We start from the raw sequence: 55,279 nt of genomic DNA on the forward strand, positions 1-55,279 counted from the left end.
TTCCGAGATCGCCTGGCCGCCGGTCAGGATCGCGATGTCCTGCAGCATGGCCTTGCGGCGATCGCCGAAGCCCGGAGCCTTGACGGCCGCGACCTTCAGGCCGCCGCGCAGGCGGTTCACGACCAGGGTCGCGAGCGCTTCGCCTTCCACGTCCTCGGCGACGATGACCAGCGGCTTGCCGGTCTGCACCACGGCCTCGAGCAGCGGCAGCAGCTCGTTCAGCGAGGAGAGCTTCTTCTCGTTGATGAGGATGTAGGCGTCGTCCATCTCAACGCGCATCTTGTCGGCGTTGGTGACGAAGTAGGGCGAGATGTAGCCGCGGTCGAACTGCATGCCCTCGACGACGTCGAGCTCGGTCTCCAGCGACTTGGCTTCCTCGACGGTGATCACGCCCTCGTTGCCGACCTTCTTCATGGCGTCGGAGAGGAACTTGCCGATCTCGGCGTCGCCGTTGGCGGAAATGGTGCCGACCTGGGCGATTTCGTCGTTCGAGGTGACCTTCTTCGAGTTCTTCTCGAGGTCTGCCACCACGGCTTCGACCGCGAGGTCGATACCGCGCTTGAGGTCCATCGGGTTCATGCCGGCGGCGACAGACTTGGCGCCTTCCTTCACGATCGCGGCCGCGAGCACGGTCGCGGTAGTGGTGCCGTCGCCGGCCGCGTCAGCGGACTTGGAGGCAACTTCGCGCACCATTTGGGCGCCCATGTTCTCGAACTTGTCCTCAAGCTCGATCTCCTTGGCGACGGTGACGCCGTCCTTGGTGATACGGGGAGCGCCGAATGATTTGTCGAGCACGACGTTGCGGCCCTTGGGACCGAGCGTGACCTTCACCGCGTTGGCGAGGATGTCGACGCCGCGCAGCATCTTGTCGCGCGCCTCAACCGAGAATTTGACTTCTTTGGCTGCCATCTGGATTTTTCCTTGAAATTTAAAGGGAGGGGAGCGGGGCTTTTAAGCCGCCTTCTTCTTGGACTCGCTGACTTCGAGAACGCCCATAACGTCGCTCTCCTTCATGATCAGCAGATCCTGTCCGTCGATCTTGACCTCGGTGCCGGACCACTTGCCGAACAGCACGCGGTCGCCGACCTTGAGGTCGATCGGGATCAGCTTGCCGGACTCGTCGCGGCCACCGGGGCCGACGGCGATGACTTCGCCCTGGGAGGGCTTTTCCTTGGCAGTGTCGGGAATGATGATGCCGCCAGCGGTCTTCTCTTCTGCGTCGATGCGCTTGACCACGACGCGGTCGTGAAGCGGACGGAATTTCATGCAGTCCTCCTAAGCAATTGCAAGAGTTGAGGAATTTCGAGGTTGTTAGCAGTCATTGCCCGCGAGTGCTAGCACAGGCGAGGAACAAATAGGACAGGAATTTTGCGGGGGCAAGGGCTTCTAGCAGAAAATTAGCACCCGGAAGTGCGGACTGCCAGAATCTCTTTGCCATCGTTAACGGTGCGCTGGGCCGTATTAGCACGGAGCCGCATCTGCTGCTAACGCGTTGAATTTCAACAGCTTGTTAAACTTTTGGGCTTGAGATGAATTGTCAGTTTGCGTCACATTTCTCACATGTGAGCGCATCAGTACCGGGTGGCTCGTAAGGCGCACACCGACCAGGCCGCCCCTTGAATGCGCTCCTGCAAAGGAGGTTTGGCATGGGACTGCAGAGTGGGGGCGCTTCCGAGGATTTCCGGAAGCAGATGCTGGGTTACGGGCTGACGACGGCGCAAATTCTCTATCGGATGCCGGATCATCCGTCGCTGCTCCAGACTTACGTCTGGCAGAACTACGACATGTTTCCGAAATTTCCGGCGCTGAAGGACTTCCTGGCGTTCTGGCAGGAAAGGCTCGACGGCCCCCTGCATTCGGTCACCGTGGCGCATTGCAAGCTGATCAAGCCGGCCGAACTCCGCGCGGTCGACGGCGTGTTCCGGCTGCATTGAGATCGAGCACCGGCTTCGTGGGCGAGCAAAGGCGCGCTCGCGCCGCGCCCACCGTCTCCGCGACTGCTTCTCGCAATGGTGGGCACGTTTCGCTTTGCCCCCGCTACATGATCTCGTTCTGTGCTAGTCTCGCCGCATAATAACAAGCAACGGGAGGCGGGCCGATGGCCAAAAAAGTAAGATCGCGCAGCGCAGCGCAAGCCGCGGTGAAGAAGCGGAGTGGAGCCAAGGCCGCAGCTCGACCCTCGGCGCGCAAGGCAGTGAAGGCGAAGGCGCGTATGCTCGCGCCGAGCAAACCCGCCCGGCCCAAGCAGCGCATCGCCATCAGCCATCACCGCGAAGAGGATTTCAAAGCCGACGGCTTGCGCGCCTATGCCAAATACCGCGACCTTGGCATAGCCGACGCGACCCATGGCCTGGCGCAAGCGCATGTCATCCGTCTGCAAGGCCCGTGTAATCCGGCCGAGGTCTCAAAGCTTCATTATCACGATGTCGAATTCCAGATGGTCTACGTGCTCAAGGGCTGGGTGAAGACTTATCTGGACGGGCAGGGCGAGACCTTGATGAAAGAGGGCAGCGCCTGGACCCAGCCGCCGAAGATCAAGCACATGATTCTGGATTACTCGGATGACGTCGAATTGCTGGAGGTGATCCTGCCGGCGGAGTTCAAGACGGTGGAGTTGAAGGCTTGATGTCATTCCGGGGCGCGCGTAGCGCGAGCCCGGAATCCATTGAGCGGCAGAAACGGTGGATCAATAGATTCCGGGTTCGCGACTTCGTCGCGTCCCGGAATGACAGCGGAGAGAACTACGCCAACACCCCCACCACCGCTCCCATCAGGCACGTCGTCAGCGTCCCCGACACGATCGACTTCAGCCCCAGCGCGTTGATCTCCTCGCGCCGCTCCGGCGCCATCACCCCTAGGCCGCCGATCATGATGCCGAGGCTGGCGAAATTGGCGAAGCCACACATCGCGTAGAGCATGATCAGGCGCGAGCGCGGATCGAGCGCGTCGGGCGGCAGTTTTGAGAAGTCGACATAGGCAATCAATTCGTTGAGCACGGTTTTCGTGCCCATCAGGCTGCCGGCGGTGACCGCCTGGTCCCATGGCAGTCCCATCAGCCAGCACACCGGCGCCATCGCGAGGCCCAGCAGGCGCTGCAACGAGATCGCGGCGCCGCCGATATCAGGCAGCAGGCCGAGGATGGCGTTGACGAGGTAGACCAGAGCCACCAGCACCAGCAGCATCGCGACGATGTTGAGCAGCAGCTCGAGACCCGCGGTGGTGCCCTTCACGATCGCGTCCATCGTGCCGGAGACCTCCATCTCGGGATTTTCCAGCGCGCCGCCGGTGCGCCTGTCGGATGTCTCGGGCACCATGATCAGGCTGACGAGGATCGCGGCCGGCGCCCCCAGCACGGAGGCGATGACGAAGTGCGCGGCGGCATCGGGGATAAGGGGTGCCAGCAGCGTCGCATAGAGCACCAGCACGGTGCCGGCGATGCCGGCCATGCCGCCGGTCATCACCAGGAACAATTCGCTGCGGGTCATCTGCTTCAGATACGGCCGCACGAACAGGGGCGCCTCGACCATGCCGAGGAAGATGTTGGCGGCGGTCGACAGCCCCACGGCGCCGCCGACCCCTAAGGTGCGCTCCAGCAGCCAGGCCATGCCCCGCACGATCGGCGGCAGCACCCGCCAATAGAACAGCAGCGTCGTCAGCACGCTCATCACCAGCACGATCGGCAGCGCCTGGAACGCCAGGATGAAATCCGCACCCGGCACCTTGACGTCGAAGGGCAGGGCGTCGCCACCGATATAGCCGAATACGAACGAGGAGCCGGCGCGCGAGGCCGCGGAGATCGCCCCGACCGCGTCGTTGATGGCGCCGAAGGCGCGCGCGAGCGCGGGTAACTTCAGGAGGACGATGGCGGTGACGAAGGTGGCGACGAGGCCGATCGCCGCCTGCCGCAACGACACGGCGCGGCGATTCTCTGCGAGCGCGAAGGCGATCAGCAGCAATGCGAAAATGCCGAGTGCCGATTGCAAGCGCAGCATGATGTCCCCAAAGCCCCAATGATTATGGCCGCGCCTGCGTTGCAAAGGCAATGCCGGGACGTGCGGGAGGCGTCCCGCTGTTGACAAGCCGGTCCGCCTCAGTCACGCGGGGCACGTCGACATCAGGGCACGGACGGTCCGGGGGTGACGCAAAAGACGATCCAAGAGGTGGTCGAAGCGGCGATGCCAGAGCAGCCAATATCCGGAGATCCGCCGGTCAGTGCCCGCGCGCTCCTCGCCCACCGCGCCTTCCTGTTCTTCCTGCTCTCGCGCAGCCTGTCGCGTTTCTCCAGCCAGATCGCGGCGGTCGCGATCGGCTGGCAGGTCTACGATCTCACCGGCTCGGCCTTCGATCTCGGCATGGTCGGCCTCGTGCAATTTCTGCCCACCGCGCTGCTCGTGTTCGTCGCCGGTCATGCCGCCGATCGCTATGAGCGTAAGCGCGTCGTCCAGCTCTGTCAGCTCGTGGAAGCAGCAACCGCACTCTATCTCGCTGTGATCACCTATCTCGGCGCGGTCGGTGAGGTGCAGATCTTCGTCGCGACCTTCGTGCTCGGCATTGCCGGCGCCTTCGAGAGCCCGACCACGGCGGCGCTGCTGCCGCTGATCGCACCGCAAGGTTCGCTCCAGCGCGCCACCGCGGTCTCCAGCGGCGCGGCGCAGGTCGCGACCATTACGGGGCCCGCGCTCGGCGGCTTTGCCTATGCGGTGGCGCCGCATCTCGCCTATGCCGTGATGGTGCTGTTCTGGATCCTTGGGATGATCCTGACCGGCTTCATCCGGCCGCGTCCGCAGGCGGTCGCCAAGGAGGGGACGAGCTCGGACAACATCTTTGCCGGTGTCCGCTTCATTCGCGGCAACCCTGCGATCCTCGGCACCATCTCGCTCGATCTGTTCGCAGTGTTGTTCGGCGGCGTCACCGCGCTGCTGCCGATCTATGCCCGCGACATCCTCCAGACCGGGCCGGTCGGGCTCGGCGCGCTGCGTGCGGCGCCTGCGGTTGGCGCGCTCTTGATGACCATGGTGCTGGCGCGTCACGCCATCTCGCGACATGTGGGCCTGCGCATGTTTCAGGCCGTGATCGTGTTCGGTGTCGCCACGATCGTATTCGCGCTGTCGTCCTGGATGTGGCTCTCGGTGCTTGCGCTCGCCGTTCTCGGCGCCGCCGACACGATCAGCGTCGTGATCCGTTTCTCGCTGGTGCAGCTGTCCACGCCCGACGAGATGCGCGGCCGGGTCGGAGCGGTGAATTTCCTCTTCATCAATGCCTCGAACCAGCTCGGCCAGTTCGAGAGCGGCCTCACCGCCGCCCTGTTCGGCGCCATGCCCGCCGCTGCGCTCGGCGGCGTCGCCACCGTCGCGGTGGCACTCCTGTGGATGAAGCTGTTCCCGAGCCTGCGCCAGGTGGAGAGTTTGGAGTAACACTCCGCCCGTCGACGCGGGATTGCGAGGAACTCGCGACAAGATTGCGAAGCAATTTTGCGCTAATGCGACGAAGCAATCTAGAGTCCCTCCGCAGAGAAATCCTGGATTGCTTCGCCGCGCTCGCAAGGATGATTGTGGAGGCGTTGCGTTCTTTTGTTTTACCCCCGCCCCACGAACGGCATCTTGGTCGCCATCACTGTCATGGTCAGCACATTGGCGTCGAGCGGCAAACTCGCCATGTAGGCGACGGCATCGCCGACCGCCTTGGCATCCATGCGCGGCTCGTGCTTGGTGGTGCCGTCGGGCTGGAGCACGCCGGGACCGTTGACCATGCGGTCGGTCATCGGGGTGGCGGCATTGCCGATATCAACCTGGCCGACCGCGATGTCATACATGCGGCCGTCGAGATTGGACGCCTTGGTGAGACCCGTGATGGCGTGCTTGGTCGAGGTATAGGCGGCAGAGAACGGCCGCGGCGCGTGTGCCGAGATCGAACCATTGTTGATGATACGGCCGCCGCGCGGGGTCTGGTCCTTCATGATGCGGAAGGCGTGCTGAGTGCACAGGAACGGGCCGGTGAGGTTGGTGTTCACCACCGCCTGCCACTGCTCAAGGCTGAGATCCTCGAAGTTGACGGCCGGCGCGCCCATGCCGGCGTTGTTGAAGAGCAGGTCGAGGCGGCCATAGGTCTCCTTCACCTTGGCAAACAGCGCCGCGATCGACTCCGGTTTGGTCATGTCGGCGGTGACACACAGGCTTTTTCCTGCGGGGCCGAGCTTTGCGGTCTCCTCGAGCATGTCGAGCCTGCGCCCGACCAGCACCACGGTGAAGCCGGTGTTCATCAGCGCCAGCGACGCCGCACGCCCGACACCGGTGCCAGCACCCGTCACCACTGCGATCTTTTTTGCTTCACTCATCGTTTCTTGCCTTTTGTCATGCTGTCAGCTTTTGGGTTCTTTTTCGTTCTTGTAGGGCGGGCGCGGAATGTTCTGATGTGCGGCGCGCAACGCCGCCGACCAGCGCGAGCGCAAATCGTGGAAATAGGGCTCGCCCGCCTCGATGCGGTGATTGAGATCGGCCTCGCAGGCATCGTTGCGCACCACCAGCACGTCGATCGGCAGGCCGACGCCGAGGTTCGAGCGCATGGTGGAGTCCATCGAGATCAGGCCGGTCTTCAGCGCCTCGTACAACTCGACGTCGTAGTGCATGGCGCGGTCGAGCACCGGCTTGCCGTATTTGTGCTCGCCGATCTGCAAGTACGGCGTATCTGTGGTACACTCGATGAAATTGCCGGCGGTGTAGATCATGAACAGGCGCATCCGGGAGCCCTTGATCTGGCCGCCGAACAGGAAGGAGACGTCGAAGGAAACGTCCTCGGACTTCAGCGCCGGCCCTTCGGTCGCGTGCACGGCCCGGATCGCCCGGCCGATGCGCTGGGCGGCCTGGAACATGGTCGGCGCGTTCATCAGCGTCTCGATCTCGCCCGTGTCGGGGTCCTCCAGGCCTTCCGTCAGCGTCGACAGCACCGACTGGCTGATGGCGAGGTTGCCGGCGCTGGCGATCGCCATGATGCGCTCGCCGGGCTTGGAGAAGATGTGCAGCTTGCGGAAGGTCGAGACGTTGTCGAGGCCGGCATTGGTGCGGGTATCGGCGATCATCACCAGACCGTCCCGAACCAGGATTCCGCAACAATAGGTCATTTCCAGTCCCCGAACGCGTTTGCGCGGAATTACTAGCCAATTTCGGGAGCCGCTCCAACCCCCGATTCCCAGGGATCATGTCGTCATTCCGGGGCGCGACGTAATCGCGAAGCCGGAATCCATTCCTCCGCTAACTCTGCGGCCCAATGGATTCCGAACGCGTGCCGAGGCACGCCCGGAACGACGAGCTAGCTTTGCCGCTGTGACTGCGATTGCGACTGCCCGCCGCGGCCGGCCTGCTCGACCTTGACGGCCACCGTCAGCGTCTCCGTGCCGCCGCCATAGCGGGTGCCGCGCACGGGGGCTGCGCCGAGATAATCGAGTCCGATCGCGACGCGGACATGGGCGTCGGTGGCGCAGATGCTGTTGGCGGGATCGAAGCCAACCCAGCCGAGATCGGGCACGTAGGCCTCCGCCCAGGCGTGGCCGGCCTCCTGGTGCACCGTGCCGTCCGAGCGCAGGAAGTGTCCGGAGACGAAGCGCGCCGGCACGCCACCGCTGCGTGCGCAGGCGATGAAGATATGCGCGTAGTCCTGGCAGACGCCGCGCTTGAGCGTGAACGCCTCCGCCGCCGAGGTGCCGCTGTTGGTCGGGTCCTCGTCGAAGGTCATGTGATCGCCGATCTCGGCCATCAACGTGTGCAGGAAGCCGAGCGTGTCGCTCTCGGCCTCGCTGCGCAACTGGCGCGCAACCGCCATCATCGCCGGATTGACGGAGGTGAGGTCGGTTGAGCGCAGAAACATGCCGGCCGGAAAGCGCTCGTCCGTGCCGCGCAGCACGCCGCCGGTGTCGTGGGTCTCGATCAGGCCTTCGGCGGTGATCTTGATGTCGCCGACGGAACCGCAGGATAGCACATTGGTGACGTTGCCGAACGCGTCCTCGTGCGTGTCGAGCTTGGTGTCCGTCGAGACATCGATCTGCCATTCCGCCACATACTGCCCGTCATGGCTGCCGGGCGTCATCCGAAGGATCTGGATCACGCTGGTCGCCGGCGGCTCGTAGCGATAGGTCGTGGTGTGCTGGATTCGCAGGCGCATGGTGATTAACTTGCTCCGTCATTCCGGGATGGTCCGAAGGACCAGACCCGGAATCTCGAGATTCTCAGGTGCGCAATTGCGCACCATAGTTCGCCCTTGGGGCGCCCCGGCATGACAGCCTGTATCAGATCAAATACTGCTTGGTGATGATTTCGCCCAGCCTGGAATTGTCGGTAATGAATTCCTGAATGAATTCATGCACGCCGTGCTGGAAAATGTCGTTCATATTGCTGTGTTCTAGCCGGTTGCGGATGCCGCGGGCGTGGCGCTGAGCGGGTCCCTGGCGGCCATAGGCGACGCCGATCTGGTCGAGGTTGCGCACGAGATTGCCGTAGCAGCTTGCCAGCGAGCGCGGCAGCGTGTCGTTGAGGATGAGCAGGTCTGCGATCAGCCACGGTTTCAGCGTCTCGCGATAGACCCAGTGATAGGCCGTCAGCGCCGAGACCGAGCGCAGAATCGAGCTCCACTGATAGAAGTCGAGCGGGCCGCCGACATGCTCTTTCTCGGGCAAGAGCACGTGATACTTCACATCGAGGATGCGCGCGGTGTTGTCGGCGCGTTCGAGATGCACGCCCATCCGCGAGAACCAGTAGGCGTCGTTGCGCAGCATGGTCCGGTAGGCCGACCCGTCGAAGCGCAGCGAGGTCTCCTGCACGAAGCGCAGGAATTTTGCGAGGTCCTCCCGCGTGGACGTGCCCTTGCTCCAGACCGCCTGAAGCTCGATCCAGGCCGAATTGATGGTGTCCCACATCTCGCTGGTGAGCGCGGTGCGCACCGAGCGCGAGTTGAGGCGGGCCGCCTCGATGCAGTTCTTGATCGAGGACGGGTTTCCCGCCGAGAACGAGAGGTAATCGACGACGTTGTGCTCGTTGGCTTCCTCATATTGCTGATAGAAACTGCCGGCGACACCGGCGGTGAGCAGCGCCGAGTCCCATTCATTGGTCTTGCCGATATAGGCGGCGGGAAGCGCGGTGACGCGCAGCGTCGCATCGATGGTGCGCGCGAGGTATTCGGCCCGTTCGACGTAGCGAGCGAGCCAGTAGAGGTTTTCGGCGGTACGCGACAGCATGTCTCTACTCGTCCAAAATCCAGGTGTCCTTGGTGCCGCCGCCCTGGCTGGAATTGACGACCAGAGAGCCTTCCTTCAGTGCAACGCGTGTCAGCCCACCCGGCACGATCGTGGTGCGCTTGCTGCCCGTGAGCACGAAAGGCCGCAGGTCGACATGGCGCGGGGCGAGGCCGCTTGCGGTGCAGGTCGGGCAGGTCGAGAGCGCCAGCGTCGGCTGCGCGATGAAGCCTTCCGGCTCACGCTTCAGTTTCTCGCGGAAGGCCTCGATCGTGGCTTTCGTCGCGGCGGGGCCGATCAGCATGCCGTAGCCGCCGGAGCCATGGACCTCCTTGACGACGAGTTCGCCAAGATTGTCCAGCACATAGGCGAGATCCTTCGGCTCGCGACAGCGCCAGGTCGGCACGTTATTCAGGATCGGCTCCTCGCCGAGATAGAATTTTACGATGTCGGGCATGTAGGAGTAGATCGCCTTGTCGTCGGCGATGCCGGTGCCGACAGCATTGGCGAGCGTGATGTTGCCGGCCGCATAGGCCGACATCAGGCCCGGCACGCCGAGCACGGAGTCGGGGCGGAAGGTGAGGGGATCGAGGAAATCGTCGTCGACGCGGCGATAGATCACGTCAACCCGCTTCAACCCCTCCGTCGTCCGCATGAACACTTCGTTGTTCTTGACAACGAGGTCGCGGCCCTCGACCAGCTCGATGCCGAGCTTGTCGGCCAGGAACGAGTGCTCGTAATAGGCGGAGTTGTAGACGCCGGGCGTGAGCAGGGCGACGGTCGGCTCGCCGGAGGCGCTTTGCGGCGCGACCGAGCGCAGCGCGGCGAGAAGCTCGTCCGGATAGCGTTCGACCGGCGCCACCCTGTGGCGGGCGAACAGATCAGGAAACAGCCGCATCATGATCTCGCGGTTTTCCAGCATGTAGGACACGCCCGAAGGCGTCCGCGCATTATCCTCCAGCACGATGAAGTCTTCAGCGTCGGTCCGGACGATGTCGATGCCGGCGATGTGCACATAGACGTCGTGCGGCACCTGCTGGCCGTTCATCTCGGGCCGGAACACCGGGTTCTGGAAGATCAGATCGTCGGGTACGATTTCGGCACGAAGGATATCGCGGCCGTGATAGATGTCGCGCAAAAACATATTGAGCGCACGCACGCGCTGCTTCAGGCCCTTCTCCAGCAGCGCCCATTCCTTGCCGGACATGATCCGCGGGATCACGTCGAACGGGATCAGGCGCTCGGTCGACTCGGCTTCGCCATAGACCGCAAAGGTGATGCCGATGCGGCGGAACAGCAGTTCCGCCTCCTGGCGGCGATATTCGAGCGCCTCGGGAGGCGTCTCCTTGAGCCAACGCGCCAGCTCTTGATAAGCAGGGCGCAGGTCGCCGCCGGGAATATTCATTTCATCAAACGCGACTGCCATAGATCCCGACTGTTCTCCCCAGGCGTTGCGACATGAGCCAAGTCGCGCCGGCCTTGGTGGAGACCGCAACGTCCTGTGGCCATGCGGCAAGAGTGCATGACTTTCATGTGGTAGCAAGGGGCGGGCCAGCGCGATAAGCATGGAGGACGGGCATTTGCCGGGGATGGCCGGCGGCTTGCCTGAAAAAATGGCTGAGGACTGCTTATTTCGGCGGCAAACCGCGTGACTTCAACGCGTTACCTCGGCAAAGTTGGCGCCACAGGTGAGGGACAGTTTATGAGCGAGATCGTCACGGCGGGCATTCTGGTCATTGGGGACGAAATCCTGTCCGGCCGAACCAAGGACAAGAACATCGGGTTCATCGCCGAGTACCTGACCAATATCGGCATCGACTTGAAGGAAGTCCGGATCGTCTCCGACGACGAGGACGACATCATCGCCGCCTTGAATGCACTGCGGCACCGCTACACCTATGTCTTCACCACCGGCGGCATCGGCCCGACCCATGACGACATTACGGCCGACAGCGTCGCCAAGGCCTTCGGCGTCGGCATCGACCATCACCCGGAGGTGGTCGCCCGCTTCCGCGAGCGCTGGAGCGAGCAGGACCTCAACGAGGCCCGCTTGCGCATGGCTCGCATCCCTGACGGTGCTGAGCTGATCCAGAGCGCGACCATCCTCGCGCCGGGCTTCAAGATCGGCAATGTCATCGTGATGGCCGGCGTGCCCTCGATCATGCAGGCGATGATGGATATCGTCTCGCCCAAGCTGAAATCCGGCGTGCGCATGCTTTCCGAATCGGTCCGCGCCAATGCGCGCGAGGGCGACATCGGCAGCCCGCTGCGCGCGATCGCGGCCGCCCATCCCGACACCATCATCGGCAGCTATCCCTTCATGGACGAGGAGCAAAGGCCGAACACCAATCTGGTGGTGCGCTCGCGCGATGCGGATAAGCTCGCGGCGGCGATGGCGGCAGTGAAGGAAATGCTGGCGGGATTGAACATCACCCGCTAAAGCGCCCGGCTTGCCGGACGTTTTACGAAGCAGGAGACGACAATGGCGGGTGAAGCACCGGAACTCAGCGCGCAGGAACGGGCGGGCAAGGCCTTCCCGGTCTCCTGGGACCAATTCCACCGGGATTGCCGGGCGCTGAGCTGGCGTCTCAACGAGGTCGGTCCGTTCCATGCAGTGATCGCGATCACCCGCGGCGGCCTGGTGCCGGCCGCGATCGTGGCGCGCGAGCTCGGCGTGCGCGTGATCGATACGGTCTGCATCGCCAGCTACGACCACAACAAGCAGGGCGAGCTCCAGGTCCTCAAGAGTATTTCCGAGGCGGCGATGAAGCTCGGCGGCGGCACCGGAAAGGGGCTTCTAATCGTCGACGACCTCGTTGATACCGGGAAGACCGGCAAGCTGGTGCGCGAGATGCTGCCCAATGCGCATTTCGCCACCGTCTACGCCAAGCCGATGGGGCGTCCGCTGGTCGATACCTTCATCACGGAAGTGTCGCAGGATACCTGGATCTTCTTCCCCTGGGACACTGCGCTGTCCTACCACCCGCCGCTTCGCGACGGGGCGGCGTGAGAGAGTGCGAATGGCGAGTGGCGAATGGCCAGTAGTGAATCCCCAATTCGCAATTCGCCATTCGCTACTCGCCCGCTGCAAAATCGCGTCACGCCGACCGGTGAGATCATTGCCACGCCCCATCGCGGCCTGTTCACCGGCAACCGCGGCATCATCCATGATCCGGCGACGAAGACGCTGCTGAGGAAGCGGTGGTCGTCGCCGGCCTGGCTCACCTGCACTTGCGAATTCCGCGGACGGCGCCGCGAGGTGATGGCACAGCGAAGCTGGACCGAGCTGTTCTTCCTGGACGAGGCCACTGCGCTCGCCGCCGGCCATCGCCCCTGCTTCTACTGCCGCCGCGACGATGCCAATCGCTTCCGGGCTGCGTGGGAAAAGGGCAATCGCGTGCACGGCGTCCGCATGCACGACATCGACACGGTGCTGCATCATGAGCGGCTCGATCACGGCAGCAAACGACTGCACGTCTTGCTGGTGCCGCTCGACCAGCTCCCCGACGGCGCAATGGTTCAGCAGGGCGAGGACAGTTTTTTGGTGATGCGGGGCAGGGCGCTGTTGTGGTCGCCGGCGGGTTATACCGCGGTCGAGCGTCAGCTTGGCGAAGCGACGTTACTGACGCCGCCCTCGACGCTGCGCACATTGAACTCCGGCTACGCGCCCGTGTTGCATCCGACGGCGCTGCCTTAGCACAGCGCCCGCCCGTGCCATTACCCCAGTTTCTCGCGCGCCAGCGCCGCGCCGGCGCCGAGCGCCATCAGCTTGGCTTCGGCGATCTCCCGCCGCATCGGCGCCATGCCGCAATTGGTGGTGGCGATGATGTTGCTCTTTGGGACGAATTTCGACACTGCCTCGATCACCTTCACGACGTCGTCCGCCGTCTCCACCGTGTCGCTGGCCACGTCGATCACGCCGGCCTGCACGATCTTGGCCTTGAGCAGCGCCAGCAGGTCGAGCGGCACCTTCGAATTGCGGCACTCGATCGCGACCTGCTGGATCGGGCTGGCATCGATTGCCGGGAAGATCTGCTCATACTGCCGCCATTGGCTGCCGAGCGTCGCCTTCCAGTCAGTGTTGGCCTTGATGCCGTAGCCATAGCAGATGTGCACGGCGGTGGCGCAGGTGAGACCCTGCGCCGCCTGCTCCAGCGCCTTGATGCCCCAGTCGTTGACCTCGTCCATATAGACGTTGAAGGCGGGCTCGTCGAACTGCACGAGATCGACGCCGTCGGCCTGGAGGGCCTTGGCCTCTTCGTTCAGCATCTCGGCGAAAGCGAACGCCATCTTCACGCGGTCGCCGTAATAGCGGTCCGCAATCGTGTCGATGATGGTCATGGGGCCGGGCAGCGTGAATTTCAGCTTCTTCTTCGTGTGCGAGCGCGCGACGCGCGCCTCGTCGGCATGAACGCGGCCCTTGAGCCGAAGCGGCGCGACTACCTGCGGCACCATCGCCTTGTAACGGTCCTTGCGAATGCCCATCTCGACCTTGTGCGCGAAGTCGATGCCTTCCACCTTCTCCAGGAAGCCGTGCACGAAATGCTGGCGGGCCTGCTCGCCCTCGGTGACGATGTCGATGCCGGCGTCCTCCTGGATCTTCAGCCAGATCAGCGTCGCGTCGCGCTTGGCGCGCAAGAGCTCCTCGCCCTGCGACTTCCAGGGCGCCCACAGCATGTTGGGCTCGGCGAGCCATTCCGGCTTCGGCAAGGAGCCGGCGATCGTGGTTGGAAACAGCATGGCGGCCTCCCGGCGGGTTATGTTGCGCCTCTTCCTGCCATGTCTTAACGTCGAGGTACAGAACGACAAAAGTCGTCAACCCCGCGACGCCGGACCGGAAACGCCATGATCGAATTCTTCTTCGACTGTTCCAGCCCCTGGACCTATCTCGCCTTTCACAACATCCAGCCGCTGGCGAAAGAGCTCGGCGCGGAGATCATCTGGCGGCCGATCCTGGTCGGCGGCATCTTCAACACGGTCAATCCGAGCGTCTACGCGCAGCGCGAAAAGCCGGTGCCGCTCAAGGCGCGTTACATGAAGAAGGATATCGCCGATTGGGCGCGCTCGGCAGGCCTGTCGATCAAGATGCCGCCGACCGTGTTTCCCGTGAACAGCGTCAAGGCGATGCGCGGCTGCATCTGGCTCGGCAATGACATGGTGCCGTTCGCCACGGCCGTGTTCGAGACCTACTGGGGCGAGGACAGGGACATCTCGCAGGACGCGGTGCTCGCCGACATCTGCAAGAAGGTCGGCATCGACGAGCAGAAATTCTTCGCGGGCATCGCAGAGCAGGGCATCAAGGACCAGCTCAAGGCCAATACCGAAGAGGTCGTGGCGCGTGGCGGTTTCGGCTCGCCGACGATCTTCGTCGGCAGGACCGACATGTACTTTGGCAACGACCGCCTGCCGCTGATCCGCGAGGCGCTGCTGCGCGCCAAGGCGAGTGCGGCCTGATGGTGCGGGCCGTCATCTGCCGTGAACTCGGCGCGCCCGAGACGTTGCGGCTGGAGGAGTTTCCGTCGCCGCCGCTAAAGCCCGGCGAAGTGCGCGTTGCGATCCGCGCTGCCGGCCTGAACTTTCCCGACGTGCTGATGGCGGCGGGCGAATATCAGCTCAAGCCGGAGCTGCCGTTCACGCCCGGCATGGAAGCTGCCGGGGACGTCATCGAGGTGGCTGCGGAGGCGAGGGGCGTTGCCGTCGGCGACAAGGTCATCGTGAAGATGCGCCACGGCGCCTTCACGGATGAAGCGGTGGTGACGCCATCGCAACTCACCCCTAAGCCGTCCACTTTCGACCATGCTGAGGCCGCGACCTATCTCGCCGGTCATGGCACGGCCTATCATGCACTGATCGATCGCGGCCGGGTCGCGCCGGGCGAGGTGCTGCTGGTGCATGGCGCCGGCGGCGGCGTCGGTCTCGCGGCCATCGAGATCGGCAAGATGCTGGGTGCGACCGTGATCGCAACCGCCTCCAGCGACGAGAAGCTGGCGATCGCGAAATCGCGCGGCGCCGATCATCTCGTCCGCTACGATCGCGAGCCGTTTCGCGATGCTGTCAAGCACATCACCGACGGCCGCGGCGCGGATGTCGTGTTCGATCCCGTCGGCGGCCAGGTGTTCGAGGATTCGATGCGCTGCATCGCCTGGGGCGCGCGATTGCTGGTGATTGGTTTTACCGGCGGCATCGGTTCGGCCAAGACCAATCTCCTGTTGATCAAGGGCGCGAGCGTGCTAGGCGTGCGCGCCGGCGAAGCGGTTCGAAGGAATCCTGAGCTTGGCGAGGTGCGCCTGAAGGCGCTCTTGCGGTGGGCGGAGGAGGGCAAGCTGCGCCCCCACGTTTCGCATCGCCTGCCGCTGGAAGATTATGCAAAGGCGATGCGATTGCTGATCGAGCGCAAGGCAATCGGCCGCGTGGCGCTGGTGATGGATTGAGTTTTACCACCGTCATCCGGGGAGCCCGAAGGGCGAACCCGGAATCGAGATTCCGGGTTCTCGCTTCGCGAGCCCCGGAATGACCGTGAACTATTTATATTCCCGCTCCGTCCACCACGGGAAATAATCCGGCATATCTGTCGATACCTTGTTCTTGAATTGCGCCGGACGCTTCTCCAGGAACGACACCACGCCTTCCTTCACATCGTCGGAGCGGCCGCGGGCGTATATGCCGCGGCTGTCGATCTTGTGCGCCTCCATCGGATCGTCCGCGCCCATCATGCGCCACATCATCTGGCGGATCAGGGCGATCGAGACCGGCGCGGTTTTGGCGGCAAATTCCTTGGCAAGTGCGCGCGCGGTCGGCAGGAGATCATCGGGCGGCACGACCTTGCTGACGAGACGGCCGGAGAGCGCTTCCTGTGCCGGGAAGACGCGGCCGGAATAGCACCATTCCAGCGCCTGCGAGATGCCGACGATGCGCGGCAGGAACCAGCTCGACGCGGCCTCCGGCACGATGCCGCGCTGGGAGAACACGAAGCCGAAGCGAGCGGCATCCGAGGCGATGCGGATGTCCATCGCGAGCTGCATGGTGACGCCGATGCCGACGGCGGGGCCGTTCACGGCAGCGATGACGGGCTTCAAGCATTTGAATATGCGTAGCGTCACCTGGCCGCCGCCATCGCGCACCTGCGGATCGCTGTAATCAACCTTGCCGTCGGCGAGCCGCTTCACCGGACCGCGGCGCGCGTCGCGGTCGAACGTATCGGCGCCGGACGAAAGATCGGCGCCCGCGCAAAAGCCGCGGCCCGCGCCGGTGACGATGATGGCGCGGATATTGTCGTCCTTGTCGGCGGCGTCGAACGCGTCGATCAGCTCCGCTTGCATCTGCGCGTTGAAGGCGTTGAGCTTGTCGGGCCGGTTCAGCGTCATGGTGAGGATCTGCTCGGCGACCTCGTATTTGATCGTCTCATACGCCATGGTGGTTTCCTTCCCTTGTCATTGTTGAATCAATTCTGTCATTGCCGGGCTTGACCCGGCAATCCATCTTTTTCGAAGAGGATGGATGCGCGGGTCGAGCCCGCGCATGACCAGTTGTGCGCAGACGCTAAATGCGATTCTAACGCGCCGGCGGGCTCGGCCAGGGCCGCTGCGGGCCGCGTAGACCTTCAAAAGTCTTGGCCATGCCGAGCACGCCGATATCGTCGAAGCGGCGGCCGACGATCTGCACGCCGATGGGAAAACCCTTGGCGTCGAAGCCGCCGTTGACGGAGATCGCGGGATTCTCCGACATATTCCACGGTACGGTATAGGCGATGTGCTCGAACGGCTTCATGGGATCGTTGGTGGGCGAGGCCCATTCCGCCGGATAGTTCACGTTCGGCGCGGTCGGCGAGACCACATAGTCGATCTCGCAGAACAGCTTTCCTGCTGCTGCGCGGATCGCCATGGTCTGATTGAAGCCGCGGATGACGTCGACGCCCGACAGCTTTGCGCCGGACTCGCCCCATTTGAAGATGTAGGGCAGCACCTTGGCCTGCTCGGCCGGCGTCAGCTTGGACAGATCGTCCCACATGCGCGCACGCCAGAAATTGTCGAGGCCATCGAGCATGTCGCGTGTGAGAATGCCGTCGACCTCGGTCACGACCGCGCCGGCGGATTCGAACGCCTTGGCCGCCTTCACGGCGACCTCGCGCACCGGCTTGTCCAGCGGCAGGCCGACGCCGGGATCGAGCATCAGGCCGATGCGCAGTTTGCGCGGAGACTTCTCCAGCCCCTTCCAGTTGAGCGGCTCGGCCGGCAGGCTCATCCCGTCGCGGCGATCGGGCTTGGCGATCACGCTCATCATCAGCGCACAATCGTCGACCGTGCGGGTCATGGGACCTGCGACGCGGCCGACATAGGCGGGATCGATCGGCACGCGGCCGAAGCTCGGCTTCAATCCGACGAGGCCACACCAAGCGGCCGGCAGGCGCACCGAGCCACCGATATCGGTCCCGAGATGCAAGGGACCATAGCCGGCGGCAGCGGCGGCGCCCGCACCCGCGCTGGAGCCGCCGGGATTCTTGGAGAGGTCCCAGGGATTGCGCGCGAGCGCGTGAAAGCTGGAGAGACCGGAGGACAGCATGCCGTAATCGGGCATGGTGGTCTTGGCGAAGATGATCGCGCCGGCCTCGCGCAGCCGCGCGGCGGGCGGTGCGTCCTTTTCGGCCGGCACCAGCTTGACGCTGGCAGCCCCCAGCGGCACCGGCACGCCCTTGGTCGCGATGTTATCCTTCACCGTAACAGGCACGCCGTCCAGTGCGCCGCACGGCTCGCCGCCGCTCCAGCGCGCGGTCGAGGCCTTTGCGGCCTCGCGCGCGCCGTCGGGATCGAATGCATAGAGCGCCTTCAGATGCGGTTCCCACGCCGCGACGTGCGCAAGCACGTCTTCCAGCACCTCGCTCGGCGAGAACTGCTTGGCGCGATAGCCCGCGATCAGATCGACCGCGGACAGATCATGCAGCGAGGTGACCGTCTCTTCGACGCCCTCGTTATGCATTGCCACCCACCGGCATGCGGGTTTCGATGATGCGGGCAAACATGCTGGCGCCGATCGGCAGGATCTTGTCGTCGAGCACGAAGCCGGGATTGTGCACAGGCACCGAGCCGTCATGACCGACCCAGAAGTAGGCGCCGGGGATGGTCTGCAGCATGTCGGCAAAATCCTCGCTGCCCATCTTCGGTTGGGCGCGGGTGATCACGTTGGCAGGATCGACCACGGTGCGCGCGACCTCCTCGACCACCTTGGACTGCTCAACCTGGTTGACCAGCACGCCGAACGTGTCACGGATATCGACCGCGATCTCGCACTGGAACGCGGCGGCGATGCCGGCGCAGATCGTGCGGATGCGCTCGCTGATCATGGCGCGGACTTCGTTGGAGAAGGTGCGGATGGTGCCGCAAAGATGCGCTTCGCCTGGGATGACGTTATAAGCGGAGCCCGCATGGATCTGGGTGATCGAGATGACGGCGGATTGCAGCGGCTCGACGTTGCGGCTGACGATGGTCTGGATCGCCTGCGCCAGCGTGGTCGCGATGATCACCGCGTCCTTGGATCGCTCGGGCATCGCGCCATGCGCGCCGTAGCCGGTGATGCGGAGGTCGAAGAAGTCGGCGCCGGCCATCGCCGGGCCCGGCAGAATCGCGATCTCGCCGTGGTTGAGATCGGGCGCGTTGTGCAGGCCGTAGAGCTCGTCGCAGGGAAATTTCTCGAACAGCCCGTCCTTGATCATGGCACGGGCGCCGCCGAGGCCTTCCTCGGCCGGCTGGAAAATCAGGTGCACGGTGCCGTCGAAGTTCCGGGTCTCGGCGAGATAGCGCGCGGTGCCGAGCAGCATGGTGGTGTGGCCGTCGTGGCCGCAGCCGTGGAAGCGGCCGGGAATTTTCGAGCTCCATTTCAGATTGGTGTTCTCTTCCATCGGCAGCGCGTCCATGTCGGCGCGCAGGCCGATGCGCTTGGTGCTCGTGCCCTTGCCCTTGATGACGCCGATCACGCCGGTGCCACCGAGACCGCGATGCACCTCGATGCCCCAGCTCTTCAGCATGTCGGCGACGATACCGGAGGTGCGCACTTCCTCAAAGCCGATCTCGGGATGGGCGTGGAGGTCGCGCCTGATAGCGGTGAGTTCGTCGGCATAGCCGTCGATGCGGTCGATCGTGGGCATGTGTCCTGTCCGGTTAGCGTGAGGAAGGGGTGAAGGCGGGTCCGTTCGGCTTGATGCGGATGCCCGGCCGCAGGCGCGTCCAGGGCAGGGAGGCGGTGTCGGCCGGCATCGCGCCCGGTGCGGCGCAAATCAGCAGCTTTTCCGCGATCGGCTCGAAATCGGCGCGGAAGTGCACCGAGCTCTTGTTGACCAAAATCTTCTCTCGCGTTGGCTCGATGCCGACATAGCGGTACATTGCCTGGTCGGCGAGCTGCGCCTTGTGCGAGGAGACGACGACGCGGACGTCGCCGATGCGCAAGGCGGCGGAGGGGCCCATCTCCATCTCGCGGCCGCCATAATAAGGGCCGGGCGCGATGAAGCGGCCGTCGGAGAGTTTTTCGACGACGAAGGTCTCGCGATAGGGCTCGTCGCCCGGAATGCCGGACTTGCCGCCGAGCGACAGCGTCACGGCGGCCCCGACGCCGGCTGCATGCGCGGCTCTGGCCGATTCCGGATCGTAGATCACCCCAGTCGCGGCACTCGCCTTGTTCCGCACCAGTGCACGTAGCATACCAGTGGTATCGGAATCGCCGCCCGCGCCGGGATTATCCTGGGTATCGGCGATGATGATCGGCTTGCTTGCGCTCTTGGAAAGCTCCATCGCATGGCGCACGCCGTCGTCGGGCGACCAGATCTTGCCGTCGAAATCGTCCTCGTGGCTTTCGATCAGGTTGAGAAGCGCATCGGCCGCGCGGTCGGCGTCCGCTTGCGTCTTGCCATAGGCGAACACGCTCGGCCCGCAATCGCGGAAATCGGCGGCGGGGAAGCCGGGCGCGAAGGACAGCGTCGGAACTGCGTCACCCTCCAGCGCGGCGAGCTTCTCGTAGATGCTTTTGGTCGGCTGGTCGCTCGTGCACTGCCAGCTGATCGGGATCAGGAACGGCAATTGCCGGAACGCCTTTGCGAAGCGTTGCTTGGACTTCAGCAGCAGTGCGAGATGGCGCGCACAGGCGCGGCCGGTTGCGGCCATGTCGACATGCGGATAGGTGCGGTAGGCGATCAGCGCGTCGGCATGCTCGATCATCTCGGGCGTGACGTTGGCGTGCAGGTCGAGGCTCGCGACCAGCGGAATATCTTTGCCGATGATGCGGCGCACGCGCGCCAGGATCTCGCCTTCCCCATCGTCGAGGTGCTCGGTCACCATCGCGCCGTGCAGGTCGAGATAGACGGCATCGAGCGGACCGGCGGCTGCGATGCCGTCGATCATCACCTTCACGATGCGCTCGAAAGCATCCTTGGTGACATGCGCCGACGGGCTCGCACCGCAGGCGATCGTTGGGATGAGTTCCCAATCGTTCATTTCAGCGCCGTCGACGAAGCCCGCGAGACCGACATTGATGCGCCGCATCACCTTCAACACGTCGGGGCCCTGCGTCATCGCCGGCCAGCCGCCGCCATGCTGGAAGTCCGCGAACGTCGCCTTCGTGGGCGCGAAGGTGTTGGTCTCGTGCAGGAAGCCGCCGACGGCGATATGTGTCATCAATTCAATCCAGTCGATCAGAGTGCGCGAAGTTAGCCTTGGCCTTGCTGCAAGAGCAAGGTGGGAAGCAATCGCGCCACGCATAGGGTCAAGCTGTTTTGGGAATGCTGCGGATGAGCCCACGCTCCATCGTCATTCCGGGGCGCGCGTAGCGCGAGCCCGGAATCTATCGTGCGACGGAGTCTACCGCTCGATAGATTCCGGGCTCATCGCTTCGCGATGCCGGAATGACAGCGGAAAGGCCTACGCGCTCGCCGCCACGCCCTCCGACACCGGCCGAAAGTTCGCAAAGTCCCAGCCTCGCCCCGGAGCCGCATCCAGCAGTGCCTTGGTGTAGGCCTCCTTCGGATGCGTCAGCACTTCGGCGGCGGGGCCCTGTTCGACGACGCGGCCGTGCTGCATCACCACGACCTCGTCGCAGATTTGCGCGGCGACGCGCAAGTCATGGGTGATGAACAGGATCGCGATGCCGAGCCGCTTCTGGATCTCGTCGAGCAGCTCCAGCACTTGCGCCTGCACGGAGACGTCGAGCGCGGAGACCGCTTCATCCGCGACCAGCACGTCGGGATCGAGCGCGAGCGCCCGGGCAATGGCGATGCGCTGGCGCTGTCCGCCCGAGAACTGGTGCGGATAGCGCGACACAGCATCGACCGGCAGGCCGACCAGCTCGAGCAGATCGCGCGCCCGCTTCATCGCCTCGGTGTGCGAGACGCCATAGTTGATCGGGCCTTCTGCGATGCTCTCGCCGACGGTGACGCGTGGATTGAGCGAGCGATAGGGATCCTGGAACACGATCTGGATCTTTTGCCGGTGCGGTTGGAGCAGGCGGCGCGAGATATCGGCAATCTCGCGGCCGGCGAGGCGCACGCCGCCGGAGGTCGGATCGATCAAGCGGACGATGCAGCGCGCGACCGTCGACTTGCCGGAACCGCTCTCACCGACGATGCCGAGCGTACGACCCTTGCGCAGTGTCAGCGTCACCTTGTCGGCGGCGACGACCTCACGGCCTTTGCCGAAGAAGGCGCGCTCCTTATAGACCTTGCTGAGCTCGTTGGCTTCCAGCACCACCGGCTCCTTGGACTCATCCCGTGCCGCGCGCGGCACCAGGCTCGGCACTGCGGCGAGCAAATTGCGGGTGTATTCCATGGTGGGATTGCGCAGCACGGTATCGAGCGGGCCGGTCTCGACGAGGCGGCCCTGCCGCATCACCGCGACGCGGTCGGCGATCTCGGCCACCACGCCCATATCGTGAGTGATGAACAGCACGGCGGTGCCGTGATCGCGCTGCAGGTCGCGGATCAGGGTCAAAATCTGCTTCTGCGTGGTGACGTCGAGCGCGGTGGTCGGCTCGTCCGCGATCAGCAGCTTCGGCTCGAGCACGAGCGCCATTGCGATCATGATGCGCTGGCGCTGGCCGCCGGAGAGGCGGTGCGGGTAAGAGGCGAAGATGCGCTCGACCTGGGGCAGGCGGACCTGCTCCATCATGTCGAGGATCCGCTTCTTGCGCGCTTTGGCGTCAAGATCGGTATGGGCGCGCAGCACCTCGTCGATCTGGCGGCCGACCGGCACCACCGGATTGAGCGCGGTCATCGGCTCCTGGAAGATCATCGCCATCTGCGTCGCGCGGAGCTGGCGCAGGCGGCGGTCGGTCGCGGTCAGCAGCTCGTCGCCGACCAGCTTGATGCTGCCGCCGGTCGGCACCAGCGTGCCCTTCGGCAACAGGCCCATCGTGGTGAGGGAGGTCACCGACTTGCCCGAGCCACTTTCGCCGACGAGGCACAGCGTCTCGCGCTCGCGTACCTGGATCGAGATGCCGTCGATGATCTTCGGCCCGCCCGGCTTCTTGCCGATGGAGACGACGAGGTTGTTGATGTCGAGGATGGTGTTGGTCATGCAGGGTCTTTCGTCATTCCGGGGCGCGCGCTGCGCGAACCCGGAATCCACCGGGCGTCGGTCCAAGCGGTGAAATGGATTCCGGGTTCGCGCCAAGAGGCGTGCCCCGGAATGACACTGTTACCTGTTTCACTTCCCCTCCCGCTGCTTCATGCGCGGATCGAGGGCGTCGCGGGCGGCATCGCCGATCAAATTGATGCTGAGAATGGCGATCGAGAGCAGCAGGCCCGGCCAGAAGATCAGCGACGGCTTGAGCTGGAAGTACTGGCGGCCCTCGGCCATGATGTTGCCCCAGGTCGGCGTCTCCGGCGAGATGCCGGCGCCCAGGAAGGAGAGGATGGCCTCGGTCAGGATTGCGGAGGCGCAAACATAGGTGCCCTGGACGATCAGCGGTGCAATCGTGTTCGGCATCAGATGCCGCCACATGATCTTCGGCAGGCTGGAGCCGACCGAAATCGCTGCCTCGACGTAAGGCTCCTCGCGCGCCGACAGCACCACCGAGCGCACCAGGCGCGCCACGCGCGGGATCTCCGGAATTGTGATCGCGATCAGCACTGTCCAGAGGCTGGCGCCGGACAGTGACACCACGGCGATCGCGAGCAGGATGCTCGGCATCGCCATCAGGCCGTCCATGATCCGCATCATCACGGCATCGACCAGCTTGAAGAAGCCGGACACGAGACCGATTGCAAGCCCAATGGCGACCGAGAGAATCGCCGAACCGATGCCGATCAGGAGCGAGATGCGGCCGCCATAGATGACACGCGACAGCAGGTCGCGGCCGTAGGCGTCGGTCCCGAGCAGGAACTGCGCCGACGACGGCTTCAGCCGCTGCGAAGGCGCAAGCTGGATCGGATCATGCGGCGCGATCAGGGGCGCGAGAATCGAGATCACCACGACCAGCCCGAGCAAGACCGTGGCCGTCGCGATAATCGGCGTCGAGGTGAGAAATCCGAAGCGCGGCCGCAGCGGCGACGTGATCGGAATGGATGACTGGGGAAGGCTATCGACCGACATTATCGTTGTTACCCTTGCCTCAGTACCGAATCCGGGGATCGAGCAGCGTATAGGCGACGTCGATCAGGAGATTGACGACGACATAGATCAACGACGTCAGCAGGATCATCGCCTGGATCACCGGATAGTCGCGCGCCAGCACCGCATCCACGGTGAGGCGGCCGATGCCGGGAATGTTGAACACGCTCTCGGTGACGACGACGCCGGAGATCAGCAGCGCAAAGCCGGTGCCGATCACGGTGATCACGGGCACGGCGGCGTTGCGCAGCGCATGCCGCATCATCACCGCCACCTCGTTGATGCCCTTGGCGCGCGCCGTGCGGACGTAATCTTCGCCGAGCACGTCGAGCATCGCCGCACGCGTCATGCGCGCGATCAGCGCGATGTAGATGAAGGAGAGCGCGCAAGTCGGCAAGATGATGCGTTCGAAGAACGGCCCAAAACCACTCGAGATGCTCTTGAAGCCCTGCACCGGGACCCAGCGCAGATTGATCGCGAAGATTTCGATCAGGACATAGCCGACGACGAACACCGGGACGGAGAAGCCCAGCACGGACAGGCCCATCACGAAACGGTCGATCCAGGTGCCATGCTTCCACGCCGCGATTACGCCCAGGGGCACGGCGACGACCACGGCGAGGATGATGGTCGACAGCGCGATCGAGATCGACGGCTCGACACGCTGGCCGATCATCTTCATCACCGGCAGGTTGGAAATCAGCGACGTCCCGAGATCGCCGTGCAGCAGCTTGTTCACCCAGGTGACGAACTGCACGATCAGGGGCTCGTTGAGGCCGAGCGAGGCGCGGATGCGCTCCAGCCGTTCCGGCGTCGCGTTGTCGCCGGCAAGAATCGCGGCGGGATCGCCGGGGGTGAGGCGAAGCAGCAGGAAGACGAACAGCGCGACGACGCCCATTACGGGCACGGCGGCGAAGATTCGGCGAACGAGATATCCGAGCAAGTTGGATCCGTCAGATTAGAGTCAAATCGGGCAGGGCCTTCGGCAGGCTGCCATCAGCCTAACATTTCAGCAATTCCCGTGCCATCCGGGCCACAGCTTTTACAGGGCGGCCTGTCGTGGCGTGCTCTCTTTGCCCGTCGTCATTCCGGGGCGCGTCGAAGACGCGAACCCGGAATCTCGAGATTCCGGGCTCGGTCCTTCGGACCGCCCCGGAATGACGGACTCAGACAGTCATTCCAGCGTTGCCAGCAGCCCGGCCATCAGCCGGCCGCGTTCGACTAGGCTTTCGAACTCGATATACTCTTCGAGCGTGTGGCCGTTACCGCCACGCACGCCCAGGCCGTCGAGCGTCGGGATCCCCATTGCGCCGGTGAAATTGCCGTCGGAGCCGCCGCCGGCACTCGCATGCGGCAGCTCGGCGCCGAGCGACCTGGCGATGCCGCGGGCTTTTTCATACAACGCCATGGTGCCGGCGTCCGGTTCCCACACCGGCCGCGTCACGCCGCGTGTGACCTTGAAGGTGACATCATTGGTTGTGCCCGACAGCGCCAGCATCCTCTCGACGCCGCAGTCGAGATCGGTCTGGCGCTTGGCCATCGAGAGCGCTTCGCCTGTGGCCGTCGTGGCAACGCAATTCACCCATTGGCCGCCATGCACGACGCCGACCGAGAAGGTGCAGTCGTCCGTGGTCATCGCGTCGATCGCGAGGATCTGCCGGGCCATCTCGCGGATCGCCGAGCGTCCCGCCGACAGCGTCGCGCCGGCGTGGCTCGGGCGGCCCGTCGCCTCGAGATTGAAACGCGCGATGGCGTATCGTCCGGTGGTGACGCCATTGTCGGCGCGGCCAGGCTCGGGCACCAACACGTATTTGTTGCGCGCGGCCTCCGCCTCGATGATGTCGCGGGTGGAGGGCGTGCCGACTTCCTCATCCGGCGTGAACAGCACGGTGATCGGCAGCGGCGTAGTGAAGGCGGCGCGTGCCAGCTGCCGGATCGCCTCCAGCGAGAGATAATTGCCGCCCTTCATGTCGTAGATGCCGGGGCCGTAGCACTTGTTGCCCTCGCGCCGCCATTTCAGCTTCTCAATGGTGCCGACCGGGTGCACGGTATCCATGTGCCCGGCGATCAGGATGCCCGGCTCGCCCTGCTTTGGATGGGGAAAGCGCGCGCGGATCACGCCGCCAAAACCCTGGCGGCCGGCGATGCGCTCGATCGTCGCACCCATGATCGCCATATCCCGCGCTGCGATATCGAGCATGCGGTTCACGGCGCCTGCGTCCCAGGTCGGGCTCTCGCATTCCACCCAGCCGCGCAGGCCCTGGAGCATCGCCTCGGAATCGAAGGGAAGATTGGCTGGGTTCATCTCAATGTCTCTCAAGCTTCAAAGCTGGAACGCGCCGGCGCAGGGGAGGACGGGCCGAGAGCGTTGTAAAGCCAAACCGATCTTTTTGGAGCCCTTGCACACGCCGCGAGGGCTTGCACCGAAACCGGATTGACGCGCTCGGCACTGTCTGCAAGTCTCGAAAGATAAAGGCATTGCATGAGGTTAGTTCGCCCAAAGAACGAACCGGATGCTCAATCAATAATCTGCCTTTGAACAGTTTCACGTCAGGAGAAACTTTCCATGTTCAACTTCATGCGGCGGGGGTCTCGCGCGTTCGCCTCCAAACTTGCGCTGTCGGTCGTCGCGCTTTCGGTCGGTTTGGCCTCGCCCGTGCTTGCTGCCGGCAAGACTCTTACGGCGGTGATGCATTCGGATCTGCGCATCATCGATCCGATCTTCACCACGGCCTACATCACGCGGGACCATGGCTACATGGTCTACGACACGCTGGTTGCCACCGATTCAAATTTCAAGATCCAGCCCCAGATGGCGGATTGGAAGGTTTCCGACGACAAGCTCACTTACACGTTCACGCTGCGCGATGGCCTGAAGTGGCATGATGGTGCGCCTGTGACGGCGGAAGACTGCGTCGCCTCGCTGAAGCGTTGGGCCGCGGTCGACGGCATGGGCCAGAAGCTGATGGACTTCACCGCGAGCATTGAGGCGACCGACGCCAAGACCATCACGTTGAAGCTGAAGGAGCCGTACGGCCTCGTGCTGGACTCCATCGGAAAACCCTCTTCGCGCGTCGCCTTCATGATGCCGAAGCGCCTCGCCGAGACGCCGCCGGACAAGCAGATCCCGGAGCAGATCGGCTCGGGTCCCTTCAAGTTCGTGCAGTCGGAATTCCAGCCGGGCGTGAAGGCGGTCTACGTCAAGAACACCGATTACGTGCCGCGCAAGGAGCCGGCGAGCTGGACCTCGGGCGGCAAGGTCGTGAAGGTCGACCGCGTCGAATGGATCACCATGCCGGACTCCCAGACTGCGGTGAACGCGCTGCAGTCGGGCGACATCGATTTCATGGAAAATCTGCCCTACGACATGCTGCCGATACTGGAGGCGAACAACGAGCTCACGATCGAGGTCTCGAACAAGTTCGGTTTTCAGACGCTCGGCCGCATGAACTTCCTTTATCCGCCGTTCGACAACGTCAAAGTGCGCCGCGCAGCCTTCCTGGCGATGAACCAGAAGGACGTGCTCGACGCGCTGGTCGGAAACCCGAAATATCAGAAGATCTGTGGCGCCTTTTTCGTGTGCGATACGCCGCTCGCAACCGAGGTGGGCGCCGAGACCCTGGTGAAGGGCAACGGCATGGCGGAGGCCAAGAAGGCGCTCGCCGAGTCGGGCTATGACGGCACCCCGGTCGTGATCATGGCCCCAGGCGACGTCACGACGCTCAAGGCGCAGCCTATCGTTGCGGCCCAGCTGCTGCGCGAGGCCGGCTTCAAGGTCGATCTGCAAGCGACCGATTGGCAGACGGTGGTGAGCCGCCGCGCCAGCCAGAAGCCCCCGAAGGAGGGCGGCTGGAACATGTTCTTCACCAACTGGGTCGCGGCCGACGTCTCCAACCCGATCGCCAATCTCTCGATCGGCGGCCAGGGCAAGAAGGGCGGCTGGTTCGGCTGGGCGGAAGACGCCAAGATCGAGCAGCTCAAGGATGCCTTCGTCCGCGCGTCCTCGATCGACGAGCAGAAGAAGATCGCCGCGGACATCCAGAAGGAAGCCTATGAACAGGTGATTTACATCCCGCTGGGGCAATATCTCCTGCCGAGCGGCTGGCGCAAATCGCTGACCGGTGTGCTCGACGGCCCTGCGACGCCGCTGTTCTGGAACGTCGACAAGTCGGAGTGAGCGGAAGGCGTATTCTCGCGCCATCGTCTCGATCATCCTGCGGCGCCGCTGTCATGAGCGGCGCCGTTGTCGTTTGTCAGCTTCGCGTCAGCTTGAAACCGGCGAACTCTCAACCCTTCCGATTTCCGATCATTGCTATTTGTTTCGATCTTGAAATAGATGTGTCGTCTCACGCATCACTTTCTCTTCCTCAGATTTAGTTCCTTTGCCGAACCATTTCGCATTCCAGGCGATGGCCGAACGTTCCGATCGCGCGCCGGCGCGTTGGCGGCGACCTTTCCTGCATTGGCTCGATGGCGTCGAGCTAGGCTGGGCCGTGCCGCTTCTCATTGCATGCTTCGTTGCGATCTGGACGCTCTATCTGGCGATCGCCTATGCCGGCGGTGGTCTGCACCCTGATACGCTCGAGGCCTGGACGCTGGGACGGCATTTCGCCTGGGGCTATCACAAGCATCCCCCGTTGATGGGCTGGGTTGCCGCTCTCTGGACCTCCGTCTTTCCGCTCAGCGACTGGTCGTTGCAATCGATGGCGATGGTCAATGCCGGGCTTGCACTGGTCTTCGTCGACCGGATCGCACGGCAGTTCGTGACCGGAGATAAACGCATCCTGGTGCTTCTGCTGCTGATGCTGACGCCGGCCTATCAATTCCACGCCCAGCGCTTCAATGCCAATGCCGTGCTGCTCGCGGTCTGGCCGCTGGCGACCTGGTGCTTCCTGCGCGCGTTCGAGACGCGCGCCGCATCGTGGGCAGTCGCGGCAGGATGCACGACAGCGCTGGCAATGGTCGGCAAGTATTATTCGATCTTTCTCGTCGCGAGCTTCGCGTTTGCCGCGCTGGCGCACCCGGCGCGGCGCGCCTATTTTACCTCCGCTTCGCCCTGGATATCGATGGTCGTCGGGCTGGCGGCGCTATCACCGCACGTCTATTGGCTCGCGACGACGGGAGCGCCAACGTTCAGCTATGCGTTGGCGCACGCCAACGGCAATGTCCTAAGCTCGCTCGGCGAAGCCAGGAACTTCCTGCTCGGGCTGGCGGCGGCGATGATCGTGTCGGCCTTGACTTGGGTGTTCATCGCCGGCACGCGATTGAAGCAGTTTCCGGCCGACTTCGCCGCAATGAGTCCGGGACTGCGACTTCTGTTCTACGTTGCCGTAGGCACGATCGCGCTGCCGGTACTGACATCCCTCGTGATGGGCACCGATCTGCCCTCGCTGTGGGCATTGCAGGGGCTGTTCCTGTTCGCCGTTCTCGTGGTGTGCGGCGCGCGCTATCCGATCGAGCGCTTCTACACGGTCAACCTCACCGTGATCGTGGCCGGCGTCGCGCTCGCCGCCGTCCTGGTCGCCGCGCCGATCCATGCCCTCTATCGCAACGATCACGGCTACGAAGAAGGCAGGAATTTCTATGCGCAGGTGGCCAGCGAATTGACGCGCGAGTGGCGCGAGCTGACCGGTACCCCGCTCAGCGCCGTCAGTGGTGATGATTCGCTGGCCTTTGCGACGGCGTTCTACAGCCCCGATCATCCGTATTATGCACGACCGTTCGAGTCTGAATACGGTTCGGGCTTGCAGCGCAACACGACGCCCGACCGAGGCTGGGCGGCGGCGTGTTTCCGCGGCCAGGACCATTGCGGCCGCTGGATGGAATGGGCGTCCTCGAAAGTCGAACGCGTCGTCCGACGCGAGTTCACGGTACAGGCCAATTTGTGGGGCCTGCCCGGTCTGGCGCGGCAGGTAATCGTGCTGATGGTGCCCCCGCGGGGAAGCGGGCCGGCGCACGAAGGCGCTGCGGATGATTTCAGCGCCAGCAGGCGGCGACCGATCAGACTTCGTGATCAGCAGTGACTGTCGCGCAACTGTTCGAGCCCTTCGCTCGCCAAAGGCGTCGTGGACGTGGTCCGCTCAGCGGCCGGCTCTGAACGCTCCTGCTCCTGCTGTTCCGGCTCGCGGTCTTCGCGGTGTTTCAGTCCCATCTCGTCGTCCTCTCGAATTGCTGCGGTACAACATCGAGGGGAGCGGGAAGTTCCTCAGGTGGCGGGGCGATGATGCGGCTTGAACAGCTGCCCTTTCTCCACCACCAGCACGATCGCAAGCGCCGCAAGGGTCGACAGGAAGAAGCCGACCGAGAACGGCAGCAGCGTGCCGTCGAAGCTCTGTCCGATCGCCATGCCGACCACGATTCCGATCAGCGTCGTGATCGCGCCGTAGAGCGAGGAGGCGATGCCGGCGATGTGGCCCTGCGGCTCCATCGCGAGCGCGGTGAAGTTGGCGACCATCATGCCGAACGAGAACATCATCAGGGCGGAGAGCGCCATGAACAAGGATAGCGGCAGCACGCCGAGGCTTTCGGTGAGCAGCATCACGCCGGCGACCGCGGTGTAGAGCATGAGTGCCCCGTGCGAGATCACGCGCATGCCGAGCCGACCGACCAGCCTCGCATTGAGAAAGCCGGCGATGGCGGTGCCAGCCGCAATCGCCGCGAAGGCGAGCGGGAAGTAATGGCCGAGATGATAGATGCCGGTGAAGACCTGCTGGGCGCAGAAGACGTAGGCAAACAGGGCGCCGATGACGCTGCCGGCCGCCGTGGCGTAGCCGATGGTCTGGCGATTCGTCACGGTCTGGCGGAACGACGAGAGCACGTCGGCGGGCGCTAGCGATCTGCGCTCGGACTCGGGAAGGGTTTCAGGCAGCCGCAGCACGCACCATGCGAGCGCGAGCAGGCCGTAGAACATCAGCACGACGAAGATGCCGCGCCAGGCCGTCACCAGCAGCACCGCCTGTCCGAACGAGGGGGCGACCACGGGCACCGCGATGAATACCATCATCGCGAGCGACATCACGCTCGCCATGCGGCGGCCGACGTAGCAGTCGCGCACGATCGAGGTCGCGATCACGCGCGTCGCCGAGGTGCCGAGCCCTTGCAGCGCGCGCGCCAGCAGCAACGTCTCGAACGAGGGTGCTGCCACCGCCAGCACGCTCGCCACCGCATAGACCGCCATGCCGCCGAGCAGCACGGGGCGGCGGCCAAAACGGTCCGACAACGGGCCCATGACGAACTGGCCCGCGCCGAAGCCGACCAGGAAGGTCGACAGCACCAGTTGAAGATGGTTGGCGATAGGAATCTGGAAGGCCGCGCCGATGTTGGGCAGCGCCGGCAGCATCATGTCCATCGCGAGCGGATTCAGCGCCATGATGGACGCGATCACGATGACGAATTCGGGAAAACCCATGGGACGGTGTCCGGAGGACACCCAATCATCGGCATTGATGTCGGACAAGTAGCTCACCTCTGAAATTGAGAGCTTTATTTAGCCCGATGTTGCGTTGCACAACCCCCGTTTCGGGATGGCTGTCAGGCGCAGCCGGAGCGGACAAGAATTGGTGAGAGACCAGCGTTCCCTGCCGCCGGATCACGCGGATCGCGCAATCTCACGCCGGCCGGAAAACCAGTGATTCACCATCCCGTCCTAAAGATTGGCGTCCGGTGCGGCCTGTCCCTCCGGCAGGATAAAACCGAAACGCATCCTGCCCACAGTGCGGCTGCGATGATGACGCGCCGCAGTGGCGCCGAGAGAAACAAGCCAGACAAGGTATCCGCCGATGTCCGAGATGTCAGGTGCAGCACGATGGTTGGAGCCCACGGCCAACATGGCCACGAGGCGCAACGTCTGGCTTGCCGGCCTGATCGCGCTGACGGCGCTGCTGGTGCTCGGCAATCTCGCCAACGATGCCAGGCTCGATTTGAAATATGGCTATGGCTGGGACATTCGCGTGAATTGCGCTGCGGTCGACGCGTATGTCGGCGGACTCGATCCTTATTTCGTCAAGAACCTGAAGGGCACGAAGCTCTCCTACCCCTATCTGCCGGTGACGCTGGACGTCTTTCGCCCCCTGTGCGCGGGCGGCTTTCTGCTCGATCACTACAGAGGAATCTTTCTCGTCCTCGCCGTGCTCTGCGGCCTTCTCTTACCCGGGCTCGGCCGAACGGGCCCGAGCGCGCGCGATGCTGCGCTCAAGGTGCTGTGCGCGCTCGGCGCGTTCGTCGGTTTCGAATGGGTGCAGGCGTCGGGCAACTTCGCGATCCTGAGCGGACTGCTGACCGCGATCGCGCTGAGGCTCCTGCTTCCTCCGCCATCCTCCGGAGCGCTGGAGGGCCGCAACTCTTTGCTCCGCGTCGCGGGCGCTGCGTTGCTCGGTTTCGTGATGTCGTTCAAGTTGGTGTTCTTTCCCGTTCTGGCCGCGCTTTACTTCCTGCCTCTGCCGTGCGGCCGCAAGCTGGCGCTGATCGCGGTGGCGACATTCAGCTTCGCATTGCCGATCCTGATATCGGGGCTGGAATATCCCGATCTGTTCGCAAGCTGGCGGCTTGCGATGGCCCAAGAAATCCCCGACCAACACGTCGTCGATCTCTTCGAGATCAATCCGTCGCTGCTGCTGCTAGCGCGAAACCTCATGGATCATGCCGGCCTCGGTGAAAGCAAGCCGGCCATATTCGCGACATATGCGTCCGCCGCGTTAGCGCTCGTGCTCGTGCCGTTCGCTTTGTCCATCTTCCGCGTGGCCGTAAGCCAGCCGGCGCGGGAAGGGGCATCGGTTCTGAAGCGGCTGGATCGCTGGCTGATGGATCATCCCCGCGCGGCCATGCGCGTCACGATGCTCGCCATGTTTGCGCTCTATCTCAGCTCGCCGCGCCTCAAGGAATATGCCTTCTTCGAGCTTGCGCTCTATGCTGCCATCCTCATCGTCGATCTTCCGGCCCTGGCGCTTGCCGCATGTCTCTCGATTGGACTCCTCGTTCCGGCGCTGATGTCGCTTTTGGGAGCGATGATCGAGGGCACTTTCGCCCTTCTCGTCGTTTCCCTGTCATGCTTCTGGATCCTGCTGCTCGATTTTCGCGCCGAGCCGAAGCGCCTTGAGACCGAAGGCGTGCAACCATGAGCAATGTCGCCGCGTCCGCAGTGCGCCAGAACAAGGGCGCTTTGCCGCCGCGACTCCAGCTGGTTCGGTTGCCTGCTTGGCGGATCTGCACGCAGGCGAGCGTCGTCAGCACGATGGTGCGGGCAGCCGGGGTCGAACCGGCACAGCGCTTGCGCGCCGAGGGATTTTAAGTCCCTTGCGTCTACCAATTCCGCCATGCCCGCTTGATCCAACGAGATCAATCACTTAAGGCCACTCCCGGCCGTCTGGAATTGGCGTCTTGCCGGCCGGATGGGCGGTCCTTCCTTAAGCGAGCCGGGCGCACAAGGCAAAGCCTCAATCCGGACATTTGTTGTTGCTTTAGGCATTCTCAATCCACGGGGGCTATTCATCCGGCATGGCTGCTTCGTTTTCCTGTCTCCTGCGCGGCTTCGGCGCGCTCCTCGCGCCGCTTGCGGCCGGCGTCGCGCTGTCCGGCTGCGCCGGCATGAGCGAGACGGTCGCGCCGGCCTTCGCCGATCCCGGCAAATACGAATTGTACGACTGCAAGCAGCTCGAGACCGAGCGCAAGGCGCTCGCCAACCGCACGGCCGATTTGCAGCGGCTGATGGACAAGGCGGAGACCGGCGCTGGCGGCGCGGTCGTGTCCGAGCTTGCCTATCGCAACGACTATATCGCAGTGCGGGGCCAGGCCCAACTTGCCGACGAGGCCTGGCGCCGCAACAGGTGCCGGGAGACACCCCCCGAGCCGACACCGCCCGCCACGCCGCCGTCATCCGCTGCCAAGCCGGCGTCGAAATCCGGAAAAGCGATCCGCTGAGGCACCGCGCCGGCGGTACCTCGCTTCAAGGCCGCCAGTTGTAGATCCAGTCCTGCCGCGCCAGCATGCGGTCCGGTCCGAGTGCGGGGATCGCAAGATCGCGCGCGATCGCGAGCGGCCCGCTGAAATGATAGATGCGGCCCTGCTGTCGCGCGGTCCGCTGCACCCGCCGCACGCGGGCTTGGCGCGCGCGGCCATATTGCGTTAGCGCGGCTGTGATGTCGGCGGTGCTCTCGGCCGCTTCGACGCTCAAATGCCGGGCGAGCACGGCGGCATCCTCGATCGCCATGCCGGCGCCCTGCGCTGCGAACGGCAGCATCGCATGCACGGCATCGCCGAGCAGCCCGACGGGACCCTTGCTCCAGGGGCAGCCGTCAGGCACGCCGAACAGCGCCCATTTCCGCCAGCTGCCTACTGCGGCAAGCATCATCCGCGCCGATGGCGGCCAGCGCGGTGCGGCGAAAGCCTCCATCACCTCGAGAGGATCGCCGGGCGTGCTCCAGCCCGGCCTGTTCCACGTGCCCGGTAGCACCGCGACCATGTTGATCTGGCGTCCGCCCGCGATCGGATAGGCCACCAGATGGGCGTTCGGGCCCATCCAGAGCTGCACCCGGCGCGCGGTGTAGTCCTTCGGCAGTTGCGTTGCATCGAGCGTGCCGCGCCAGGCGATCAGGCCTGAAAAGCGCGGCTGCACGTCGGGAAACAGATGCTGGCGGACCGTCGACCAGATGCCGTCGGCGCCGATCAATGCGCTCGCAAGATCGCTGCGGCGGATCGTGCCGCTGCGATGGACCACCGTCAGCCCCTTGGTGTGAGGCGCGACGTCCTCGAAGGTTGCGCCCAGCTTCAGGTCGATATCAGGATGGTCGGACACCGCGCCGGCGAGCGCCGATTGCAGATCGGCGCGGTGCATCACCCAATAGGGGGCGCCGGCGCGCGCGGAGGCTGCTTCGCCAAGCGGCATGCGCAGCAGCTCGCCGCCGGCCCGCGCGCTCATGATCGAGACCGCCTCCGGGGTCACGGCGCCCAGCTTGAGGCGTTCGGTCAGGCCGAGCTCGACCAGCACGCGGCTGGCATTGGGGGAGAGTTGCAGGCCGGCGCCGGCTTCCTCGAGGCGCTCGGCCTTTTCCAGCACGACGATGCGGAAGCCGCGGGCCGCGAGCGCCAGCGCGGCCGTCAGTCCACCGATGCCGGCACCGGCGATGACAATCGTTCGGGAGAGCGCCACTCCTGACCGATGGGAGCGGTCAGGCCACCTTGTCCTTCAGCACGCATTCCGGCGGACGGGCCTCGCCCGCCTTCAGGTCGGCCGCAAAGCGGTACAGCGTCGAGCAATAGGGACAGATGATCTCGTTGTCGTTGCCGAGATCGAGGAAGACGTGCGGATGATCGAACGGAGGATTGGCGCCCACGCACATGAACTCTTGCGAGCCGATCTCGATGACGGGAACACCGGCATCGTTATGGAAGTGCGGGACGACATGGTCGGACATCGTAGTTCATCCTGGAGTGGCAATGGCGGCAGATACAATCAAACTGACGCGGCATTAGTAAGGCGCCGCGGACCATACTGGCGGGTGTAGATGATTGCTAGTCCAGCGGAACCGAAAGCTCCGCAATTGCCCCATGCTCATTTGCTCATGCAAATTCGACACAATCTTGCGGCTTGAGAGAAGCCCTTCTTTCGTCGGGGACGTTGTGTCGCAATTTCGGCGTACTATGTCTGTGGGCGAGCGCAATTGCGACGACAGACGAATCGTCAGGCGTCAACGATTTCAGGACCGTCCAGGCTTTCCGCATGAAATGGCTGCGAATCAGCACAGCGTTGACCGGTGTCGCGGCATGCGCGTTCCTGCTCGCGCAGGTTGCGCCGCATGCGCGCGAGGCCGGCGCGATCCTCGCTGCCCAGGATGATCCCGCGGTGCTCTCCGAGCTCAAGCTCGATGCGCTGCTGCGGCAGAACGATCGCCTTGTTCAGGACAACATCGAGGCTGCGCTCGCCGCAGGCGACGCCGATCTCGCCGACAGTTTCGTCGCGCTCGCGCGTGACCGCAACATCGCGCTGCCGGACGACCTGCTGAACCGCGTCAGCGATGCGATCAAAACCGAGAATTCCACCTCCCATTTCGCCAAACGATTTGCCACCGGTCTCGTCACCGGCAATGCCGACGACGTCGCGAGCCTGTCGGGAACGGCGGCCGGCGATCTCTTCGTAATCGGCGACATCAGGGACGTCGTCCGCGAAGGCAAGCACCTCGCCATGGGTGAGGATACCGACCGCCTCGTGCTGGGGCTTGCGGCGGCAGGCCTTGCGGTGACGGCGGCGACCTACGTCACCGTCGGTGGTGCCGCGCCGGTGCGCGCCGGGCTGACGCTGGTGAAGGACGCACGCAAGGTGGGGCGGCTCGGCGAGGGGCTGGCCGCGTGGGCCGGCCGTTCCGCGCGCGAGATCGTCGACACGCCGATGCTTCAGAACGCGGTCGCCAAGGGTTCGGTGCTGCGGCCGGGCGAGACCGTGAGTGCGATCAAGGCTGCGTTCCGGGCCGAAAAGGCCGGCGCGCTGGTTCGGCTCGGCAAGGACGTCACGCGCGTCGCCGGAAAGACTGGCACGCGCGGGGCGATGGACACGTTGCGGATCGCCGAAGGCCCGAAAGATGTGGCGCGCGCGGCCCGGCTCGCGGAAGCGCAGGGCGGCAAGACCCGCGCCATCATGAAACTGCTTGGCCGCGGCGCGCTGCTCCTCATCGGCGGTGCGTTCGATCTGACGCTCTGGCTGTTCGGCGCGGCACTGACCCTGTTGGGACTGCTGTCCTCGATCAAGGCGACCAGCGAGCGCCTGACCCAGGCCTGGTGTGATCGCAGGCGCGCGCGGCGGCTTCGCCGGGCGCAGAGGGCCGCCGAGGCCGCTCTGGCCGATGCAGCCCTCAGGGTCTGAAGCGCGATGAGATTGAGGTCATTCGTAGCCGCGCTAGAGGCTATTGTTTGAGCATGATTTCCGCGCAAACGCGTTCCGCGTTTGTGGAGCGGAAAAACCCGCTGCACACTTGTCCGGATCGTGCTCTAAGATCGACTTTTCCCCTCAAGACCTGCGGAACTGATGATGCCGAGCTTCCACAACGGCGCCGTTGAAATTGCCTATCTCGACGAAGGTGAGGGCGACCCGATCATTCTCGTGCACGGCTTTGCCTCCAGCAAGAACGTGAACTGGGTCTATCCGACCTGGGTCTCGGAACTGCGCAAGAACGGCCGCCGTGTCATCGCACTCGACAATCGCGGCCACGGCGAGAGTGCGAAGCTCTACGAGCCCCAGCAATACTCGATCCCGGCCATGGCCGGCGACGTACTGGCACTGATGGATCATCTCGCGATCCCCCAGGCCGACATTATGGGCTATTCGATGGGTGGACGGATGGCGGCGTGGCTTGCGCTCCACGAGGCGCAGCGCCTGCGCTCGGCGATCCTCGGCGGCATCGGCATCGGCGGTCTGATCGAGGGCACCGGCCCCGGCGAAAACGTCGCCAAGGCGCTGGAGGCACCCTCGCTCGACGACGTCACCGATCCCGTTGGGCGCACCTTCCGCGCCTTCGCCGATCAGACCCGCTCGGACCGTCGTGCACTCGCCGCCTGCCTCCGCGGCACGCGCGATCTCATGACGAGGCAGCAGGCTGCACGCATCGAGGTGCCGGTGCTGATCGCGGTCGGCACCGCCGACGATGTCGCAGGATCTGCCGGCGCACTCGGTGCGATCATCCCGGGCGCGCAAGTGCTCGACATCCCGGGCCGCGATCACATGCGTGCGGTCGGCGACAAGGTCTACAAGACCGGCGTGCTCGATTTCCTCTCACGCCGCGGCTGAGGTCTCATCCGCCAGCGCGTCGTCGCCGAATGAGCGAAACAGAGCCGTCAGCACCACGAAGGTCGCAAGCCACGCCATCCGCGCGCCATAGCGGTCGTGCGGGCCCGAGATCACGCCGCAGATGAAGGCATTACCGAGCAGCGCCAGCGACACGGTTGCTGCCAGCAGCGTCAGATCGTCGAGCCGGCGCTTGGCGAGCGCATGCACCAGCAGCACGACAAGTCCCGCCATCGAGGCCAGCGCGACGGGGATATGCAGCCAGTTGACGTCGTCGAAATTGACGGCCCAGTGCTGCTGTCGCGCCGCGCGCATCGGCGCGACTTGCGAAGGCACGTAACGTTCGATGATGCCGTAGGTGTGCGGAATCCAGCCGTTGGTGCCTTCGCCGGTTGCGACATGCAGCAATTGTTGCCCGATCGCCCGCAGCGCCGCGCCGGCCTGCCAGGCCGGATAGTCCGCGAGTGAATGCACGACGATGTAGCCCATCTCCTCGTTCAGCCCATCGAAGCGGCCGAGGGTGTTGAACATGCTTTTGCCCCACAGAAACTCGTCGGCGCTCGCCGGCAGCTCGTTGCGATAGGGGCAGAGCTTGTAGTGTTCGCGCGGGCAATGGTCGTTGAGATAGCGCGCCACGATGCCGTCCTGCATCATGCGACCGAAGGCGACGCCATAGCCGCCGGGCGTCCAGGTCCATTTGCCCGACAGCGCATAATTCGCCGACATCAGCATCAGGCCGCCCGCGACGATGCTGAGACTCGCCAGCGCAAGTCCCGCAAGCGGAAGGCGACGCCCAAGGAGCGGCCGCGCCATCCAGCCGGCGGCGCACAGACCGAGCAGCACGCCGAGCGTCGCGCTGTGGGTCGCTGCGGCAAAGGCGGTGAAGACGAACAGCGCGATTTTTTCGGGCACCGAGGTGCGGTGTCGTCCGATGACCAGGAGGAACAGCGACAGCACCGACAGTCCCGCAAAGATGTCGGTGAGCAGCATGCTGGCCAGCCAGGGCAGGGCGGTCGACAGGATCAGGAGCAGACTGATCGCGACGAAGCGGAAGGTCTGCATCAGGCCGAGCACGCGCAAGCTGAGCTGCAACAGCCACAGCGTCGCCAGCGACTGGACCGCGAGGTTGAGCCAGAAACCAAAACCCTCGCCATAGTGCAGATAGAGGCCGAACACGGTGGAGCGGCTGGGGACGAGATAGCCCTCGTACCAGCGGGCCAGATAGCCGCCGGTATCCCATTGCAACAAGGGATAGCCGTTCCAGAACGCCGGCGCGATCATCAGGAGGGGCAGGGCCATTGCGGCCAGCCGCAGCCAGAACGTGTCAGCGGCGCGCGCGCGCAATTGGTCGGTGGTGATGCTCAAATCTGCTCCGTCCTCGCTCGGACCATGCCCGCAATAACGGTTGGGGGAGAATTCACCAATAGTTTGACGCGGCCCGGCTTGAATTTGGCAAAACTCTGACCACCTTGAGCCGACCTTGCCGCTTGGGGGCGTCAGAAGAAAGTCTTGTATATCAGTACATTGGCTTGGTGTGGCGAGGCAAAGCACTGTTCACTCTCAGGCAAGCCGGTCAGGACTTTGTCGCCTAGACTGTGCTATAGAACCAACAAAACGAGCCCATTCGAAAGAGCAGATCCCATGTCAGTGCATCAGGTCAATCCGGGAGGAAAGCTCGCATCGCTCGATCCGATCTGGGAGCGGATCCGGGGCGAGGCGGAAGACATCGTCCATCGCGAGCCCGAGCTTGCCACCTTCATCTATTCGACGGTGCTGCATCACAGTCGCCTGGAAGATTCCGTGATTCACCGTCTCGCCGACCGGCTCGATCACTCCGCGCTGTCGGGCGATCTTGTGCGCCAGACCTATGACGAGGCGCTGCGCGACGATCCCGATCTCGGCAACGCCTTCCGCGCCGATCTCGTCGCCGTCTACGACCGCGATCCCGCGACTTCGCGCTTCATCGATCCCTTGCTCTACTTCAAGGGCTTTCATGCGATCCAGACCCATCGCTTGGCGCATTGGCTCTATCTAAAGGGCCGCAAGGATTTCGCATACTACCTCCAGAGCCGCGCCTCGGCGGTGTTCCAGACCGATATCAATCCCGCAGCGCGCATCGGCCGCGGCATCTTCCTTGACCACGCCACCGGTTTCGTCTGCGGTGAGACGGCTGTCATCGAGGACGACGTCTCGATCCTGCACGGTGTCACGCTCGGCGGCACCGGCAAGGAGAACGAGGACCGTCATCCGAAGATCCGCCATGGCGTGCTGATCGGCGCCGGCGCAAAGATCCTCGGCAACATTGAGATCGGCCATTGCGCACGCATTGCCGCCGGCTCGGTCGTGGTCAAGCCGGTACCGCACAACGTCACGGTTGCGGGCGTCCCCGCCAAGATCGTCGGTGAAGCCGGCTGCGCCGAGCCGTCGCGCACCATGGATCAGATGATCAACGCGATGGGACTTTGATCTTCGTTGATCGGAACAGGATTTTCCGGCCCTTTCCGTCCCAAATTACGTTGGCAATTCATGCTGGCGGTTCGTCGCGTCTCGTCGTAAACCCCGCCAAGTTAGATTTCGATTGGAGACTTGCCGTGGACGTCAAGGAAGTGAGAAAGCTCGATGCGTATCTGAAGCGCGTATTCGGCAATCCCAAGATTCGCGTCGTGCCGCGGCCGAAGAAGGACGATTCCGCCGAGGTCTATATCGGCGAGGAGTTCATCGGCGTGCTCTTCGTCGACGATGAGGACGACGATCGCTCGTTCCAGTTCCAGATGGCGATCCTCGAGGACGATCTCGTCGATCAGGAATAGTGGTGACACGTCATTGCGAGCCAACGGGTCCGCGCAAGCGCGGCCCCGTTGGCTCGCAGTGACGATGCTAGCTTCGCGGGCCCGTAACTCTATCTCTCGTCAAGAATTCGCAGCCGCGCGTCATGGCGTCAGCGACGATGACGCTGTCGGCCTCGATGAGGTCGGCTGCACGACCATGTCGCGATCAGTGTGCTCCACGATGCGCGCACGCGCCGGGATGGAGGCAAGCGCCGAGCTGCAGGAAAAGCATGATGACATCATGCCCCTGTTTTGCCCGACAGGTCAAGTTGCGATTCGAAAAATACGAAAAAGCTCGATGCCCCCAGTGCTTGGCTACTGTGCATGGGGTTGTTTTCGCGGTTTTTGTTTGGGAGGCTCCAGCCCGTCCCTTCGAGCCGAGGCCCCGCTCAGCCCCTCGGCCCGCGCAGCTGCGCGGTCAGCTTCTCCATCGCCTCCGCCACGTCCCGCCACTGCGACAGCCAGCTTCGCGGAAAGCGGAAGGTGAGGTCGGCGCCGCCGACGCGGCGCTCGGAGAGGCACATGCCGGGAGTGGCCGCATCGCGGGTGCAGCGTGAGGTCAGCGCCGGACTTGCGGCGGAATAGAGATCCTCGCTGCCGTAAGGGGTCTCAGCGCGAAACATCCGCATCGTCAGGCCCTCTTGGGGCATCGTCGCGGCCCGGTCGAGATAGCGCGGATAGATCGTGGCCGTTCGCTGCTCGGGCGCGAGTGCATCGTGATGGGCCGCGATCGACAGGAAGATGCGGTCGATCGACTGCACCGCCGCCTCCACGGTATCGGCGGTGACGTGCTTCGGAGCGCCGGGCGGTTCCAGCGAGGGATAGAGGAAATCGAGATCGATGCGCTCCTGCGGCCCTGAGTGCCGCTGGATCTTCATCCGGATCGCCGTCACAGGCAGGTTGAACAGCGTGCCGCCGACGCTCACCGGCAGCTTGTCCGGGGCGTTCGCACCGCGCGTGCCCCAGGTCGGCCACAGCAAATAGGCAACGAGCGCGACCGCGCAGGCCGCCGCCGCGCCGCCGAGCGCGATCGGGACGACGTGCGCGCGGGTGCGCGTCCGGGGAGAGCGAGGCGAGGCTGCCGAAAACACCGTCATGAGCTAGCGCAAGGTAAGCCGCAGTCGGCCGCTGGCCGACGAATCAGCGGCGAATATGCCATGTGGCGGCGATTTCGCGCAGCGCTCCCCGCCTGCGGAGAGCGGGAGGGCCCCTGCACGGGCTGGCCGGCGGCGTTAACCTTCCCTTAAGGATAATGTAGCGTTAACCGGCACGATTTGTCACAGGTAGGCGCCAGCGTCGCGTAAGGGCGGACCGTTCCGATGACACCTGAAGCTCTCAATACCTTCTTCTCGATCTGCATCGGTTTCGCGCTCGCGGGCGCGCTCGTGAACGGATACCAGGCGTTCGCGCAGCGTCCCGCCGGCTTCGGCTTGTTGCAGGACGGCGTCGCGCCGAAGACCTTCGCGGCCGTGCCGTTCCTGGTCTTCGCGGCGCCCTTCATCATCATGCGCAACACGCTCCGCGGCATCCGTGTGGAAACCCGCCGCGCCGAATTCGTGATGATGGCGACCCTCATTGCCGGCTTCTGGAGCATGATGAGCGGCACCTTCTTCCTGATGACGCTGCGCGCAGCCGGCGTGCTGGGCTGACGCCTCCGGCGCGACTGGACGCTCTGCGTGGCGGCGCCTTTGCGTCCAGGCCGCCGTTTCGCTATGCCAGGATCATCCTGACAGGAGACCTCCATGGCGATCTACGAGCTCGACGGGCAGGCGCCCGATCTTCCCGCCGACGGCAATTATTTCATCGCGGAGACCGCCACCGTGATCGGCCGTGTGCGCCTGAAGCCGGGCGCGAGCGTCTGGTTCGGCGCGGTGCTTCGCGGCGACAATGAATGGATCGAGATCGGCGAAGGCGCCAACGTGCAGGACGGCTCGACCTGTCACACCGATCTCGGCTTCCCGCTTCACGTCGGCAGGAACTGCACGGTTGGCCACAACGTCATCCTGCACGGCTGCACCATCGAGGAGGGCGCGCTCGTCGGCATGGGCGCGATCGTGATGAACGGCGCGAAGATCGGCCGCAACAGCATCGTCGGCGCCGGCTCCGTCATCACCGAGGGCAAGGCGTTTCCCGAGCGCTCGCTGATCATCGGCTCGCCGGCGCGCGTGATCCGCACGCTCGAAGACGCCCAGGTCCAGAAGATGGGGAGTGCGGCCAAGTTCTACGTGGCCAACGGTCCCCGCTTCAAGAAGGGCTTGAAGCGGATCGGCTGAGATGCCCGCCGCCCGTGTCGGTCCAGCCGGTGCGGCTGCAGACGACCTCTCGTCACATGCCCTCGGCTTCGCCCGCCTCGATCGCGCCTGCCACCTTCTCGTGGCCGGCGGCCCATAGCGCATGCTCGTCGCTGCCGTCTGAATAGGGATTGGCTTCTGCCGGGATGCTTTCGCGCGCAGCGCGTTCGCCTTCAGCAAAGGGGTCGCGATGGTTCATCGTGATTTGGCCTCCTCGCTTTCAAGCTGATGTGAGGGCATTTGTTCCGGAACAGGTGATCGCGGCAGCGGTTGACCGGCAAAGGAGAATTTCCAATGTCTGCCAGATCGTCCGCAACCAAGACCATGATGGTGATCCTCGCACTCGCGGCGATTCCGGCCGTATCGTTCGCGCAAGCGACCGGCGGCTCTGCCGGATCGACCGGAGGCTCTGCGAGCTCGACCGGAGGTTCTGTGGGATCGACTGGAAGCTCCGCGGGACCGACGGGGGGTATCGCCAACTCGCCGGCTCCGCCGCCCGGGACCAACAGCCTGGGTACGGCTCAATCATCCGGCCCGGGCTCCGGAGTCGCCACCGGCGGTGGCGCAGGTGGGGCGGCTGATGCCACCGTCAACGCCGAGAACCGGCTGCTCGACAAGAAGATGAAAAGCATCTGCCGGGGCTGCTGACGCTCGCGCGGAAGTGAGACAGCGCGGCTGTCAGAAATGTCGAAGTGACGTTAGCTTGATCCTGCTTTGAAGCGTGGAGCGTATCCACGCGGAGGATCGAGTGGTGTTAGGCAAGATGATCATGGCGGCCGTGACCGTCGCGGCGGTCGGACTGTCGGCGCCGCAAGTGGCCGAGGCGCGCGGATTCGGTCATGGCGGCTGGGGCGGTGGCGGTTGGGGCCATGGCGGCCACGGCCATTGGCACGGCGGCGGCTTCTGGCCGGGCGTCGCGATCGGAGCGGGGCTTGCCGGCGCCGGCTATTACGGCGCTTATTATGGCTATCGCTATCCGTATTACGGCAGCCCTTATTATTATGGTGCCGGCTATGACGATGGTTACGGCGGCTGCTACGTCGTTCGCAAGCGGGTCATGACGCCTGCGGGATGGCGATACCGCCGCGTGGATGTCTGCGAATAGCATCCCTGGCGAGTAGCCGGCCCACCAAAAAACAAGGCCGTTGACGCAGTATACCGTCAACGACCTTGCCAGCCCCGGACATTGAAATCGGCTCACGCCATCCGGTATCGCAAGCATCGCGCGGAATCACACGCGCGAATGTGATCCAGTTCACAAGTCGAAAAAATTCGCCGGTATCGTGAGTTGCTCAGCCGCGCGACCGCTTGCCCGCGCTGGCTTGAACGCGGTGCCGCGCCGGTTTCCTGCGGGTAACCGAGTTTGTTTCGGCCTCGCTGGCCCGGGCGCTGGCAAAGGATTGCCGTAAGCCGTCGACGGACTCACTCAGCGCCGCGACCTGCTCGGACAGGCGCTTGGTGTCGGCCTGCTGCGCCGCCATCAGCCGCTTCATGGTCTGGAGCTGGTCCTGCACGACCTGGAGCTGATCGATCGATTCCTGCTGGGTCGCCTCCAGCCCTTTGGTCTTCTCGACGAGTTGCTCGGACGCCTGTGCGGTGCGGGCCTGGAGCTGCCGCGATGCTACCAGCCGGTCGGTCTCCGGTGCCGCGCCGGTATAGGCACGCCAGGCCGCGATGGAGGTCACGCCGGCGATCAGCAGGAGAAGCGCGGCCGCGGTCAGCGCGATCGGCTGGGCGCCGAGGCGAAGGAGAGGGGCGGATGGTGTGTCCTGTGCGAGATCGATCATCGCTGACAAAACCCAAATTGAAACTTGGTGAGTGGCGAAGACCGGCAACCCAGAGGATCACCGGGGCGTCCCGAAAGCCTTACGTTTCGGCAAGGAATGGGACCAAAAAGAGGCTAAGGGCAAAAAAACCAGCAATCAGCGGGAGTTGAAGCGTCCCAAGGCCCGTCGGGAGCACGGATCAGGGCTGAAATTGCGAAAATGGCCCGGAATAGGTCTTCGAGCGCGGCGCGGCATAGGGCCCGAGCCGGGACGTCGTTAGCCCGAGCCGCACCACTGATTCCGCCAGCGTCACGGCGGCCGCGACGCCGTCGACAACGGGCAGGCCGTGCGCGGCGGCGAGCCCGGCGGCGAGATCAGCCATGCCGGCGCAGCCGAGCACGATGGCTTCGGCGCGGTCATCACGGATCGCGGCCGAGATCTCCGCGGAGATCCTGCCGAGGGCATCGGCATTGCGCTCCTCGAGCGCGAGCACGGGCACCTCGGCGGTGCGCACGCGGGCACAGCGTTCGGCGAGACCGTATTTTCGCAAGTTATGTTCGATCGGCACGATGGAGACAGCGAGCGTCGTCACCACGGCAAAGCGCGCCGCGATCAGGCTTGCCATATGAAAGCCGGCTTCGCCGATGCCGATCACTGGGGCCTTCGCGGCAGCGCGCGCCGCGTCGAGGCCGGTGTCATCGAAACAGGCAATGACGTGCGCATCCGCGCCGTCGCGATCAGCCTCGCGGATGCAGCCGAGCATGCCGGGGACGGCAAAGGCCTCGTCGTAAAATCCCTCGATCGAGACCGGGCCCATCGCCGGCTGGCGCGCATCGATCACGGTGCCGGGCAGGGCAACGGAGCCCGCGGCAGCGGCGATCTTCGTCGTCATCGCAACAGTGGTATTGGGATTGACGACGTGAAGCCGCATCGGATCAGACAAGTCCCTTGCCAGCGTCCGAGCCCTTGGCCGCCTGCCGCTTGTTGAGCATGTGGATGGTGCCGAGCGCAAGAGCGATCACCGTGAACGAGACGGCGGAGATGATAGTGCCGAGAGCATAAATGTCCGGGTTCGTCACGGTGGTGGTGAGGCCCTGCAGATCCAGCGGCAATGTATTAACAGCTCCGATTGCCTGGCTCGAGCGGGCGAGTTCGTCCCAGGATAGCGTGAAGCCGAATAGGCCAATGCCGATCACGGATGGCAATATGATCGGCAGCACGACGTGGCGGAACGTCTGCCACGGCGTCGCGCCGAGATCGCGTGCGGCTTCCTCGAGCCTGGGGTCGAAGCGGTTGAAGATCGCGAACATGATCAAGAGGCCAAACGGCAGCGTCCAGGTCAGGTGGGCACCGAGGCCCGAAGTGAGCAGGCCCATCGAGGTCTCGAAGTTTTCGTTCCAATGCGCCTTGATCAAGTCGTCGATAATGCGGAATTCTAGCGATATGCCGAGCGAGGTGATGATCGAGGGCACGATCAGGCTTGCGATCGCCGAATAGAACAGGATGCTCTGCGCCCTGAACTTGCGGCGGAAGGCCATGCCGGCGGCGACTGACAGCACGACCGTGAGGATCATCACGATGATGCCGAGCAGCAGCGAGCGGCGGAAAGCCGCACCGAGATCGACGATGCCGGTGCCCTGGAACAGCTTCGCGATCCAGAAGGTCGATATGCCATTCATCGGGAAAGTGAGGCCGCCCTGCGGCCCCTGGAAGGACAGCACGTAGATCGCGATCATCGGGCCATAGAGAAACAGCACATAGGCCGCGAAGAAGATCGCGAGCACGTAGAAAGAGCGCGGGCGTCCTTCCGTCATGCTCTAGAGCTCCTTCTTGATGTCGACGATGCGCGACATCATGGTGATGATCAAGAAGGTGATCGCGAGCAGGATGACGGCGTTCGCCGCGGCGGCCGGGAATTGCAGCGCGTTCACCCGCGTCTCGATGATCTTGCCGGCGGCGGCGATCTGCTGGCCGCCCATCACGCCGATGGTGATGAAGTCGCCCATCACGATGGTGATGACGAAGATCGAGCCGATCACGATGCCGGGCTTTGCCAGCGGGATGATGACGTTGACCAGCGTCTGGAAGCCGCTCGCGCCGGCGTCATAGGCGGCCTCGATCAGCGACTTGTCGATGCGCACCATCGAATTGAAGATCGGCACCACCATGAAGAAGGTGAAGAGGTGGACCAGCGCCAACACCACGGAGAATTCGGAGAACAGCAGCCATTCCAGTGGCTGGTTGATAAGTCCTGCTTTGACAAGGCCGGAATTGACCAGGCCGTTGCGGCCCAGCAACGGGATCCAGGCGATCATGCGGATGACGTTGGAGGTCCAGAACGGGATCGTGCACAGCAGCGACAATCCCATCTGCCAGGTCTTGGACTTGACGTGGAAGGCGAGGAAGTAGGCGACCCAGAAGCCGATGAAGAGCGTGATGGCCCAGACCATGAAGCACAGCTTCAGCGTCATCACGTAGGTGCGCCCGATTGTGCAGAGATCGGGGAGCTGCGCGATGCAGCCTTCGAACGTGTCGGTGTAGCCGCGGCCCGAGAAGGCCGGCAGCAGCTGGTATTCGTTGTAGTCCCAGAACGAGACGATGACGACGAAGACGAGCGGGATGAGGAAGAAGGCGAGAAACACCAGCATCATCGGCCCGGCCTGGAGCCAGGAGATGAAGGACGGGGACAGGCGCGTCAGTTTTGCGGCGCGCGCTGTGCCCGACCCCGGGATCAAGCCCGGGGCCGCCTGTTGCAGGACCTCTTCCGACATGTCCATTACGCCGCGATGAACTCATTCCATTTGCGGACCATGTAGTCGTTCTCGTCCATCACGGCGTTCCAGCAGGCGACGCCGCCCATGCGGTCCTCGTAGGAGCCGCCGTCACGCACGGCGCCAGCCTTCTCGAGCAGCGAGCCGTCGGGCGCCTTGATGTCCTTTTCGGCCGGCTTGCCCTCCATCCAGTAGGCCCATTCGTAAGGCTCCATGTTGGCCTTCGCGGTGGAGAGCACGGCAGAGTAGTAGCCCTGGCGGTTGAGGTAGGCGCCGGCGTAGCCGGACAAGAACCAGTTCACGAACTCATAGGCCCATTCGAGCTTGGGACCCGAGACGCCCTTGGAGACGCAGAAGCCCGAGGCCCAAGAGCGGTAGCCTTCCTTCAGCGGCTGGAAGGTGCAGGGAATGCCCATCGAGCGCACCTTCGTCACCGCCGGCGACCACATCGACTGGATCACGGTCTCGCCCGAAGCCATCAGGTTGACGCTCTCGTTGAAGTCTTTCCAGAAGGCACGGAACTGGCCGGCCTTCTTGGCTTCGGTCATCACCTTCATGGTGAGGTCGATCTCTTCCTTGGTCATGTTGCCCTTGTCGGCATATTTGTACTTGCCGGAGGCCTCCACGACCATCGCGGCGTCCATGATGCCGATGGAGGGAATGTTGAGGATCGAAGCCTTGCCTTTGAATTCGGGATTGAGCAGCTCGGACCACGAGCTGATGGGGCGCTTGATCAGGTCGGGACGGATGCCGAGCGTGTCGGCGTTGTAGACGGTCGGAATCAACGTGACGAATTCGGTCGCCGACGTCGCGAACTTCTTGGAGTCCTTGCCTTCGAGATAGAGCACCTTCCAGGGCGCGGTGCCCTGGCCGCCGATCTTCTTGCCGCCGGGCGTCTCGCCCTTGGTGAAGACCGGCGTGATGTTGTCGAATTCCTTGATCTTCTTGGCGTCGAGGGCAAGGATGTTGCCGGACGGCACGATCTTCTTGAGCGAGAAATATTCGGTGTCGAGCACGTCGAAGGAGTTCGGTTGGGTCATCACGCGCTTGGTGACGTCGTCGGTGGTCGCGGTGATGTATTCGATCTTGATGCCGGTGTCCTTCAGGCATTGCTTGGAGATGTCGTCGCCTTCGTTTACGGCGGTGCCGAGATAGCGCAGCACCTTCGCATCGGCCGACTTCACATATGGAAAGCCGGTGATCGCGCCGGAGCCGGCGGCGAGGCCGGCAAGACCTGCAGTGCCCTTGAGCAGCGTGCGGCGGCTGACGTCCTTCGTCCAGGTACTCTCGGTCATATCAGTCACTCCTCTGTTGCGCATTCCGGTGATCGATCGGCGCTATTGCAGGCGTTGCGCCTTGGCGGGATCCCAGGTGGCCAGCACGCGATCGCCCGGACGGAACGGGTGGACGTCGAAGGTGGCCTCGGGAACGTGGGAGAACAGGGCGGTGCCATCGTCGAGCGTGAGCGAGACAGCGATGAAGGAGCCCTGGTACTCGGTCTGGGTCAAAAGCGCCGGCGCGCCGAAGGCGCCGTCGGTGAACGGGACGATGCCGAGCTGATCGGCGCGCACCGCGATCAGCTTGCCGGAATCGTTGAGCACGTTATGGCCACCTATGAAGCGCGCCACGAATTCGGTGCGGGGACGGTGGAATATCTCGCGCGCGGTGCCCTGCTGCTCGATCCGGCCGTGGTTCATCACCACGATGTGGTCGGCGAGCGCCATCGCCTCTTCCTGGCCGTGGGTGACCTGGATGAAGCTGATGCCGAGCTCGCGCTGCAGCCGCTTCAATTCGCCCCGCATTTTCACCCGCAGGAAGGGATCGAGCGCAGAGAGCGGCTCGTCGAGCAGCAGAATCTGCGGCTCGGTGATCAGCGCGCGGGCGAGTGCCACGCGCTGCTGCTGGCCGCCGGACAGCTGTGCGGGCAGGCGTCCGGCATAGGGGCTCATCGCCACCAGTTCGAGCAATTCGCCGGCGCGCTTGTGGCGCGTCGGCTTGTCGATGCCACGCATCTTCAGCGCAAAAGCGACGTTATCGATGACGCTGAGATGCGGAAACAGCGCATAGGACTGAAACATCATCGCCGTGCCGCGCTTGGCGGGCTCAAGGTCGGTGACGTTTTGCGCGCCCAGGATGATGTCGCCCTCGCTGACCGCCTCATGGCCCGCGATCATGCGCAGGGTCGAGGTCTTGCCGCAGCCGGAGGGGCCGAGCAGGCAGCAATAGGTGCCGGCCGGGATCTTCAGGTTGATATTGTCGACCGCCAGCGTCGCGTCGTAGCGTTTGGTGACGGCAACCAGTTCGAGAGCGGCAGGAGTGGCCATGGCGTGTCCGACGGTGGGCGATGCTTCCCGCCTCTCTCCGCAAGGTCCGTGCCAACGACTCTCGGCGGTCAATTTCTCAAAACTGTGCAGCGGAGTCAGATCGTTAGATGAATCTGGCCGATCCGGGGCTGCCTGCCGCCTGCGCAATCACCTGCACACAAAACGGGCGAAGATTGTATAAAGTTTCGCCTGTGATTGGATACAGCTCGTCGACTAACATTCGCCGCCGAACGTCCTCGATCGAGCCTGACATCCATGGCCGCCAAGACCCGCCCGAAATTCGACGCGCCGGACGCGAGCGATCGCGTCAGTCGTATCCGGGAGGGCGTGACCGCCGCGATCCTCGAGCACCGCCTGTTACCCGGCACGAAGCTCGGCGAGGACGAGATCGGCGATATCTACGGTGCCAGCCGTACCCTGGTCCGCACCGCGCTCCAACAGCTCGCGCATGAAGGCATCGTCAACATCGAGAAGAACCGCGGGGCCTTCGTCGCACGTCCGACGCCTGCGGATGCCCGCGAAGTGTTCGAGGCGCGCCGCCTGATCGAACCGACGATCATTGGTCACGCCATCGACGCGGTATCGCCGGCCTGGATCGACCGTCTCCAGCGCCATCTCACCGAAGAACGCGAGGCCGAACTGCGCGGCGACGCCCGCGCCTCGGTCCGCCTCTCCGGCGAGTTTCACCGTCTGGTCGCCGAGATGGGCGGCCACAGCATCTATCTCGGCTTCCTCAAGGAGCTGATCGCGCGTTCCTCGCTCATCATCCTGCTCTACCGCCGCCATGACACGCCGGCCTGCGGCACCGATCACCACGCCGGCATCGTCGCCGCGATCCGCAAGCGCGACAGGGAGGCGGCGCGCGCACAGATGCTGTCGCATCTGACCGAGATCGAGGCCGAGCTGTTCTTGAAAGATCCCGCCGCCGATGAGCTGCGGCTGGTCGATGTGCTCGGCGCCTGAGCGAACCGCGTCAGTTGTCTATGGCAACGAAGATCATTCGTTTCGTTTGACGATTTTCAGCACGAGTAAACCGGCGCCAAGTACCAGGAAGAGAACGCCGAAGAAAGTCGTCCCGCTGGATTCGAAGGTCACGCCGACTGCCGTCAGCAAGCATCCGATGATGATTGCGAAGAGGCCGCCGAGCTTTTTGACCAGCAGGACATGTCCGTCAGTCGTTTGTGCCACCATGTTACGCCTCGTTCACCTAATGTGGATTTCTTCGCGCTTCTCTTTCGCCCTATGATCCTTTGCAGCCGCGCATGATCGTACTCCAGCGCAAGCGAATTACAATCTGACCTTGAGTCTTATCTCGGTCGGTATTTGCTTTTGAATAGAGTTCGATACATGGCTCGACAGCGAGGCTTACGCATATGCCGGAAATTCCCGCTGCATCGCGCGGTCGCTGCATCTCTTGTGGAGTCGTATGGCAGGTCTGCAAAATCGCCTTGTGGTTGTAAATTGACTCGCTCGAGTTGGGGGAATCAACTGGCGGCGAGCGTCGAGTTATAGAACGGAGCCGACATCAGTTGAATCCGTTCTGCGGAGTGGTGCCATGGCGCGTCCTCTGGCTGACGAACGAGAGACGGCTTACGTCTCGACCGGCCATCTGCCCGGCGCGGAGGCCGTGCAGTCGCTGGTGACCGAGGCACAACGACGATTTCAATCAAATCGCGATGGAACCAACTCGCAGGTCTACCCCGCGCTCGCGCGCGTGCCGAGTGAGCTGTTCGGCGTCTGTGTCGTTGCGACAAGCGGGCAGGTCTACGGCGCTGGCGATGCCGACTACGAATTCTCCATCATGAGCGTGTCAAAACCGTTCCTGTTCGCGTTGGTCTGCGAGGCCATCGGGCCGGAGGAGGCCCGCGCCAAGCTCGGCGCGAACGCGACCGGTCTCCCATTCAACTCGCTCGCCGCGATTGAGCAGGGCAGCGGCCGTACCAACCCGATGGTGAATGCCGGCGCGATTGCGACGACCAGCCTGGCGCCCGGCGCTAGCGCAGCGGCGCGATGGGCATTCATTCATGACGGATTGTCGCGCTTTGCCGGTCGCAAGCTGCCGCTCAACGAAGAGGTCTACGCCTCGGCGTCGGAGACCAATTTTCGCAACCGCAGCATAGCGCGGCTGCTGGAGAGCTATGATTGCATCTACTGCGACGCAAAGGAAGCGACCGATCTCTATACCCGGCAGTGCTCTCTGAATGTGAGCGCGCGCGACCTCGCAGTCATGGGCGCGACGCTTGCGGACGGCGGCGTCAACCCGGTGACCAAGCAGCGCGTCGTCGATGCCTCGATCTGCCATTACGCATTGGCTGTTATGATCACAGCCGGGCTCTACGAGACCTCGGGCGACTGGCTCTACGACATCGGCCTGCCGGGCAAGAGCGGGATCGGCGGCGGCATCGTCGCGGTGTCCCCAGGCAAGGGCGGCTTCGGCACCTTCGCGCCGCCGCTCGATGCGGCCGGCAACAGCGTGCGGGGGCAACTCGCCGCAAAGTTCTTGTCGCAGCGGCTGGGAATGGATCTGTTCGTATCGAAACCGGAAGAGTGAACCGATGCTGAAAGGACCGGTCGGCTCATAGCCTGGCCGGTCGCAACGCCGATCAAGCTGGAGGACGCCATGGCCACGCAGACAATGTCGATCGGCGGCATTCACCAGGAGGAGCGCGCCTCATGGGTTCCCATGATCGCAATCGCGCTCGGCCAGATGATCATGTCATTCAACGTGGCTTCGCTGCCGGTCGCCATGGGTGGAATGGTCGAGAGCTTTGGCGTCGCGCCGACGACGGTCGCGACAGGCATCGTAGCTTACTCCATGCTGGTTGCCGGCTTCGTGATGCTCGGCGCCAAGCTTGCTCAACGGTTTGGCGCGGTGCACGTGTTCCGCGGCGCGGTGGTGCTGTTCTTCGTCTCACAGCTCATGATGACGTTCAGCCCGTCTGCATCGGTCATGATTTCCGCGCAAGCGCTGTGCGGCGCCTCGGGTTCGGTGATCGTGCCTTCGCTGGTCGCGCTGATTGCCGAGAATTATGCGGGCCGCCAGCAGGCAACCGCGCTAGGTGCGCTCGGCTCGGCCCGTGCGGCTGCCGGTGTGCTGGCGTTTGTGGTCGGCGGCGTCTTTGGAACCTATATCGGCTGGCGGCCGGCGTTCGGAATTCTGATCGCGGCGTCCGCTATCGTTTTTCTCATGAGCTTCCGCCTCAAACCTGACCACGGTCGGCCTGACGTGCAGATCGACATCGTCGGCGTGGTGCTCGCCGCGACCGCGATCATCCTCATCAGCTTCGGCTTCAACAACCTGAACGGCTGGGGGCTGGCGGTGGCGACCCCGAACGCACCGTTTGATCTGTTCGGCCTTTCGCCCGCCCCAGTCATGATCTTGCTCGGCATCGTGCTGGGCCAGGCATTCCTGCTGTGGACGCACAGGCGGCAAGCCGCCGGCAAGACGCCGCTGCTGGCCTTGGCGGTGGTCGATTCGCCGGAGGAGCGTTGCGCGGTCTTTGCGCTGTTCGCGGTGGTCGCGCTAGAGGCTGCACTGAACTTCACGGTGCCGCTCTATATCCAGATCGTGCAGGGGCGTTCGCCGCTTGCGACTGCTATTGCGATGATGCCGTTCAACCTCACGGTCTTCTTCTCGGCGATGCTGATCGTCAATGTCTACGAGCGACTAACGCCCCGCCAGATCGGCCGCTACGGCTTTTCGGTTTGCACTATCGCGCTGGTCTGGCTCGCCTTCGTCGTGCGCAACGACTGGAGCGAAATTCCCGTGCTGTTCGGGCTTTTCCTGTTCGGCATTGGTCAGGGCTCGCTGGTGACGCTGCTGTTCAACGTCCTCGTGACAGCGTCTCCAAAAGCACTCGCCGGTGACGTCGGCTCCTTGCGCGGCACGACGCAAAATCTTGCCGCCGCAGTCGGGACCGCGGTCGCAGGAGCTCTTCTGGTTGGTCTACTTAGCACCATCGCACTCGGCAGGATCACGGCAAGTCCCGTGCTGACGCCGGAGCTGCAGGCCCAGGTCGATCTCGACAACATCACCTTCGTCAGCAACGACCGCCTGCGCACCGTGCTGGAAGGCACGAGCGGATCGCCGCAGCAGGTCGCGGAAGCCGTGCGGGTGAACACTGAGGCACGGCTGCGGGCGCTCAAGATTGGACTCTTGATCATGGCGGGTCTCGCCCTGATTGCGATCATCCCGGCCGGACAGCTTCCTAACTATCTGCCGGGTGAGATCCCAAGCGATGAAGTCGCTGCGAAAACCTGCGTTGAAGAAGGGCAGAGGATTTCGTGAAAGAGAACCCAGGAATGAGATCAGTAAGCGAGATGGATCGACGCGCCGCGTTGCGGACGCTGTTGGGAGGCGTGATTGTCGCTGGTGCAGGAGTGACCCTCGGGTCGTACGATGCTGTGGCCCTGCCGGAGCCAAAGGATCGTCCCGTTCCGAGTAGACGCGAGCCCGTCGCCGGCACCTTTGCGCAGCAGACTGCCCGTCCGTTACAGGACTCCGGCCAACGCCCGGCGCGTCGGCCGCCACAGCGTCCACGGCCTCGCCCGCCATCTTGGCATCGGCGGCGTCGGCGCTGGGAGTGCTGGTGGCACCGTGGCCGCCGTCATTGCGGATGGCGTTGGAGGTAAACCGAGGAGGATGTCATGACAACTTACGACAATAGCGCACCCATGGGCGCGACCGGCCTGCCGCAACCGCCTCGCTGGGTCTGTGTGCTGCTGGGTCTGTTCATGGTGCTCGCGGGGCTGATGGTGCTCGGCGACATCGCGTTCTTCACCGTGGTCAGTGCGCTGTTCATTGGCTGGATGGCCATCGCCGCGGGCGCTTTCGAAATTTTCCACGCGTTCTGGACCAAGGGCTGGGGCGGCTTCGTCTGGCAGATCATCCTCGGCATGCTCTATATTGCCTTCGGCATTGTTCTGGTCACCCAACCGCTGACCGGAGCCCTCCTGCTCACTTATGTGCTCGGCATTGCGCTGCTGGTCTCCGGTGTCGTACGCATGCTGATCGGCATCGGCCGCTGGCAGCAGGGCGGCGGCATGATATTCGCGTCGGGCGTATTTGGTGTTCTAGCGGGACTCATCATCCTCACGGGCTTTCCGATGACCGGGCTGTGGGTTCTGGGACTGTTGCTCGGCATCGACTTGTTGTCTCACGGCATCGGGTGGCTGGCTTTTGCGTGGCTCCCCGTGGCAAAGCCTGCGTAAGCGCCGCGGAGATTACTTATGTCGAGTTGGCGTAGGCCGGCGACGCTCCTGCGGGCTGTCATGGCGCTTTGGTTCGTTGGAGGCGTCTTCGGTCTTCCGTCACCAGTATCGGCGCAGCAGGACTCCGCTATCCTGTTCCGCAACGTCCGGATATTCGACGGCAAGTCCGTTTCGCTCTCTGCACCATCCAGCGTTCTTGTCCGGAACAACACCATCGAGAAGATCTCAACCGGCGACGCCACTGCTGCCGGTCTGGCAATCGACGGCGGTGGCCGCGTGCTGATGCCCGGGCTGATCGACGCACACTGGCATGCGATGCTGGTGCGCCCGACGCCGATGGCCGCGCTCGCAGGCGATGTTGGCTACAACAATCTGCTCGCCGCGGCCGAGGCAACTGCGACGCTGATGCGCGGCTTCACGACGGTGCGCGATATGGGTGGACCCTCGTTCGGATTGAAGCAGGCCATCGACGAGGATCTCGTTGCCGGCCCTCGCATCTACCCCTCGGGCGCCAT

At 64.0% G+C, this 55,279-nt stretch carries 56 protein-coding genes and 1 tRNA gene (1 of these 57 cut by a window edge); 25 read left to right on the plus strand and 32 right to left on the minus strand.

Annotated elements, in window-relative coordinates:
* Positions 1 to 909, minus strand: a 909-nt coding sequence (gene groEL, locus IVB12_RS05090; RefSeq protein WP_247296261.1) for a chaperonin GroEL, incomplete at its 3' end; no start/stop codon positions are given.
* 42 nt (positions 910 to 951) lie between these two features.
* Positions 952 to 1,266 carry a co-chaperone GroES gene (locus IVB12_RS05095; protein WP_247280104.1) on the minus strand — a complete coding sequence of 105 codons (315 nt, stop codon included), beginning with the start codon at positions 1,264 to 1,266 and terminating at the stop codon, positions 952 to 954.
* A gap of 380 nt (positions 1,267 to 1,646) precedes the next feature.
* On the opposite strand from IVB12_RS05095, the gene IVB12_RS05100 reads away from it, so the two are divergent.
* Both IVB12_RS05100 and IVB12_RS05105 read left to right on the plus strand, forming a co-directional pair.
* Entirely contained in the window at positions 1,647 to 1,934 is a 288-nt protein-coding gene (locus IVB12_RS05100; RefSeq protein WP_247296263.1) for an usg protein, read from the plus strand.
* Between the two features lie 164 nt (positions 1,935 to 2,098).
* Positions 2,099 to 2,626 (plus strand): cupin domain-containing protein, encoded by a 528-nt coding sequence (locus IVB12_RS05105; protein WP_247296265.1) that lies wholly within the window; start codon positions 2,099 to 2,101, stop codon positions 2,624 to 2,626.
* Positions 2,627 to 2,741: 115 nt separating this feature from the next.
* Here the strand turns inward: IVB12_RS05105 and IVB12_RS05110 are convergent, their stop codons facing one another.
* Positions 2,742 to 3,992 (minus strand): nucleoside transporter C-terminal domain-containing protein, encoded by a 1,251-nt coding sequence (locus IVB12_RS05110; RefSeq protein ID WP_247296267.1) that lies wholly within the window; start codon positions 3,990 to 3,992, stop codon positions 2,742 to 2,744.
* 183 nt (positions 3,993 to 4,175) lie between these two features.
* On the opposite strand from IVB12_RS05110, the gene IVB12_RS05115 reads away from it, so the two are divergent.
* Complete coding sequence (locus IVB12_RS05115; RefSeq protein WP_247296449.1) at positions 4,176 to 5,414, plus strand: MFS transporter; 1,239 nt, start codon at positions 4,176 to 4,178, stop codon at positions 5,412 to 5,414.
* A gap of 161 nt (positions 5,415 to 5,575) precedes the next feature.
* Here the strand turns inward: IVB12_RS05115 and IVB12_RS05120 are convergent, their stop codons facing one another.
* The 5 genes from IVB12_RS05120 to IVB12_RS05140 form a co-directional block, all read right to left on the minus strand.
* A complete protein-coding gene (locus IVB12_RS05120; protein WP_247296269.1) occupies positions 5,576 to 6,334 on the minus strand; it encodes an SDR family oxidoreductase in 759 nt (252 codons plus the stop codon).
* Between the two features lie 24 nt (positions 6,335 to 6,358).
* On the minus strand, positions 6,359 to 7,117 hold the full coding sequence (locus IVB12_RS05125) for a proteasome-type protease (RefSeq protein WP_247296271.1): 759 nt from the start codon (positions 7,115 to 7,117) through the stop codon (positions 6,359 to 6,361).
* 188 nt (positions 7,118 to 7,305) lie between these two features.
* Complete coding sequence (locus IVB12_RS05130) at positions 7,306 to 8,154, minus strand: transglutaminase family protein (RefSeq protein ID WP_247296273.1); 849 nt, start codon at positions 8,152 to 8,154, stop codon at positions 7,306 to 7,308.
* A gap of 124 nt (positions 8,155 to 8,278) precedes the next feature.
* Positions 8,279 to 9,223 (minus strand): alpha-E domain-containing protein, encoded by a 945-nt coding sequence (locus IVB12_RS05135; protein WP_247296275.1) that lies wholly within the window; start codon positions 9,221 to 9,223, stop codon positions 8,279 to 8,281.
* Between the two features lie 4 nt (positions 9,224 to 9,227).
* Positions 9,228 to 10,646 (minus strand): circularly permuted type 2 ATP-grasp protein, encoded by a 1,419-nt coding sequence (locus IVB12_RS05140; RefSeq protein WP_247296277.1) that lies wholly within the window; start codon positions 10,644 to 10,646, stop codon positions 9,228 to 9,230.
* Positions 10,647 to 10,922: 276 nt separating this feature from the next.
* Here IVB12_RS05140 and IVB12_RS05145 point away from each other — a divergent pair, with 276 nt between their 5' ends.
* From IVB12_RS05145 to IVB12_RS05155, 3 genes are read left to right on the plus strand one after another with little or no spacing between them, the layout of a single operon-like run.
* Positions 10,923 to 11,660: a molybdopterin-binding protein gene (locus tag IVB12_RS05145; protein WP_247296279.1), complete on the plus strand. Its 738-nt coding sequence runs from the start codon at positions 10,923 to 10,925 to the stop codon at positions 11,658 to 11,660.
* A gap of 42 nt (positions 11,661 to 11,702) precedes the next feature.
* Positions 11,703 to 12,230, plus strand: coding sequence for a xanthine phosphoribosyltransferase (gpt, locus tag IVB12_RS05150; RefSeq protein WP_247296280.1), 528 nt, complete (start codon positions 11,703 to 11,705; stop codon positions 12,228 to 12,230).
* A gap of 24 nt (positions 12,231 to 12,254) precedes the next feature.
* Complete coding sequence (locus IVB12_RS05155) at positions 12,255 to 12,917, plus strand: hypothetical protein (RefSeq protein ID WP_247296282.1); 663 nt, start codon at positions 12,255 to 12,257, stop codon at positions 12,915 to 12,917.
* A gap of 20 nt (positions 12,918 to 12,937) precedes the next feature.
* Here IVB12_RS05155 and IVB12_RS05160 read toward each other — a convergent pair whose 3' ends face one another.
* Positions 12,938 to 13,960: a methionine synthase gene (locus IVB12_RS05160; protein ID WP_247296284.1), complete on the minus strand. Its 1,023-nt coding sequence runs from the start codon at positions 13,958 to 13,960 to the stop codon at positions 12,938 to 12,940.
* A gap of 105 nt (positions 13,961 to 14,065) precedes the next feature.
* Here IVB12_RS05160 and IVB12_RS05165 point away from each other — a divergent pair, with 105 nt between their 5' ends.
* Both IVB12_RS05165 and IVB12_RS05170 read left to right on the plus strand, forming a co-directional pair.
* Entirely contained in the window at positions 14,066 to 14,674 is a 609-nt protein-coding gene (locus tag IVB12_RS05165) for a 2-hydroxychromene-2-carboxylate isomerase (RefSeq protein WP_247296285.1), read from the plus strand.
* A complete protein-coding gene (locus tag IVB12_RS05170) occupies positions 14,674 to 15,651 on the plus strand; it encodes an NADPH:quinone oxidoreductase family protein (RefSeq protein ID WP_247296286.1) in 978 nt (325 codons plus the stop codon). The genes IVB12_RS05165 and IVB12_RS05170 overlap by 1 nt, the downstream gene beginning before the upstream one ends.
* 90 nt (positions 15,652 to 15,741) lie before the next feature.
* Here IVB12_RS05170 and IVB12_RS05175 read toward each other — a convergent pair whose 3' ends face one another.
* The 8 genes from IVB12_RS05175 to IVB12_RS05210 all read right to left on the minus strand — a co-directional run bounded on the left by IVB12_RS05175 (position 15,742) and on the right by IVB12_RS05210 (position 26,110).
* On the minus strand, positions 15,742 to 16,632 hold the full coding sequence (locus IVB12_RS05175; protein ID WP_247296288.1) for a crotonase/enoyl-CoA hydratase family protein: 891 nt from the start codon (positions 16,630 to 16,632) through the stop codon (positions 15,742 to 15,744).
* 139 nt (positions 16,633 to 16,771) lie between these two features.
* The gene (locus IVB12_RS05180) at positions 16,772 to 18,193 is read right to left on the minus strand and encodes an amidase (protein ID WP_247296290.1); all 1,422 of its coding nucleotides are present in this window, start codon (positions 18,191 to 18,193) and stop codon (positions 16,772 to 16,774) included.
* Positions 18,186 to 19,358 (minus strand): M20 aminoacylase family protein, encoded by a 1,173-nt coding sequence (locus tag IVB12_RS05185; protein WP_247296292.1) that lies wholly within the window; start codon positions 19,356 to 19,358, stop codon positions 18,186 to 18,188. Before IVB12_RS05185 ends, IVB12_RS05180 begins: the two co-directional genes overlap by 8 nt.
* A gap of 13 nt (positions 19,359 to 19,371) precedes the next feature.
* Positions 19,372 to 20,877 (minus strand): M81 family metallopeptidase, encoded by a 1,506-nt coding sequence (locus IVB12_RS05190; RefSeq protein WP_247296294.1) that lies wholly within the window; start codon positions 20,875 to 20,877, stop codon positions 19,372 to 19,374.
* A gap of 243 nt (positions 20,878 to 21,120) precedes the next feature.
* Complete coding sequence (locus IVB12_RS05195; RefSeq protein WP_247296296.1) at positions 21,121 to 22,770, minus strand: ABC transporter ATP-binding protein; 1,650 nt, start codon at positions 22,768 to 22,770, stop codon at positions 21,121 to 21,123.
* 129 nt (positions 22,771 to 22,899) lie between these two features.
* Positions 22,900 to 23,787: an ABC transporter permease gene (locus IVB12_RS05200; protein ID WP_247280084.1), complete on the minus strand. Its 888-nt coding sequence runs from the start codon at positions 23,785 to 23,787 to the stop codon at positions 22,900 to 22,902.
* 19 nt (positions 23,788 to 23,806) lie between these two features.
* On the minus strand, positions 23,807 to 24,748 hold the full coding sequence (locus IVB12_RS05205; RefSeq protein ID WP_247280083.1) for an ABC transporter permease: 942 nt from the start codon (positions 24,746 to 24,748) through the stop codon (positions 23,807 to 23,809).
* Between the two features lie 231 nt (positions 24,749 to 24,979).
* Complete coding sequence (locus IVB12_RS05210) at positions 24,980 to 26,110, minus strand: M20/M25/M40 family metallo-hydrolase (protein ID WP_247296298.1); 1,131 nt, start codon at positions 26,108 to 26,110, stop codon at positions 24,980 to 24,982.
* A 261-nt stretch (positions 26,111 to 26,371) separates the two neighbouring features.
* Between IVB12_RS05210 and IVB12_RS05215 the strand changes: the two genes are divergently transcribed.
* Positions 26,372 to 27,982: an ABC transporter substrate-binding protein gene (locus tag IVB12_RS05215; RefSeq protein ID WP_247296300.1), complete on the plus strand. Its 1,611-nt coding sequence runs from the start codon at positions 26,372 to 26,374 to the stop codon at positions 27,980 to 27,982.
* Between the two features lie 232 nt (positions 27,983 to 28,214).
* Positions 28,215 to 29,828, plus strand: coding sequence for a glycosyltransferase family 39 protein (locus IVB12_RS05220; RefSeq protein WP_247296303.1), 1,614 nt, complete (start codon positions 28,215 to 28,217; stop codon positions 29,826 to 29,828).
* Here IVB12_RS05220 and IVB12_RS05225 read toward each other — a convergent pair.
* Positions 29,819 to 29,956, minus strand: a complete 138-nt coding sequence (locus tag IVB12_RS05225; protein ID WP_247280079.1) for a hypothetical protein — start codon at positions 29,954 to 29,956, stop codon at positions 29,819 to 29,821. The two genes, IVB12_RS05220 and IVB12_RS05225, sit on opposite strands and share 10 nt — an antisense overlap.
* Before the next feature lie 54 nt (positions 29,957 to 30,010).
* Entirely contained in the window at positions 30,011 to 31,261 is a 1,251-nt protein-coding gene (locus tag IVB12_RS05230; RefSeq protein ID WP_247296305.1) for a multidrug effflux MFS transporter, read from the minus strand.
* 370 nt (positions 31,262 to 31,631) lie between these two features.
* On the opposite strand from IVB12_RS05230, the gene IVB12_RS05235 reads away from it, so the two are divergent.
* Positions 31,632 to 32,921, plus strand: a complete 1,290-nt coding sequence (locus IVB12_RS05235; protein ID WP_247296307.1) for a hypothetical protein — start codon at positions 31,632 to 31,634, stop codon at positions 32,919 to 32,921.
* A gap of 114 nt (positions 32,922 to 33,035) precedes the next feature.
* Here IVB12_RS05235 and IVB12_RS05240 read toward each other — a convergent pair.
* A tRNA-Leu gene (locus tag IVB12_RS05240) sits at positions 33,036 to 33,124 on the minus strand.
* Between the two features lie 173 nt (positions 33,125 to 33,297).
* Between IVB12_RS05240 and IVB12_RS05245 the strand changes: the two genes are divergently transcribed.
* Complete coding sequence (locus IVB12_RS05245; RefSeq protein WP_247296309.1) at positions 33,298 to 33,720, plus strand: twin-arginine translocation pathway signal; 423 nt, start codon at positions 33,298 to 33,300, stop codon at positions 33,718 to 33,720.
* Between the two features lie 25 nt (positions 33,721 to 33,745).
* Here the strand turns inward: IVB12_RS05245 and IVB12_RS05250 are convergent, their stop codons facing one another.
* Positions 33,746 to 34,948, minus strand: a complete 1,203-nt coding sequence (locus tag IVB12_RS05250; protein ID WP_247296312.1) for an FAD-dependent monooxygenase — start codon at positions 34,946 to 34,948, stop codon at positions 33,746 to 33,748.
* 19 nt (positions 34,949 to 34,967) lie between these two features.
* A complete protein-coding gene (locus IVB12_RS05255; protein WP_007602543.1) occupies positions 34,968 to 35,213 on the minus strand; it encodes a zinc-finger domain-containing protein in 246 nt (81 codons plus the stop codon).
* A gap of 305 nt (positions 35,214 to 35,518) precedes the next feature.
* On the opposite strand from IVB12_RS05255, the gene IVB12_RS05260 reads away from it, so the two are divergent.
* Together IVB12_RS05260 and IVB12_RS05265 are read left to right on the plus strand one after the other, a co-directional pair.
* Complete coding sequence (locus tag IVB12_RS05260; protein WP_247296315.1) at positions 35,519 to 36,655, plus strand: hypothetical protein; 1,137 nt, start codon at positions 35,519 to 35,521, stop codon at positions 36,653 to 36,655.
* Between the two features lie 165 nt (positions 36,656 to 36,820).
* Complete coding sequence (locus tag IVB12_RS05265; protein ID WP_247296317.1) at positions 36,821 to 37,576, plus strand: alpha/beta hydrolase; 756 nt, start codon at positions 36,821 to 36,823, stop codon at positions 37,574 to 37,576.
* On the opposite strand, the gene IVB12_RS05270 is transcribed toward IVB12_RS05265, so the two are convergent.
* Complete coding sequence (locus IVB12_RS05270) at positions 37,562 to 38,938, minus strand: hypothetical protein (RefSeq protein WP_247296319.1); 1,377 nt, start codon at positions 38,936 to 38,938, stop codon at positions 37,562 to 37,564. The two genes, IVB12_RS05265 and IVB12_RS05270, sit on opposite strands and share 15 nt — an antisense overlap.
* 276 nt (positions 38,939 to 39,214) lie before the next feature.
* Here IVB12_RS05270 and cysE point away from each other — a divergent pair, with 276 nt between their 5' ends.
* Positions 39,215 to 40,039 carry a serine O-acetyltransferase gene (cysE, locus tag IVB12_RS05275; RefSeq protein ID WP_247296321.1) on the plus strand — a complete coding sequence of 275 codons (825 nt, stop codon included), beginning with the start codon at positions 39,215 to 39,217 and terminating at the stop codon, positions 40,037 to 40,039.
* Positions 40,040 to 40,164: 125 nt separating this feature from the next.
* Complete coding sequence (locus tag IVB12_RS05280; RefSeq protein WP_007602550.1) at positions 40,165 to 40,383, plus strand: DUF3126 family protein; 219 nt, start codon at positions 40,165 to 40,167, stop codon at positions 40,381 to 40,383.
* A 407-nt stretch (positions 40,384 to 40,790) separates the two neighbouring features.
* On the opposite strand, the gene IVB12_RS05285 is transcribed toward IVB12_RS05280, so the two are convergent.
* Positions 40,791 to 41,498: a hypothetical protein gene (locus IVB12_RS05285; protein ID WP_247296323.1), complete on the minus strand. Its 708-nt coding sequence runs from the start codon at positions 41,496 to 41,498 to the stop codon at positions 40,791 to 40,793.
* Between the two features lie 222 nt (positions 41,499 to 41,720).
* On the opposite strand from IVB12_RS05285, the gene IVB12_RS05290 reads away from it, so the two are divergent.
* Complete coding sequence (locus tag IVB12_RS05290; protein ID WP_247280070.1) at positions 41,721 to 42,050, plus strand: hypothetical protein; 330 nt, start codon at positions 41,721 to 41,723, stop codon at positions 42,048 to 42,050.
* A gap of 93 nt (positions 42,051 to 42,143) precedes the next feature.
* Positions 42,144 to 42,674 carry a gamma carbonic anhydrase family protein gene (locus IVB12_RS05295; protein WP_247296326.1) on the plus strand — a complete coding sequence of 177 codons (531 nt, stop codon included), beginning with the start codon at positions 42,144 to 42,146 and terminating at the stop codon, positions 42,672 to 42,674.
* A gap of 52 nt (positions 42,675 to 42,726) precedes the next feature.
* Here IVB12_RS05295 and IVB12_RS05300 read toward each other — a convergent pair whose 3' ends face one another.
* Positions 42,727 to 42,891, minus strand: a complete 165-nt coding sequence (locus IVB12_RS05300) for a hypothetical protein (protein ID WP_247296327.1) — start codon at positions 42,889 to 42,891, stop codon at positions 42,727 to 42,729.
* Positions 42,892 to 42,986: 95 nt separating this feature from the next.
* On the opposite strand from IVB12_RS05300, the gene IVB12_RS05305 reads away from it, so the two are divergent.
* A complete protein-coding gene (locus tag IVB12_RS05305) occupies positions 42,987 to 43,340 on the plus strand; it encodes a hypothetical protein (RefSeq protein WP_247296329.1) in 354 nt (117 codons plus the stop codon).
* 103 nt (positions 43,341 to 43,443) lie between these two features.
* The gene (locus tag IVB12_RS05310) at positions 43,444 to 43,797 is read left to right on the plus strand and encodes a hypothetical protein (RefSeq protein WP_247296332.1); all 354 of its coding nucleotides are present in this window, start codon (positions 43,444 to 43,446) and stop codon (positions 43,795 to 43,797) included.
* Between the two features lie 187 nt (positions 43,798 to 43,984).
* On the opposite strand, the gene IVB12_RS05315 is transcribed toward IVB12_RS05310, so the two are convergent.
* The 6 genes from IVB12_RS05315 to IVB12_RS05340 form a co-directional block, all read right to left on the minus strand.
* Complete coding sequence (locus IVB12_RS05315) at positions 43,985 to 44,479, minus strand: hypothetical protein (RefSeq protein WP_247296334.1); 495 nt, start codon at positions 44,477 to 44,479, stop codon at positions 43,985 to 43,987.
* Positions 44,480 to 44,657: 178 nt separating this feature from the next.
* Positions 44,658 to 45,389: an aspartate/glutamate racemase family protein gene (locus IVB12_RS05320; protein ID WP_247296451.1), complete on the minus strand. Its 732-nt coding sequence runs from the start codon at positions 45,387 to 45,389 to the stop codon at positions 44,658 to 44,660.
* A gap of 4 nt (positions 45,390 to 45,393) precedes the next feature.
* Positions 45,394 to 46,272, minus strand: a complete 879-nt coding sequence (locus tag IVB12_RS05325; RefSeq protein ID WP_247296337.1) for an ABC transporter permease — start codon at positions 46,270 to 46,272, stop codon at positions 45,394 to 45,396.
* 3 nt (positions 46,273 to 46,275) lie between these two features.
* Positions 46,276 to 47,235 (minus strand): ABC transporter permease, encoded by a 960-nt coding sequence (locus IVB12_RS05330; protein ID WP_247280108.1) that lies wholly within the window; start codon positions 47,233 to 47,235, stop codon positions 46,276 to 46,278.
* Positions 47,235 to 48,524 carry an extracellular solute-binding protein gene (locus IVB12_RS05335; protein ID WP_247296340.1) on the minus strand — a complete coding sequence of 430 codons (1,290 nt, stop codon included), beginning with the start codon at positions 48,522 to 48,524 and terminating at the stop codon, positions 47,235 to 47,237. The genes IVB12_RS05330 and IVB12_RS05335 overlap by 1 nt, the downstream gene beginning before the upstream one ends.
* 42 nt (positions 48,525 to 48,566) lie before the next feature.
* Positions 48,567 to 49,553, minus strand: coding sequence for an ABC transporter ATP-binding protein (locus tag IVB12_RS05340; protein WP_247296343.1), 987 nt, complete (start codon positions 49,551 to 49,553; stop codon positions 48,567 to 48,569).
* A gap of 255 nt (positions 49,554 to 49,808) precedes the next feature.
* On the opposite strand from IVB12_RS05340, the gene IVB12_RS05345 reads away from it, so the two are divergent.
* Positions 49,809 to 50,516, plus strand: a complete 708-nt coding sequence (locus IVB12_RS05345; RefSeq protein WP_247296345.1) for a GntR family transcriptional regulator — start codon at positions 49,809 to 49,811, stop codon at positions 50,514 to 50,516.
* A gap of 33 nt (positions 50,517 to 50,549) precedes the next feature.
* On the opposite strand, the gene IVB12_RS05350 is transcribed toward IVB12_RS05345, so the two are convergent.
* Complete coding sequence (locus tag IVB12_RS05350) at positions 50,550 to 50,744, minus strand: hypothetical protein (RefSeq protein ID WP_247296348.1); 195 nt, start codon at positions 50,742 to 50,744, stop codon at positions 50,550 to 50,552.
* A 364-nt stretch (positions 50,745 to 51,108) separates the two neighbouring features.
* Here IVB12_RS05350 and glsA point away from each other — a divergent pair, with 364 nt between their 5' ends.
* The 4 genes from glsA to IVB12_RS05370 form a co-directional block, all read left to right on the plus strand.
* Positions 51,109 to 52,104: a glutaminase A gene (gene glsA / locus IVB12_RS05355; protein ID WP_247296349.1), complete on the plus strand. Its 996-nt coding sequence runs from the start codon at positions 51,109 to 51,111 to the stop codon at positions 52,102 to 52,104.
* A gap of 69 nt (positions 52,105 to 52,173) precedes the next feature.
* Positions 52,174 to 53,841, plus strand: coding sequence for an MFS transporter (locus tag IVB12_RS05360; RefSeq protein ID WP_247296351.1), 1,668 nt, complete (start codon positions 52,174 to 52,176; stop codon positions 53,839 to 53,841).
* A 359-nt stretch (positions 53,842 to 54,200) separates the two neighbouring features.
* Positions 54,201 to 54,764, plus strand: a complete 564-nt coding sequence (locus IVB12_RS05365) for a DUF308 domain-containing protein (RefSeq protein ID WP_247296353.1) — start codon at positions 54,201 to 54,203, stop codon at positions 54,762 to 54,764.
* A 60-nt stretch (positions 54,765 to 54,824) separates the two neighbouring features.
* Positions 54,825 to 55,279: the 5' portion of an amidohydrolase family protein gene (locus tag IVB12_RS05370; protein ID WP_247296354.1), read on the plus strand. Its footprint extends 862 nt past the window's final position; only the first 455 of its 1,317 coding nucleotides appear in the window; it begins with the start codon at positions 54,825 to 54,827; its stop codon lies off the right edge, out of view.

Origin of the sequence: Bradyrhizobium sp. 179 (genome assembly GCF_023073535.1) — a bacterium.
Lineage (GTDB): Bacteria > Pseudomonadota > Alphaproteobacteria > Rhizobiales > Xanthobacteraceae > Bradyrhizobium.

Coding starts and splice junctions, on each gene's coding strand:
- IVB12_RS05260 (WP_247296315.1), top strand. CDS start 35,519: ATGAAATGGCTGCGAATCAGCACAGCGTTGACCGGTGTCGCGGCATGC.
- IVB12_RS05210 (WP_247296298.1), bottom strand. CDS start 26,110: ATGAACCCAGCCAATCTTCCCTTCGATTCCGAGGCGATGCTCCAGGGC.
- IVB12_RS05235 (WP_247296307.1), top strand. CDS start 31,632: ATGGCCACGAGGCGCAACGTCTGGCTTGCCGGCCTGATCGCGCTGACG.
- IVB12_RS05120 (WP_247296269.1), bottom strand. CDS start 6,334: ATGAGTGAAGCAAAAAAGATCGCAGTGGTGACGGGTGCTGGCACCGGT.
- IVB12_RS05170 (WP_247296286.1), top strand. CDS start 14,674: ATGGTGCGGGCCGTCATCTGCCGTGAACTCGGCGCGCCCGAGACGTTG.
- IVB12_RS05220 (WP_247296303.1), top strand. CDS start 28,215: ATGGCCGAACGTTCCGATCGCGCGCCGGCGCGTTGGCGGCGACCTTTC.
- IVB12_RS05335 (WP_247296340.1), bottom strand. CDS start 48,524: ATGACCGAGAGTACCTGGACGAAGGACGTCAGCCGCCGCACGCTGCTC.
- IVB12_RS05110 (WP_247296267.1), bottom strand. CDS start 3,992: ATGCTGCGCTTGCAATCGGCACTCGGCATTTTCGCATTGCTGCTGATC.
- IVB12_RS05105 (WP_247296265.1), top strand. CDS start 2,099: ATGGCCAAAAAAGTAAGATCGCGCAGCGCAGCGCAAGCCGCGGTGAAG.
- IVB12_RS05290 (WP_247280070.1), top strand. CDS start 41,721: ATGACACCTGAAGCTCTCAATACCTTCTTCTCGATCTGCATCGGTTTC.
- IVB12_RS05350 (WP_247296348.1), bottom strand. CDS start 50,744: ATGGTGGCACAAACGACTGACGGACATGTCCTGCTGGTCAAAAAGCTC.
- IVB12_RS05140 (WP_247296277.1), bottom strand. CDS start 10,646: ATGGCAGTCGCGTTTGATGAAATGAATATTCCCGGCGGCGACCTGCGC.
- IVB12_RS05135 (WP_247296275.1), bottom strand. CDS start 9,223: ATGCTGTCGCGTACCGCCGAAAACCTCTACTGGCTCGCTCGCTACGTC.
- IVB12_RS05225 (WP_247280079.1), bottom strand. CDS start 29,956: ATGGGACTGAAACACCGCGAAGACCGCGAGCCGGAACAGCAGGAGCAG.
- IVB12_RS05340 (WP_247296343.1), bottom strand. CDS start 49,553: ATGGCCACTCCTGCCGCTCTCGAACTGGTTGCCGTCACCAAACGCTAC.
- IVB12_RS05200 (WP_247280084.1), bottom strand. CDS start 23,787: ATGTCGGTCGATAGCCTTCCCCAGTCATCCATTCCGATCACGTCGCCG.
- IVB12_RS05345 (WP_247296345.1), top strand. CDS start 49,809: ATGGCCGCCAAGACCCGCCCGAAATTCGACGCGCCGGACGCGAGCGAT.
- IVB12_RS05125 (WP_247296271.1), bottom strand. CDS start 7,117: ATGACCTATTGTTGCGGAATCCTGGTTCGGGACGGTCTGGTGATGATC.
- IVB12_RS05100 (WP_247296263.1), top strand. CDS start 1,647: ATGGGACTGCAGAGTGGGGGCGCTTCCGAGGATTTCCGGAAGCAGATG.
- IVB12_RS05180 (WP_247296290.1), bottom strand. CDS start 18,193: ATGCATAACGAGGGCGTCGAAGAGACGGTCACCTCGCTGCATGATCTG.
- cysE (WP_247296321.1), top strand. CDS start 39,215: ATGTCAGTGCATCAGGTCAATCCGGGAGGAAAGCTCGCATCGCTCGAT.
- IVB12_RS05305 (WP_247296329.1), top strand. CDS start 42,987: ATGTCTGCCAGATCGTCCGCAACCAAGACCATGATGGTGATCCTCGCA.
- IVB12_RS05265 (WP_247296317.1), top strand. CDS start 36,821: ATGCCGAGCTTCCACAACGGCGCCGTTGAAATTGCCTATCTCGACGAA.
- IVB12_RS05155 (WP_247296282.1), top strand. CDS start 12,255: ATGGCCAGTAGTGAATCCCCAATTCGCAATTCGCCATTCGCTACTCGC.
- IVB12_RS05295 (WP_247296326.1), top strand. CDS start 42,144: ATGGCGATCTACGAGCTCGACGGGCAGGCGCCCGATCTTCCCGCCGAC.
- IVB12_RS05330 (WP_247280108.1), bottom strand. CDS start 47,235: ATGGACATGTCGGAAGAGGTCCTGCAACAGGCGGCCCCGGGCTTGATC.
- IVB12_RS05115 (WP_247296449.1), top strand. CDS start 4,176: ATGCCAGAGCAGCCAATATCCGGAGATCCGCCGGTCAGTGCCCGCGCG.
- gpt (WP_247296280.1), top strand. CDS start 11,703: ATGGCGGGTGAAGCACCGGAACTCAGCGCGCAGGAACGGGCGGGCAAG.
- IVB12_RS05165 (WP_247296285.1), top strand. CDS start 14,066: ATGATCGAATTCTTCTTCGACTGTTCCAGCCCCTGGACCTATCTCGCC.
- IVB12_RS05160 (WP_247296284.1), bottom strand. CDS start 13,960: ATGCTGTTTCCAACCACGATCGCCGGCTCCTTGCCGAAGCCGGAATGG.
- IVB12_RS05215 (WP_247296300.1), top strand. CDS start 26,372: ATGTTCAACTTCATGCGGCGGGGGTCTCGCGCGTTCGCCTCCAAACTT.
- IVB12_RS05315 (WP_247296334.1), bottom strand. CDS start 44,479: ATGATCGATCTCGCACAGGACACACCATCCGCCCCTCTCCTTCGCCTC.
- IVB12_RS05285 (WP_247296323.1), bottom strand. CDS start 41,498: ATGACGGTGTTTTCGGCAGCCTCGCCTCGCTCTCCCCGGACGCGCACC.
- IVB12_RS05175 (WP_247296288.1), bottom strand. CDS start 16,632: ATGGCGTATGAGACGATCAAATACGAGGTCGCCGAGCAGATCCTCACC.
- IVB12_RS05185 (WP_247296292.1), bottom strand. CDS start 19,358: ATGCCCACGATCGACCGCATCGACGGCTATGCCGACGAACTCACCGCT.
- IVB12_RS05320 (WP_247296451.1), bottom strand. CDS start 45,389: ATGCGGCTTCACGTCGTCAATCCCAATACCACTGTTGCGATGACGACG.
- IVB12_RS05365 (WP_247296353.1), top strand. CDS start 54,201: ATGACAACTTACGACAATAGCGCACCCATGGGCGCGACCGGCCTGCCG.
- IVB12_RS05145 (WP_247296279.1), top strand. CDS start 10,923: ATGAGCGAGATCGTCACGGCGGGCATTCTGGTCATTGGGGACGAAATC.
- IVB12_RS05325 (WP_247296337.1), bottom strand. CDS start 46,272: ATGACGGAAGGACGCCCGCGCTCTTTCTACGTGCTCGCGATCTTCTTC.
- IVB12_RS05130 (WP_247296273.1), bottom strand. CDS start 8,154: ATGCGCCTGCGAATCCAGCACACCACGACCTATCGCTACGAGCCGCCG.
- IVB12_RS05195 (WP_247296296.1), bottom strand. CDS start 22,770: ATGACCAACACCATCCTCGACATCAACAACCTCGTCGTCTCCATCGGC.
- IVB12_RS05300 (WP_247296327.1), bottom strand. CDS start 42,891: ATGAACCATCGCGACCCCTTTGCTGAAGGCGAACGCGCTGCGCGCGAA.
- IVB12_RS05360 (WP_247296351.1), top strand. CDS start 52,174: ATGGCCACGCAGACAATGTCGATCGGCGGCATTCACCAGGAGGAGCGC.
- glsA (WP_247296349.1), top strand. CDS start 51,109: ATGGCGCGTCCTCTGGCTGACGAACGAGAGACGGCTTACGTCTCGACC.
- IVB12_RS05095 (WP_247280104.1), bottom strand. CDS start 1,266: ATGAAATTCCGTCCGCTTCACGACCGCGTCGTGGTCAAGCGCATCGAC.
- IVB12_RS05255 (WP_007602543.1), bottom strand. CDS start 35,213: ATGTCCGACCATGTCGTCCCGCACTTCCATAACGATGCCGGTGTTCCC.
- IVB12_RS05245 (WP_247296309.1), top strand. CDS start 33,298: ATGGCTGCTTCGTTTTCCTGTCTCCTGCGCGGCTTCGGCGCGCTCCTC.
- IVB12_RS05190 (WP_247296294.1), bottom strand. CDS start 20,877: ATGACACATATCGCCGTCGGCGGCTTCCTGCACGAGACCAACACCTTC.